Here is a 41806-nt window from a genome sequence, read left to right on the forward strand (position 1 = left end):
GGCGCAGCCGGCGGCGGACCGGGGCCGCCCGCCCGGGCCCGCCGGCCCACCGGCCGGCGCGGCGCCCTACCGCCTGCCGAAGGCGAATGCCGCCAGCGCCTCGGGCTCCAGCACCGCCATCCGGTTATAGCCCAGGCGGACCCAGCCCTTCGCCTCGAACTCCGCCAGGGTGCGGTTGACCAGGTCGCGCGACGCGTTCGACATCTGCGCCAGCTCCGTCTGGGTCAGGCAGATATCGCCGGTGCGGCGCAGCGCCCCGTCCTCCTTCGCGCCGCTGACCCGCAGCAGCACCGCGCCGACGCGGCGGTCGGCGCGACGGATCATCAGGTCGGTGACGTTGGTGAGCGACAGCTTCACATAAGTCTGGGCGATGCTGCTGAGCCGGCGCGCCGCGTCCGGATCCGTCCGGATCAGGTCGCGCATCGCCTCGATCGGCACATGCAGCGCATGCGACGTCTCCATCGCCCGGATGCTCGCCATGCGATCCGTGCCGCGGAGCGCCGGGCCTTCCCCGAACCACCAGCCGGGATGCAGCAGGTGCGACAGGTGCGGCCCCGTATGCTCGGTGCACAGATAGGTGCCGAAGGACCCGGCGGCGATGCCATAGAACCCGCCCGGCGGATCGCCGTAGCGGAACACGTAGTCGCCCTTGGCGAACCACTGCAGCTCCGCCGGCGCCAGCAGCGCCGCCTGGAATCCGGGATCCTCCGCCGCCAGCCACCCCCGCGACAGCACCACCGCCACCGCTTCCGCGCGGTCCATCCGGCCCCCCGACCGCGAAACATGCCCGGGCAGGATCTTTTGGAACCGCCGAAGTGTCAAATGATCTATGCGACATAATGCAATGACCTGCGCCCATCCGCCTCGCCGCCACGGCCCTTCCGCCGCCGGGACGGGCGGCGCAGATTGCCAGGCCATGGCCCAGGACGCGCGATGACCTCCACCGACCCCGCCTTGATGTCCGCCGAGACGCTGCTCGGCCTCTATGCCCGCCAGGCGCTGTCGCCGGTGGAGGCGCTGCAGGCGGTGCTGCAGCGGGTCGCGCTGTACAATCCCTGGGTCAATGCCTTCGCCGCCATGAACCCGCGCGCCCTGCAGCAGGCCGGGGAGAGCGAGGCGCGATGGATGGCCGGCCGGCCCATCGGCCTGCTGGATGGCGTGCCGGCCACGGTGAAGGACCTGCTGAACCTCGCCGGCTTCCCGACCCGCCGCGGCAGCAAGACGACGGATGCCACCCCGGCGACGGAGGATGCGCCGGCGGTGCTCGGCCTGAAACAGGCCGGCGCCGTCATCCTGGGCAAGACCACCACGACGGAATTCGGCTGGAAGACGCCGGGCGACTGCCCGCTGCACGGCATCACGCGCAATCCCTGGAACCGCGACCGCACGCCGGGCGGGTCCTCCAGCGGCGCCGGCGCGGCGGGCGCGGCCTGCTTCGGGCCGCTGCATGTCGGCACCGATGCCGGCGGATCCATCCGCATCCCGGCGGCCTATTGCGGCCTGGTCGGGGTGAAGCCGAGCTTCGGCCGGGTGCCGCAATGGCCGCTGGGCGCCTTCGCCAATGTCGCCTGCGCCGGCCCGATGGCGCGCACCGTGCGCGACGCCGCGCTCATGCTCTCGGCCATGGCGCGGCACGACCTGCGCGACCCCTTCTGCCTGCCGGACGAGCCCCGCGACTGGCGCCAGGGGATCGAGCAGGGTGTCGAGGGACTGCGCGTCGCCGTCGTCCGCCGGCTCGGCTTCGAGCCGCCGCTCGACGCGGACGGCGCGGCGGCGCTGGACGGCGCGGCCAGGCTGCTGGAGGCGCAGGGGGCGCTGGTGGAGGACGCCGATCCGGGCCTGCCCGACACCCGCGCCATCTTCGGCCGGGTCTGGGGCGTGGCGCTGGCCCGCCAGGTGGCGACGATGCCGGCGGAGAAGCGCCCGCTGCTCGACCGCGGCCTGGAGGAGGTGGCGGAGCGCGAGGGCGGCATGCCCGCGACCGATTTCCTCGGCGCCGAGGCGCTGCGGATCGAGGCGGCGCATGCCATGGCCCGCTTCCACCAGCGCTTCGACATCGTCCTGACCGCGGCGACGCCCACCGCCGCCTTCGCCGCCGACCAGCCGACCATCCGCCCGACCGAGGCATTGTGGCGCGACTGGGCGCCCTGGACCTTCGCCTTCAACCTGACGCGGCAGCCCGCCATCAGCGTCCCCATCGGCCTCGACGAGCACGGGATGCCGCGGGCGGTCCAGGTGGCGGCGGCGCTCTACCGGGACGACCTGGCCTTGCGCGCCGCCCGGGCGCTGGAGCGCGCGGCGGAACTGCCGATCGCCGTCCCGGGCGCGGCCCCGGGCGCCGCACCCCTGGCGAAACCGGGCTGATCCTGCTTCACGGCGCCAAACGGGAAAGGGAATTCGGATGCGCCTCGTGACCTTCAGGAAGCCGCACCGGCTGGGCACCCATATCGGCGCGTTGCGGGCCGATGGCGCGGTGCTCGACCTCGCCGCCGCCTCGCCGGCGCTGGAAGGCGGGCACATGCCGGCCTTCATCGCCGGCGGCGCGGCGGCGCTGCAGCATGCCCGCGACGCGATGGCGCGGGCGCCGGTCGCGGAGGGCGCGGCGCTCTGCGCCCCCATCCCCCGGCCGCCGAAGAACGTCTTCTGCGTCGGCAAGAACTACCACGAGCATGCGAAGGAATTCGCTGGCAGCGGCTTCGACGCCAGCGCGAAGGAAGTGGTGCCGGAGGCGCCGGTGGTGTTCAGCAAGCCGGCCACCGCCATCATCCCGACCGGCGAGACCATCCCGGCGCATCTCGACCCCACCAACTCCACCGACTACGAGGGCGAGCTGGCCGTCGTCATCGGCCATGGCGGGCGCGGCATCCGCGCCGCCGACGCGCTGCGGCACGTCTTCGGCTACACCATCGTCAACGACGTCACCGCCCGCACGCTGCAGCACCGCCACCGGCAATGGGTGCTGGGCAAGGGCATCGACGGCTTCTGCCCGATGGGCCCGGCCATCCTGACCGCCGATGAGGTGCCGGACCCGCGCGCGCTGCGGGTCATCACCCATGTGAACGGGGAGAAGCGCCAGGATGCCTCGGTCGCCGACCTGATCTTCGACATCCCGACCCTGATCGAGGCGATCTCCGCCGGCATCACGCTGGAACCCGGCGACATCATCGCCACCGGCACGCCGGTCGGCGTCGGCATCGGCTTCAGCCCGCCGAAATTCCTGCAGAAGGGCGATGTGGTGCGGGTGGAGGTGCCCGGCATCGGGGTGCTGGAGAACCCGGTGGGCTGAGCCCGCGGCGGGCAGCGACCGCGGGCGAGGCCGGGCCACCGCCCGCACCGGAACCCGCGCCGGCCCGGCGGCTGCGCTCCCGCGCCTGGCCAGCGGGCGGGACCAGGACGGGTCCGGGCGCGGCCCGTGGGCCGCGCCGGGCGTGGCCCCTTACCGCGACCCATCGCGCCGGTTGGTCCGGGGCCGCCCCTTCCCTCGGCCGCCCGCTGCCGCGAAGCTGCCGGCACGCGTTCCGGGAGGACATCATGCATCGCCGCCCCGTGCTGGCCGCGCTCGCCGCGGCAGCCCTGCCGCGCCGCGGCATCGCCCAGGCCACCGACTTCCCCAGCCGCGCCGTCACCATGGTCGTCGCCTTCCCGCCCGGCGGGCAGGGCGATGTCGTGGCACGGCCGGTCGCAGCGGGGCTGGAGCGGCTGTGGCGGCAGCCGGTGCCGGTGGTGAACCGTCCCGGCGCCGCGGGGGAAGTCGGCAATGCCGCGGTAGCCCGGGCGGCGCCGGATGGCCACACCCTGCTGATGGGCCTGTCCTCCCTGGCGGTGATCCCGGAAGCGGCCAGGCTGTTCGGCCGCCAGCCGGCCTATGAGCTGGACCAGTTCGCGCCCATCGCGCTGTTCACCGCCGACCCGACCTTCCTGGCGGTACCCGCCTCGGCGCCCTGGCAGACGCTGGAGGAGTTCCTGGCCGATGCGAAGCGGCGGCCGGGGCAGATCGCCTACTCGTCCTCGGGCAATTACGGCGCGCTGCACGTGCCCATGGCCATGCTGACCACCGCGGCCGGGCTGGACCTGCTGCATGTGCCCTTCCAGGGCGGCGGGCCGGCGCTGACCGCCCTGCTGTCGGGCCAGGTCATGGCACTGGCCAGCGGCCCGGGCCCGATCACCCCGCATCTCCGCAGCGGCGCGGTGCGCGTGCTGGCAAGCTGGGGCGCCCGGCGCATCCCAGGCTTCGAGTCGGTGCCCACCCTGCAGGAACGCGGCTTCGCCACGGCGGAATACTATATCTGGGCCGGCGCCTTCGCCCCCGCCGGCACCCCTGCCCCGCTGCGCGAATCGCTCCGGCAGGGCATGGCGGCGGTGGCGCGCGACCCGGATGTGCAGCGGGCCCTCGCCGCCGCCGGCAACGGCCTGGACTACCGCGACGGGGAGGCCTTCGACGCCTTCCTGCGCACCGACACCGCGCGGCTGGTGCAGGCGGTGCAGCGGATCGGCAAGGTGGAATAGCGCCCAGGCCGGCCGCCCCGGGGCCGGCCGCCGCCCCGGCCGGTGCGGATCGGCGCACCGCATGGACCGCCCGAGGCGGGGGCCGGCTGGGCGAAGCGGGGAACCTGGGACGGGGCGTCGCCCGCGAAGGCGATCCGCCGCGCCTCCGCTCCACTTGGCAATCCGGCGCCGCCTGGCCTCAGCGCGGCCCGCGGCGACGGTTCTGCACCAGTTCATCCTCGGTCAACTCGAAGGAGACCAGGATGCGGTAGTCGTTCGCCCGGCGGGTCTCGCTCACCGGCAGGTTCAGGGTCACCGCCCCGCCCTCGACCGAGACGCGGGTCTCGTTGCGGGCGAAATTCACCCGGTCGAGGAAGCTGCGGCGGCTCAGGATCCGCTCGTCCTGCGCATTCACCACCGCGACGAACCAGGGCAGTTCCACCACGCGGCCCTCGGTCCCCGCGCCGCGCTCCACCACGAAGGCGGGTGTCAGGGTCACGTCGATGCTGCGGCCGTTCCGCCCCGGGCTGCAGCCGCCGCTGAGCCCGGTGAGCCGCCCGTCCCATTCCAGCGTCGTCAGGTCCCGCACAGCGCCGGGGCGGTAGCGGGTCAGGTCGGCGCCGTCGGCGATCAGCCCCGGCCGGGGGCAGGCCACCGGCAGCCGTGAATTGCTCGTGTCGCCGCACCCGGCAAGCGCCAGAATCCCCAGCGCGGCCAGGACAAACCTCCACCCCATCCCCATCTTCCCCCTTGAGCCGCAGGGCCCGGCGACTAGTGTGCCCACAAGGCGCACAGCCGGCCGGCCCACGGCCTGGCATTTTCCGCGGCCCGCGAGCGAATCCGACCCATGGACCAGATCACAACCGCCCGCCCGATCGCAGACGGCAGCGGGAAGCCCCGCCTGAACGTCCTGCTGGCCGGGCCCCGTGGCTTCTGCGCCGGTGTGGACCGCGCGATCAAGATCGTCGAGGAGGCGATCCGCCGCTACGGCGCGCCTGTGTATGTCCGGCACGAGATCGTCCACAACCGCTTCGTGGTGGAAAGCCTGGAACGCCAGGGCGCCATCTTCGTCGAGGAGCTGGACGAGGTACCGGACGACGCCCCGGTGGTGTTCAGCGCCCATGGCGTCCCGAAGGCCGTCCCTGCCGAGGCATCCCGGCGAAAGCTGTTCTACCTGGACGCCACCTGCCCGCTGGTCAGCAAGGTCCATCGCGAGGCCGAGCATCATTTCGCCCGCGGCCGGCACATCCTCCTCATCGGCCATGCCGGCCACCCCGAAGTTGTCGGCACCATGGGCCAGCTGCCGGACGGCGCGGTGACCCTGGTGGAGGATGAGGAGCATGCCCGCAGCGTGCCCGTCCCGGACGGGATGCCGCTGGCCTTCATCACCCAGACCACCCTGTCGGTCGACGACACCGCCGGCATCGTGGCGGCGCTGCGCGAGCGCTTCCCGGGGGTCCATGCCCCGGCCAAGGAAGACATCTGCTACGCCACCACCAACCGCCAGGCGGCGGTCAAGGCGATCGCCCCGCGGGCGGCGCTGATGGTGGTGGTGGGTGCGCCGAACTCCTCCAACTCGCTCCGCCTGGTCGAGGTGGCGGAGCGGGCCGGCTGCCCCAAGGCGGTGATGGTCCAGCGCGGCCGCGACCTGGATCTGAGCCTCGCCACCGGCCTCGGCACCATCGGCATCACCGCCGGCGCCAGCGCGCCGGAAGTGCTGGTGGAGGAGGTGCTGGCCCGGCTGCGCGAGCGCTTCGACGTCGCCATCGAGGAGGTGGTGGTCGCCGAGGAGCGGATCACCTTCAAGCTGCCGGCCGGCCTGAACGCCTGAGACGCCAGGGGCGGCGGGCCTGCCGCCCCTCCCGGCCGGCGCGCGGGCGCGTTACAACTCCGCGATGGCCGTCTACACCGAAGTCACCGACGAGGCGCTGCGCAGCTTCCTCGCCGACTATCCGCTGGGCACGCTGCGCGCCTTCCGCGGCATCGCCGAGGGCGTGGAGAATTCCAACTACGCCCTGAAGACCGAGGCGGGCGACTTCATCCTGACGCTCTACGAGAAGCGGGTCGACCCGCGCGAGCTGCCCTGGTTCCTGGCGCTGATGGAGCACCTGGCGGCGCGCGGGATGGCCTGCCCGCTGCCGGTGAAGGCGCTCGATGGCCAGCCGCTGCGGACCCTGGCGGGGCGGCCGGCGGCGATCTGCACCTTCCTCGCCGGGGTCTGGCCGCGCCGGGTGCGGCCGGAGCACTGTGCCCCGCTGGGCGATGCGCTGGCCCGGCTGCACCTGGCCGGCGCCGATTTCCTGGAGACCCGGCCAAACGGGCTGGGGCCGCCGGCCTGGGCCCCGCTGCTCGACCGCTGCCGCCCCGGCGGCGATGCGGTGCAGGCCGGGCTGATCGCGGAACTGGATGCCGCGCTGGCCGGCATCCTGGCGGCCTGGCCGGCCGAGGGCGCGCTGCCGACCGGGCAGATCCATGCCGACCTCTTCCCCGACAACGTCTTCTTCCTGGACGGCGAGGGTGGGACGCCGCGCGTGTCCGGCCTGATCGACTTCTACTTCGCCTGCACCGACCTGCTGGCCTATGATATCGCGGTCTGCCTGAATGCCTGGTGCTTCGAGCCCGACGGATCCTACAACGTGACCAAGGCGCATGCGCTGCTGGCGGCCTACCAGCGGCTGCGGCCGCTCTCGGCCGCCGAGCGCGCGGCGCTGCCGGTGCTGTGCCGCGGCGCCGCCATCCGCTTCCTGCTGACGCGGCTGTATGACTGGACGGCGACGCCGGCCGGCGCGCTGGTGACGCGCAAGGATCCGCTGGAATACCTGCGCAAGCTGCGCTTCTTCGCCCGTGCCGAAGGACCTGCCTCCCTTGGCCTCTGAGGAACGGCAGTCGGTCGAGATCTGGACCGATGGCGGCTGCAAGCCCAATCCCGGCCCGGGCGGCTGGGCGGCCATCCTGCGCTACGGGGAGGTGGAGCGGGAGCTGTCCGGCGCCGACCCGGCCACCACCAACAACCGCATGGAGCTGACCGCGGCGATCAGCGCGCTTGAGGCGCTGAAGCGCCCCTGCACGGTGGTGCTGCACACGGACAGCGAATATGTCCGCAACGGCATCAGCCGCTGGATCAATGGCTGGGTCCGCAACAACTGGCGCAACGCCGCCAAGGACCCGGTGGCGAACATGGAGCTGTGGCAGCGCCTGCTGGCCGCGGCCAAGCCGCATCAGGTCGAGTGGAAATGGGTGCGCGGCCATGCCGGCGACCCGATGAACGAAAGGGCCGACCGGCTGGCGACGGAGGCCCGGCGGACCCTGGGGTGAGCGGCCCTTGCCGCTGCCCCGCCCGGATGCGAATGTCCGCCCGTCTCAGCACGAACCCGGATGCATCCGCGCGGCGCTGCCGCACCGGGGAACCATGAGGTCGAGTTATGGCGAAGATCAAGGTGAAGACCCCCGTCGTCGAAATGGACGGCGACGAGATGACCCGCATCATCTGGGGGTTCATCAAGGAGAAGCTGATCCTTCCCTACCTCGACATCGACCTGAAGTACTATGATCTGGGCATCGAATACCGGGACCAGACCGATGACCAGGTGACGGTGGACGCGGCCAACGCGACGAAGCAGTACGGCGTGGGCGTCAAGTGCGCGACCATCACCCCGGACGAGGCGCGGGTGAAGGAGTTCGGCCTGAAGAAGATGTGGCGGAGCCCGAACGGCACCATCCGCAACATCCTGGACGGCACCATCTTCCGCGAGCCGATCATCTGCAGCAACGTGCCGCGCCTGGTGCCGCACTGGTCGAAGCCGATCGTGGTCGGCCGCCATGCCTATGGCGACATCTACCGCGCCGCCGAGACCAAGATCCCCGGCGCCGGCAAAGCGACGCTGACCTGGACGCCGGCCGGCGGCGGCGATCCCATCACCCTCGAGGTCACCAACTTCCCCGATGGCGGCGGCGTGCTGATGGGCATGCACAACACCCGCAAGAGCATCGAGGGCTTCGCCCGCGCGTCCTTCAACTACGGCCTGGCGCGCGGCTATTCGGTGTACTTCTCGCACAAGAACACGATCCTCAAGGCCTATGACGGCGAGTTCAAGGACATCTTCCGCCGCATCTACGACGAGGAGTTCGCCAGCAAGTTCAAGGCGGCCGGCCTGACCTACGAGGACCGGCTGATCGACGACATGGTCGCCACGGCCCTGAAGTGGGAAGGCGGCTATGTCTGGGCCTGCAAGAACTACGACGGCGACGTGCAGTCCGACATCGTGGCGCAGGGCTTCGGATCGCTCGGCCTGATGACCTCCGTCCTGCTCTCCCCCGATGGAAACACGGTGGAGTCCGAGGCGGCGCATGGCACGGTCACGCGCCACTACCGCGAGCACCAGAAGGGCCGGGAGACGAGCACCAACCCGATCGCCTCGATCTTCGCCTGGACCCGCGGCCTGCAGTACCGCGGCAAGTTCGACGGCACGCCGGACGTCACCGCCTTCGCCGAGATGCTGGAGAAGGTCTGCGTCCAGACGGTCGAGAGCGGCCAGATGACCAAGGACCTGGCGATCCTGATCGGCAAGGACCAGCCCTACCTCAACACCCAGGCCTTCCTGGCGAAGATCGACGAGAACATGCAGAAGGCGATGGCCAAGGCCTGAGCCCCGCGCGGCGCCGGAACGGGGGGGCGGGTCCGCGAGGGCCCGCCCCCTTTCGCGTTCGATGCCGTCCGGCAGGCAGGCCGGCCGATGCGGCCCTGGCATCGGGCGCGCCGCCGCCGCACACCCTTGGGCGTGACGGCGCCAGCGGCACCGCCATGCCGACATCAGTACCCGGCCGACAGCGTCCGCCGCACCGCCCGCTGCCAGCCGGCATAGGCCGAAGCCCGCTCGGCCTCGGCCATCGCGGGCGCGAAGCGCCGTTCCAGCCGCCAGGCCGCGGCGAATTCCTCCGGCGGCGGACAGAGCCCGGCCCGCAGCCCGGCCAGGTAGGCGGCGCCCAACGCCGTCGTCTCCCGCACCACCGGCCGATCCACCGGCGCGCCCAGGATGTCGGCCAGGAACTGCATCGCCCAGTCGGAGGCGACCATGCCGCCATCCACGCGCAGGACGCTGTCGCCGCCGGCCGCCCCGGCAACCCCGTCGATGTCGGCCTGCATGGCCTCCAGCAGGTCGCGGGTCTGGTAGCCCACGCTCTCCAGCGCCGCCCGGGCGAAGTCGGCCGGGCCGGTGCCACGGGTCAGGCCATGGATGGCCCCGCGCGCCTCCGCGTCCCAATGCGGCACGCCCAGGCCGACGAAGGCCGGCACCAGGTAGCACCGCATGGCCGGGTCGGCCTGCGCCGCCAGCCGCCCGCTCTCGGCGGCATCCTTGATGACGCCGAGGCCGTCCCGCAGCCACTGCACCGCGGCGCCGGCGACGAAGATCGCGCCTTCCAGCGCATAGGTACGCCTGCCCGCAAGCTGGTAGGCGATGGTGGTCAGCAGCCGGTGGCGGGAGGCGACCGGCGCGTCGCCGGTGTTCAGCAGGGCGAAGCAGCCGGTGCCATAGGTGGATTTCAGCATGCCGGGCCGGAAGCAGGCTTGGCCGACCGTGGCCGCCTGCTGGTCCCCGGCGATGCCCAGCACCGGGATGGCGGCGCCCAGCAGCGCCGGGTCCGTCGTGCCGAAATCGGCGGCGCAGTCGCGCACCTCCGGCAGCATGCTCATGGGCACGCGGTGCAGGGCACACATGCCCGCGTCCCAGCGCCCGGCCCGGATGTCGAACAGCATGGTGCGGGCGGCGTTGGTCGCATCCGTCGCATGCACCCGCCCGCCGGTCAGGCGCCAGAGCAGGAAGCTGTCCACCGTGCCGAAGGCGAGGTCGCCGCGCTCCGCCGCCGCCCGCGCGCCTGCGACGTTGTCGAGCAGCCAGGTCACCTTGGTGGCGGAGAAATACGGGTCGATCAGCAGGCCGGTGGCGGCGGCGACCGCCTCGGCATGCCCGGCCTCCCGCAGCGCGGCGCAGGCCGACGCCGTGCGACGGTCCTGCCAGACGATGGCGCGGTGGATCGGCTTGCCCGTGCGGCGGTCCCAGACCAGCGTCGTCTCCCGCTGGTTGGCGATGCCGATGCCGGCGATGTCCTCCGGCCGCAGGCCGGCCTTGCCGATCGCCTCCCGCATCACGGCCAGCGACGTGTCCCAGAGGTCCTCCGGCGCATGCTCCACCCAGCCACTGGCCGGGTAGTGCTGCTGGAATTCCTGCTGCGCCACGGCGACCGGGGCGAGGTCCGGCGCGCGGAACAGGATGGCGCGGGTGGAGGTGGTGCCCTGGTCGAGGGCGAGGATATGGCCGGCCGGCATGCAGCGCGTCTCCCAGTCCACATGGGGGGGCACGGCCCGGGAGCGGCGCGGCCGGTCGGCCGTCGCCGCCGGCCATCCCCGGCCGTGGCGGACCGGCCCGATCCGTCCCTCCCCGACAGGCCGCCTGGCCCCGTTCAGGCCGCTATCCAGCGCCAGCGCGGGGCGCTTGCCAAGGCCGGGGCTGCGCGCGCCGGTCGTTCGGGACAGAATGCCGGCGCCGGCCAGGACCGGCGACAAGACCCAAGGGAGAGAACGCCATGATCCCCAGCCGACGCCAGGCGCTGCTCGGCGCCGCCACCGCCGCGCTGCTGCTGCCCGGCCTCGCCGCCGCGCAGGGCGGCAGCCAGGGCAACGACCAGGCGCAGGTCGCCCAGGCGGTGGAGGCGCTGACGAAGGCGATGCTGGCGGTGGACGCTGCGCAGCTTCGGGCGCTGACGCATCCGCGGCTCAGCTACGGGCATTCCGCCGGCCGCATCGAGACCCAGGCGCAATTCATCGCCTATCTGGAAGGCCGGCAATCGGCCTTCCGCACGATCCAGCTTTCCGAGCAGACGGTCGAGATCGTCTCCGACGAGGCCATCGTCCGGCACCTGTTCACCGGGGAGACGGTGGACCCGGCGGGCAAGGCGACGCCGGTGCGGATCGGCGTGCTGCAGATCTGGACCAAGGATGGCGGGCCGTGGCGGCTGCTCGCCCGCCAGGCCTACCGGCTCTAGCGGCAGGGCGGCCAGGGAGGCCGGCCAAGGGCAGGCCGGCGGCCTGCCGCACGGGCCATGCCGGCCAGCATGCGGGCTGGCCGGCATGGCCGTGGCGTCCGCCGCGCGGCCGCCACGCCAGCCCCGCCGGCGATGACGCGTGCAGACGCCAGGACGCCTGCCCGCCGGTATCAGCCCTTCGCGGCCTTCCGCTTCGCTTTCTTCATGCCGGCGAGCGCGGCTTCCTTCAGCGACGGGCTGGCCTTGAAGCGGACCGTGGCGCCGGCCTTCACCGCGACCTTCTCCCCGGTGCGGGGGTTCATGGCGGTCCGCTTCGGCGTCTCCCGCACGCTGAAGGACCCGAATTCGGGCAGGGTGAAGCGACCGGTGCTGATGATCTCCGCCTTGATGGCGGCGATGATCTCGCCGGCCAGCCGGCCAGCGGTGATCGCCGGCATATCGGCCGATTTCACGATGACGTCGGTGAGGAACTTCTTCGACATGCAGTGGACTCCTTCCGGGCGGCAACGTCATAGCCGAGAGATGTGTGCCCGTCAGGAGTCTCGTTGCATCGGATGCGCCGGAAGGGCCCGGGAACCGGGCCGGCAGGCGTCGACTCGCGCAAATTGCTGCACCCGGGCCACATCCCGGCCCGCGCCAGGGTGACCGCGGACCGGGCGGACGGCCCGCGATGCCCCCGGCGCCGCCGCGACTCGGGCCATGGCCGGCTGGCGACGGCCGGCGTTGAGGCCCCGCCGCCAGCCCCCGCGGCCAGCAAGGATTCCCGCATGAAGCATGATGCCGCGCCCCTCGATGCCATGCCCATGGATGCCATGCCGCTGGGGGCCGCGCCTCCGGGGGCCGCGCCGGAGCCGCCGCGCGAGGCCGGGGCGCGGCGCGCGCGCATCGCCTTCGCCATCGTGCTGGCCCTGCTCGGCCTCTGGACCCTGCACGGCTTCCTGCCGGCACTGGTCTGGGGCGCGATCCTCGCCATCGCGCTCTGGCCCTTCTATCGGCGGGTCCGGCGGCGCTGGCCGCCGCGCGGCCATGACATCCTCTGGCCGTCCGTCTTCACCGCCGGCGTCGCGCTGCTCTTCCTGCTGCCGCTCGGCCTGCTCCTGCTCCAGGCGGGGAAGGAGGCCGGGTCGCTGCTGCGCTGGGCGCAGGAGGCGCAGCGGAACGGCATGCCCGCGCCGCCCTGGCTGGCCACCCTGCCCTTCGGCGCCGCCCAGGTCAGCGCCTGGTGGCAGGACAACCTCGCCGATCCGGGCGCGACGGCGGAGCTTCTCGGCCGCCTGAACCAGGCGGAACTGCTCGGCCTCGGCCGGCAGCTGGGCGCCAACCTGCTGCACCGCGCGGTGCTGTTCGGCTTCGCCATCCTGACGCTGTTCTTCCTGTTCCGCGACGGGGAGGCGCTGGCGGCGCAGGTGCTGCGCGGCAGCGCCCGGGCGCTCGGCCCTTCGGGGGAGCGGGTGCTGCGGCAGATGGTCGCCTCGGTCCATGGCACGGTGGACGGGCTGGTGCTGGTCGGGCTGGGCGTCGGCGTGCTGCTGGGGATCGCCTATGCGGTGGCGGGCGTGCCGCACCCGACGCTGCTGGGCGCGCTGACCGCGCTGGCCGCCATGATCCCCTTCGGCGCGCCGGTCGTCTTCGGCGCGGCCGGGCTGGTGCTGCTGGCGCAGGGCGCCACGCTGGCGGCGGCCGGCGTGGTCGGCTTCGGCATGCTGGTGGTCTTCGTCGCCGACCATGCGGTGCGGCCGGCGCTGATCGGCGGCGCCACCCGCCTGCCCTTCCTGCTGGTACTGCTGGGGATCCTCGGCGGTGTCGAGGTCTGGGGGCTGCTCGGCCTCTTCCTCGGCCCGGCGATCATGGCCGCGCTGACGCTGCTCTGGCAGGAATGGACCGCGGCCTGACGCGGCAGGCGCGCCGTTCCTTCGGGTGGACGCCGCAGCCTAGCGCGGCTTCCGTTTGCCAGGGCTCACGGCAACCGGACTCGCCTTGTGATTCCGCGAGCCTCTTCACCCGATCAGGTAAGTCCACCTGATCGGGATCTGGTCTAGCGCGAACGGGTTTGCGCCCAGGCCTCCGCCATGCGCGCCAGGGGGTCGGCCGGCGCCGGCCGCGCCGCGGCCACGGCCACACCCTCCGGCAGGTCGCCCCAGGCGCGCACCGGACCGCTGTCCAGATGGACGAAATTGCGCCGGCCATAGATGCCGACGCCGCCGCGGCCGAGCTTGAGCGCCTGCTCGCCGAAGCCGGCCAGCCGCTCGGCCGGCAGCAGCACGTCCAGCGCGCCGGCACGCAGATGCTGGCTGTCGCCCGCGCCATGCACCAGGCGGTTGGTCTGCGGCGTGCGGTAGCCGGAGAGGATGGCCAGTTCCCCACCCAGGCCACTGCGCCGGGCAACCTCCCACAGCACCTCGATCGCCAGCGGGTCGAAGGGCATCACCTCGCCGCTGCGGGTATCGGCCAGCACGTCGGACAGTTCAGCCATCGCCCCGGGGTCGGGGCTGCGCCCGTCATGCCAGGATCCTGCGAAGCGCGCGCCGGTGGCGGCGTGGTGCAGCGCGATGCGTCGGGGCGCCGGCGACGCGGTTCGCCGCGGCGCGCCGGCCGCGAGGCCGGGCAGGAGGAGAAGCGCGGCAGGCGCCGCGTGCAGCAGGGACCGGCGATGCATCTCCGGTCTGGTACGCAGCGCAGGCCTGTCGGAAAACCCGTTGACGGCCGGATCGCACGGACCCGTGTCCACCCGGGCGCAGCCTGATGCCTTCGTGAAACGCTGCCTCAACGCATGGTCGAGCAGCCCTCATCGCCGCGCACGCGCAACGGCATGGCTGCGGCGCCGGTCGGCGTGATGCTGCGCGCCGCGCGTCGCGGCATCACGCCGGATCACGATGTCGGCTGCGCCCGGGCCAGCCCGTCGCGCCGGCGCATGGCGTCGCCGCCCGAGCGGTCCATCGATGCGGCGGCAGATGCGCGCCGGTCGCCGGCCATCATCGGCCGCGCCGGCAGCCTAGCCATCATGCGGCGCGCCGCCGGCCACGCGCGGGGCACGGCGATGCCATCGCATGCCGCAAGCCGGCAGGCCATGCCGTCGACGCCTTCGCCGCATGCACGCCATCCCGCGCGGCCTGGGCATGCCTCAGCCTCCGCGGCCACCCTGGCGACGCTGCACCCGCTGCCCGCGCATGCCACCGCCCGATCCGCGCCGCCTCGACCGGCCTGCCGACCGAAGCACGAAGTGTCGCGCGGCCGATCCCGGGCGGACCGTGCATGGTCGGGCGCATCCGCCGCATTCGGCAGCCGTTGGCGCCGCCGGCGGACAGCGACGTCCCCGTCGCCCTTCTCCCCATGGCCAGGCATCGCGCCTGACCCGTCCCGCGCCGCGGGTGCATGGACGCTCGCCGTCCTGCCCATGGACGATCCGCCGCCGGGTCCGCCAGGGCATGGCCGTCGTCGGAACCGTGCCGAAGCGGCCGGGTTGATGCGGGGCTTCCAGTCCGCAGGCCCCGACGCATCATGTCGACCGACACCATCCAGGACGCCCGCGCGGCCGCGAAAGCCGCAGCCCTCCGCCATGTCTCGGACGAGGCGCCCGGCATCGGCCGCCGCAGGATGGGCCGGCATTTCTCCTACCGCCTGCCGAAGGGCGGGCCGGTGAAGGACCCCACCACGCTCCGGCGCATCAAGGCGCTGGCCATTCCGCCCGCCTGGACCCAGGTGTGGATCTGCCCGCAGGACAACGGCCACATCCAGGCCACGGGCCGTGACGAGAAGGGCCGCAAGCAGTACCGCTACCACCCGCGCTGGCGGGAAACGCGGGATGCCGCGAAATTCGGCCATATGGTCGAATTCGCCCGCGCGCTGCCGCGCATCCGCGCCCAGGTGGAAGCGCATATGCGGCTGCCGGGCCTGCCGCGGCAAAAGGTGCTTGCCACCGTCGTCCGGCTGCTGGAGACGACGCTGATCCGCGTGGGCAACGACGACTACGCGAAGCAGAACGGCAGCTACGGCCTGACGACGCTGCGCAACCGCCATGTCAGCGTCGAGGGATCGAAGCTTCGCTTCCGCTTCAAGGGCAAGAGCGGGAAGGACTGGCAGCTGCAGGTCACCGACCGGCGTGTCGCGCGCATCCTGCGGGAATGCCAGGACCTGCCGGGGCAGGAGCTGTTCCAGTATGTCGATGAGGACGGGGAGCTGCGGTCGATCGATTCCAGCGACGTCAACGACTATCTCCGCGACATCGCGGGGGAGGATGTGACGGCGAAGGATTTCCGCACCTGGGCCGGCACGGTGCTGGCGGCGCTGGCGCTGCACGAGTTCGAGCGGTTCGACACCCAGGCCGCGGCCAAGCGCAACGTGAAGCGGGCGATCGAGCAGGTCTCGGCACGGCTGGGCAACACGCCGACCATCTGCCGCAAATGCTATGTCCATCCCGGCGTGCTCGACCTCTACATGGATGGCGGCCTGGCACTGCAGGTGAAGGCGGAAGCCGAGGCCGAGCTGACGGACGCCGCCGCCGGGCTGAAGCCGGAGGAAGCCGCGGTGCTCGGCCTGCTGATCGGGCGGCTGGCGCGGGACGGGTTGCCGGCGAAGAAGGCGGTGGTGCGCGCGGCGCCGAAGGCCCTGCAGGGCGCGGGTGCGCCGGCCTGATGCGGTCCGCCGGCCGCGCACGCACCGCCCCCGCCCCGATACAGCAGCCAGGCCGCGCCGCGGCATGCCCCCCGGCACGGCGTCGCTCCCATGCCGCCTGCCGCGTGCGCGCCCTGGCATCGGCGGCGGGCACCGAACGGCGCGGGGCCCGGCTGGCCGCCCGGCATCGCGGTGCCGGCACGGCGTCCGGCGATGGCCGCCTCGACGCCGTCGAAGACTCGCGCGAGGCCCCGGCCCTGGTGTCCTGCCCGCGAAATTCGCAGCCACCGGCTGCGAAGGCAGCGGATCAGCAGGCCACTGCAAACAAGGGCGAGTGGTCCGAACCGAAGGGCGCCGCCAGTGGCGGCGGACTTCGGATTCGGGACACTAGGACGCCGCCAGCATCCGCCGCGCCAGGGCCTCGCCGATCATCACGCAGGTGAAGTGCAGGTTGGCACGGCAGTCGCTCGGCATGATGGAGGCATCGGCCACCCGCAGCCCCTCCACCCCGCGCACCACGAGGTCCGGATCCACCACGCCGCGCGGGTCCTCATGGGCGGTCATGCGGCAGGTGCCGGCGGCGTGCTGGATGTCGCTGGCTTCCTGCAGCATCAGCGCGTCCAGCTCGGCATCCGGCAGGGCCGCCGCCTGCGGCATGGGCAGGCCGCTGTCGCCGAAGGCGATAGTCTCGGCGATGCCGGCGATCTCCGGCCGCGCGCAGAGCGCGGCCAGCCGCCGCACGCCGTCCCGCATCCGCAGGCGGTCGCGCGGATCGTCCAGCATGTTCTCCTCGACCACCGGATTCGCCTGCGGGTCGGCGGAGACCAGCCGCAGCTCGCCGCGCGAGAAGGCGTCGTAGAGCGCGACGCCGATGGCGCCGGACGGCGCCGGACGGGCGCCACCGAGGCCGCGATGGTTGTAGGCGATCAGGATCATGTCCCGCTCGCCGCCGCCGCCCAGGCCGCTGGAATACGTCACGCAGCAATTGGTGTGGCGGGCATCCGGGTCGGTGGCGGCATGGGCCGGCGTCAGCGCCATCGTGGCGCGCAGGATGGGATGGTCCATGAAGTGCCGCCCCACCGCTGGATTGTCGTGCAGCACGGGAATGCCCAGCGCCCGCAGCGCCGCCGCCGCCCCGATGCCGGACCGCATCAGGATCGCCGGGCTGTGGATGGCGCCGGCGCAGAGCACGACCTGCCGCGCCGGGATCACCTGCCAGTCCTCCGCACCCTCGAACCGCACCCGCACGCCGGTCGCGCGGCGGCCGTCGAACACCACGCGGTCCACCAGCGCGCCGCCGCGGATCTCGAGGTTGGGCCGGCCGCGCACCGGCTCCAGGTAGCCGTCATTCGTCGTCACGCGCTTGCCGTCGCGGCTGTTGATCGGGTTGCAGGACACGCCCTCGCCCTCCGGCGCGTTCAGGTCCGCCTTCCAGGGGTGGCCTGCGGCCAGCGCGGCATCGCGCAGCGCCAGGTCCACCGCCCCCCAGGCGGCGACGGGCGCGCGGTACACCGGCAGCGGCCCGCCACGGCGCATGCCGGGCTCGATGCCCGTATCGGCATCGTCCTCGATCGCGTCGAAGATCGGCAGCACGTCGCGGGCCGACCAGCCCTCGCAGCCTGCCTCGGCCCAGGCATCGAAGGCGGCGGGCACGCCGCGGATGGCGATCTGCGCATTCACCGCCGAGGAGCCGCCGAGCGCCCGGCCTCGCCAGTAGAATTTCGGCGCCTGCGCCCGGGTGCGGCGCGTCATCAGCCCGGGCCATTGCCAGGCGGCTTGGTGCGCCGGGTCATGCATGAAGGGGATGATGTTGGCACTGCGCAGCGCCGGCGGCGCCTCGGCGCTGCGCCAGTCGCGGCCGGCTTCCAGCAGCAGCACGCGCCGCCGCGGATCCTCGGACAGGCGGGCGGCCAGCGGCGCGCCGGCCGAACCGGCGCCGACCACGATCACGTCATGCATGCGGGCAGTCCCTCTCACCTAGCGGGGAGCTTACCCGCCGGGCGGGCCGGGCAAAGCCCCGGCCCGCCCGCGCCGCGCGCTCAGCCGGCCGGCGTCAGCACATGGATGACGCGGCTCTCGATCATCTCCCGCGTCTTCGCGGCATAGGCGGCCATGTGCGGCGCCGCGCCATGCGCCTTCAGGTGGTCCATGCTCTCCCACTTCTCGATCACCACGAAGGTGTCGGGACCGAAGGGCGTCTGGATCTTGCCCGCCCCCTCGGCATCCACCGCCGGGCCGTATTCGATGCAGCCCGCCTCGGCGTGCACGGCGGGCATGTTGGCGCGGAAATGGCCCAGGATCTCCTCCCGCTTGCCGGGCTTGGCGGTGATGATGGCGAGCACATGGATCATGGCCTGGCGTTCCTCCTGCTTGGCGGCCGCAGGCTAGGCCGCACCGCCGGCCCTGCCAATCATCCCGCCTCGCCGAAGCGGCCGGCGATGCGCGCCTCCAGCGCGCGATAGCCCTCGGTCAGCGGGCGGCGATTCTCGAAGGCATCCAGCGGCGCCTCCAGCAGGTGGCCGCTCATCGGGTCCTTGACCTCGCCGTCCTTCAGGAAGGCGCGGCGGAACAGCCGCGGCGCGGCGCCGACATAGGGGCGAAAGCAGACGCGGTGCGGCCCGGGCCTGCCCTGCCGGCGTGCCACGCTGGGCGGCACCCAGCCCGCCTCCGGCAGGGTGATGCTGTCGGCATGCAGCGCCAGCGCCTTGCTCTTCAGGTAGGGCTCGATGAACTGCACCTCGTCGACCCCCGCCGCCACGATGTGCCGCGCGCAATTGTGGCAGGGGAAGGTCGTCACGAAGAGCCGTCCGCCGATGGTCGAGACGCCGCGCCGCGCCGCCGAGATCAGCGCATCCATCTCGGCATGGACGGACCGACTGAACTCGACCAGATGGCCGAGGCGGGAGCGGCGGAGGCGGCGGGACAGGTCGGCGCGGCGGGCGGGATCGCCGACATCCACGCCCTGCTCCTCCAGCAGGTCCAGCACATGGTCCACCAGCCGGTTGCGCTCGTCGGTGTTGCGGCAGAAGCCGCCCAGCGCATGGCAGCGGCCGCGCTCCACCTCCGCCGGGTCGTCCGTGCCCTCCCCGTACAGGCCGCCGCCGGCCCGCGGCACCTCGTTGCAGCCGGTGGAGAGAAGCTGCCCGTCCTGGCCGACCAGCACGGCGCCGACCTGGCGCGACAGGCACGCGCTGCCCAGCCGCGCGGCATAGGCGTGGTACATCGCCTGCTCCGCCCCGGTCGGGCGCAGCATCGGCCGGTCGGCGCGCACCAGCGAGAGGAAGCGGGCGAGGTCGGCGGTGACCGGCCAGGCATCCAGCACCTCGTCCTCCACCGCCGTGTCCGGCAGCGCGGCGGAGCTGTCCAGGTAGAAATCGGCGTAGCGGAAGGTGTCGGCGACGCGCTGCCCGTGCTCCCGCCCGCCATCCTCGTCACGGCCCATGAAGTCCTGCACCGCGCGCGCCGCCGCCGGATCCGCCGGCGCGAAGCCGTATTTGCGCATCAGCCGGGCATGCCGCGTGCCCTCGTCGCAGACCACGCCCAGCAGCCAGAAGGCCTCGCCATAGACCGAGCGGAGCAGCTGCACCTCGGCCGGATGGCGCAGCGCGTCGCACACCGCGACCACCGGGCCGCCGGCGGCCCGCGCCGCATGGATCGCGCCGATCATGCCGGCGGCGACGAAGGCGTTGTCGTTTTCCTGGCGCAGCCGGCTGCCGATTTCCTGCAGCGCGCGGAAGCGGCGGATCGGCGGTTCCGATTCCGCCGCCGCCCAGGCCAGCGGCGCGGCGCGCTGCAGAACGTCCCGCGCGCGGATGGCGACCGATTCGCAACCCGACCGCGACAGCAGCCGTCGCAGCACTCTCCCGACGGAGGATGCGCCGGCCCCGACCGCGCCGACCAGCCCGATCACCATGTCGGGACTCTGCGCCGCACGGGCCATGGCTAGCGCGTCCACCCGTGCGATCGTGCCCCCCGGCCCTGCCATGTCCGACCCCTGCGACCCTGCGGGATGCTGATATTTTCCTGGATCCGCCGCCATCTCGGCCGGGCCATTGCGAAGCATCATGCCCTCACATGGAACATCCGTTCGTTCTTCCCACCAACCGGTTAGCGTTCTAAATGATGCGCGAAGGCGGGGCATCTTTGGCGCCTCTCGACCGCGTGATATGGCCCGCCAGGACCCCGATCCCCGGGGTTCGTTGAGTCTGCTTCTCGAACGGTAAGCCCCGCACGAATGTCAGCCAGCATCATTGGAAAGAACGGCCCGGCAATCCCGCCCAGCAATCCGCGCAGCTACGAGGTGAAGGTCCAGCGCCAGCCCCTGCCGCCGCGCCGGTGGCATTGGCTGATCGTCGAGGAGGCGACGCAGGTCGTGGTGCAGCAGAGCCGCGAGACCTTCCCCAGCGCCCAGGAAGCCTGGGCCGGGGGCCGCAAGCGCCTCGGCAAGCCGGCCTGACCGCAGGGCCTGGTCCCCGGCGCCGCCGGGGAATGCCGGCCGTACCGGGCCGGCCGCCACCGGGCGGTGCCCGCCCGGCCGGGCCTCGTCCCGCCGGGCGCCGCCCCCTGCCCCACGCTGCCGTTTCCGGGGCCGCTGCCGGCGGGGCCCGGGTTCCGGGTGGGCGCCGCGCCGCCCGCATCCCCGCCCCAGGAAAAGCCCTTCTCCCCTCGGCGGCCGGGATCGCCGTCGCCGCAAGGCCCCCGGCGCCGCGCGCCGAGGCCAGCACCCGGACCGCCCCCAAAGGACCCCTGCGCAGGCCCGTGGCGCCCCCCGCCCCGCTGCGCCCGTCGTCCCGGCCCCGGACGTCACCATCCCCTGTCCACCCCATGGCTCGCCCGGCGTTGACCCCCACCGCCACGCGGGGGAGGGTCTGCCCAGCATGGCGGGAGGGCAGGATATGGAGCTTCGGGGCATCGCGGCGCTGGTCACCGGCGGCGGCTCCGGCCTCGGCGCCGCGACGGCCGAGGCCCTGGCGGCAGCCGGCGCGAAGGTCGTCGTCCTCGACCTGAAGGCCGAGGCGGCGGAGGCCGTCGCCGCCCGCATCGGCGGCGCCGCGGCGGCCGGCGACGTCGCCGACCCGGCAGCGGTCGAGGCGGCGCTCGACCGCGCCGCTGCCCTCGGGCCGTTGCGGCTGGCGGTGTCCTGCGCCGGCATCGCCCCGCCAGCCCGGGTGGTGGGGCGCGACGGGCCGCACGACCTGGCGCTGTTCGAACGGGTGATCCGGGTGAACCTGATCGGCACCTTCAACGTCCTGCGCCTGGCGGCGGCGCGGATGCAGGCGACCGAGCCGGACGGGCCGGATGGCGAGCGCGGGCTGATCGTGAACACCGCCTCCATCGCCGCCTATGAGGGGCAGTTCGGTCAATGCGCCTATGCCGCCAGCAAGGCCGGCGTGGTGGGCCTGGCCCTGCCGGCCGCCCGCGAACTGGCCCGGAGCGGCATCCGGGTGATGACCATCGCGCCCGGCCTGATGGAGACGCCGATGCTGGCCGGCCTGCCCGACCCGGCACGGGAGGCGCTGGTGAAGCTGCCGCTCTTCCCCCGCCGGCTGGGTGCCGGGGAGGATTTCGCCCGGCTGGTGCTGGCGATCGCCGGCAACCCGATGCTGAACGGCGAGACCATCCGGCTCGACGCCGCGCTGCGCCTCCCGCCGCAATAGTGGCGGGCGCCGCCATGGGCCCGGCCGGCACCGGGCCATCCCGGGCGGCGCCGCAAGGCGTTGCCGGGCATGGCCGGCCGCCCGGACCGCCATGCCGGGCGCCGGTGCGGAGCACGACGCCCGGCTGGACCCGCCCCTGATGCTTGCCGGCCTCGGCGCCGCGTTGGCGGCCACCACCGCCGCCCAGGCCCTGGCGACGCTGACGGTCTTCGTCCTGCCGGTCCTCGCCCCGCTCGCCGCCCGCGACCTCGGCGCCGCGCCGCACTGGGTCGGCTGGCAGGTCGCCATCGTCTATTGCGCCGCCAGCGCCACCTCCTTCCTCTCGGCCGGGGCGCTGCGGCGCTGGGGCTCGGCCCGCTGCACCCAGGCGGCGCTGGCCGCCGCCGGCCTCGCCTGCCTGCTGCTCCTGCTCTTCGGCCTCGTCGGCGCGGCGCTCGGCGCCGTACTCATCGGCCTCGGCTACGGGCTGACCAACCCGGCCGCCACCGAGGTCCTGGCCCGCCTCGCCCCGCCCCGCCGCCGCGCAATGATCTTCGCCATCAAGCAGACCGGCGTGCCGATCGGCGGGACGCTGGCGGGCCTGTTGCTGCCCTCCCTGGCCGGGGCGCTAGGCTGGCGCGGCGCCATCCTCGCCCTCGCCCTGGTGCTGCTGCTGGCGGCGGCGGGCTTCGGCGTGTTCGACCGCCCCTGGGCGGCGGAGCGCGATCCGGGGGCGCGCCTGATCGCCGGGGCCGGCGGCGGCTGGCGGGCGCTGCGGGACCGGCCGGGGCTGCCCGGCCTCGCCGCGATCTCGGGCCTCTATTCCGGCTTCCAGCTGGCGCTGGGCACCTACACCGTGGCGATGCTGGTCGAGGAGTTCGGCTGGACGCCGGTGGCGGCCGGCCTCGCGGCCGCGACGACCCAGGCGGTGGGGGCGGCGGCGCGGCTGGGCTGGGGCGCCCTGGCCGACCGCTGGGGCGACGGGCCGCGGATCCTGGCGCTGATCGGCGGCATCACCGTGCTCGGCGGCCTGCTGGTGCCGCTCGCTCCCGCCTGGCCGGCCGGCGCCGTCATCCTGCTGTTCTGCCTGCTGGGCGGCAGCGCCGCCGGCTGGAACGGGGTGCTGATGGCGGAAGCCGCCCGGCTGGCCGCCCCCGGCAGGGCGGGCGAGGCAGCCGGGGCCGTGCTGGCGATCGCCTTCGCCGGGGTGGTTGTCGGCCCCTCGCTGCTCGGCGCCCTGGTAGCCGCCGCCGGGTCCTATGCCCTGGCCTTCGCCCTGCTCGCGGCCCTGCCGGCGCTGGGCGCCATGATCGCCTGGCGCGCATCGCGGCACCGAATGTAGCGTAAATTTGCGTACCGTTCATTTTCGAGCAAGCCCGGATGTGCGCTAGCGCACATCGCGCGCGGTCCCGTGATGGCATGGAGATCGGGCGAACAACCTGTGCGGCAGTATCGGGCCGCCCTGCGAACGGAGAGCGCGCATGGCTAAGGATACCCCGGCAGACCGGACCCCGTTGCGCCGGGCCCGCCGCGGCCCGCCGCCGCGCCTCTACGTCATTGCCAGGCAATCGCCAGTGCCGTGGCTGCGCATCCGGCGGCTGACCGAGGCCGACCGTCCTGCCCTGGCGGCGCATCTGGCCGGCCTCGAACCCCGGATCCGCGGGCGCGGGCCGGACCAGGGGACCATCGCCGAATGCTGCGCCGCGCTCGACTTCCGCGCGACCGTCCTGTTTGCCGCCATGGCCGGCAATGCGGCGATCGCCGTCGCATGCGGCGCAACGACACCGGGCGGCGAGACGGTGGTCACCGCGACCGAGGATGCCAGCTACCGCCAGCGCGGCCTGGCCGCGATGCTGGACCAGCAGGTGCGCGGCGCCGGCCCGGCCGGCGGCGGGGAAGCGGCGGCCAGCCTGCAGATGCTCATGCGCGCGCTTGGCGGCGCCGACGGCGGCTGGCAGGACAGCGCGGTCGCCGTCGCCTGACGGCGACCGCCGGCGGCCTCGCCCGCGACCGGCGCGGCAGGCCCGGGCCAGGCGGGCATGGCCGAGCGTCACGCGTCACCGTGCCGGGGTCCAGCGCCCTGGCCGCGCCTAGGCGGAGCCGAAGCGCCCCTCCCCTCTGCCCCGCCGGGGCATGCCGACCATCGGCCCCGCCCGGGCTGCAGGACCGGCCGGCAACTGGAGACCCCGAAACGGCCCCGGCCGGCCGTGGGCGCCCGGCGCGGCTGTCGCCCCGGGGCCGCCCCTCGGCGGTCGGGCGAGGCCGCCGGTCAGGCCAGGGGCGGCGAGGCTGCCACCACCACCCCGGCTGCCGACAGGGCGGTGATCTCCGCTGCGCCATAGCCGGCCTCCGCCAGCACCTCGGCATTGTGCTCGCCCATGCGGGGCGGCTGGCGGCGCAGCCGGACGCGGGCACGGTCGGCGCCGAATTCCAGCGGCAGGGCGGGCAGGCCGAAGCGGGCGCCGCCGCCCAGCGCCGAGATGGCGGTCTCGAGCAGCCCCTCCCCCGCCGCCAGATGCGGATCCTCGAACAAATCGGCCGGCTGGCCCACCGGCGCCCATGAGATGCCGGCCCCGTCGCACAAGCGCTCCACCTCCGCCTGCGGCCGGCCTCCGAGCGCCGCCTGCAGGGCGGGCAGCAGCCAGGACCGCTCCTGCGCCCGCTGCGCATTGGTGGCCAAGCGCGGGTCCGCGGCCAGCGAAGCCAGGCCGAAGGCCTGGGTGAAGCGCGCCCATTGCTGGTCGCTGGTCACGCCGATGAAGAGCGGCCCGTCGGCGGTCTGGAAAACGTCGTAGATGCCCCAGGCGCCGCGCCGGGCCGGCATGGGCGGCGGCGGCTCCCCGGTCGCGGCGAGGCCGGCCATGTGGCTGCCCATCAGGAAGACCGCGCTTTCGAAGAGCGAGGAGCAGACGCGCTGGCCCTGCCCGGTCGCGTCGCGTTCCCGCAGCGCCGCCAGCACCGCCGTCACGCCGAAGACCGCGCCGAGGATGTCGATGATCGAGGCGCCGGCGCGCAGCGGGCGGCCGGGCGGGCCGGTCATGTAGGCGAGGCCGGACTGGAACTGCACCACCTCGTCCAGCGCCGGGCGATGCTCGTAGGGCCCGGCGAGGAAGCCCTTCAGCGCCAGGTAGACCAGGCGCGGGTTCACCGCCCGCAGCTGCTCCCAGCCGCAGCCCAGGCGTTCCATGGTGCCCGGGCCGTAATTCTCCAGCACGATGTCGGCCTGCGCCGCCAGGCGATGCGCCGTCGCCCGCCCCTCCGGCCGCTTCAGGTCCAGGGCCAGGCTGCGCTTGTTGCGGTTGAAGGTGGCGAAGAAGCCGGAGGCGAAGCCGGGCAGCCGCCGCGTGTGGTCGCCATGCGGCGCCGGCTCGATCTTCACCACCTCGGCGCCCAGGTCGGCCAGGACGAGCCCGGCGCAGGGGCCCATGATGGTGTGGCTGAACTCCAGCACCCGCAGCCCTCGCAGCGGCTGCGGGCCGTCCCCCGGGCGGCCTGTGCCGCTCATGCGGCGCGCCGGCGGAAGGCGTCCAGGCTGCCGGCGCGCAGCAGCTCGGAAGGCAGCTGGTGGCCGACGATGCGCTCGGCCAGCCGCCCGACCTCGATCAGCGCGTCGAGATCGACGCCGGTGGCGATGCCCATCTCCTCGCAGAGCAGGACCAGCTCCTCGGTGCAGATATTGCCCGCGGCGCCCTTCTGGCCGGCGAAGGGGCAGCCGCCCAGCCCGCCCACGGTGGTATCGAATTTCGTCACGCCCAGGCGCAGCCCGGCATGGGCATTGGCCACCGCCAGGCCGCGCGTGTCGTGCAGGTGCAGGCCGATGCGCAGATGCGGCCAGCGCTCCCGCACCGCGCCGATGCCGCGCTCGATCCGGATCGGCGTCGCCCAGCCCATGGTGTCGGCGAGCGAGAGGTCGGTGATGGTGACGCCGGCCTCCTCGGCGATCGCCAGTCCGTCCGCGACCGTGCTGACCACCTGGGCGGGAGGGATATCGCCCTGGTAGTTGCAGCCGAAGGCGGCCATGACGCCGAGCCGCGTGACCGGCACCCCCGCCGCCAGATGCACCGCGGTCTGCTTCCGCATCGCCTCCAGGTTCTCGGCATGGCCGCGATTGAGGTTCTTGCGGGAGAAGGCGTCGGAGGCGGCGAGGGAGATGGAGCCGGTGATGCCCAGCCTGTCCTTGAAGGCCAGCGCGCGGTTCAGGCCGCTCTCGTTGAACCAGAGCGCGGCGTAGCGCACGCCGTCCTTCGGCGCGAAGCCGCCGCAGACCGCTTCGGCATCCGCCCAGCCCGGCACCAGGCGCGGATTGACGAAGGAGCAGACCTGGATGTGTTGCAGCCCGGTGCCCGACAGCGCATCCACCAGCGCGACCTTGTCCGCGGTTGGGATCGGCCCCGGCTCGATCTGGAAGCCCTCCCGCGGGCCTTCCTCATGAATCTCGACGGTCCTGGGCAGGTCGGACATGGGCGGCCCCTCCACGGCATTCGTGCCGGGCAGAGTGGCGCGGCGGCGGCGGCGGCGGAAGAGGCCGGCGCCACGCTTCCCGCCGATGCGCAGCCGGGACTATCCTGCCCGGGGGAGCATGCCGGCAGGGCCCGCAGGGGGAAGGCGATGCAGAAGCGACTCGCGGCGCGGCCCGCGCGGACCATCGGCGCGGCGGAGGCGGCCGGCCTCGTGCGGTCCGGCATGTGGCTCGAATATGGGGGCATCTTCAGCCAGCCGGACCTGTTCGATGCCGCCCTCGCCGCGCGCATCGGAGAGTTGCGGGATGTCGGCATCCGGTCCGCCCTGACGATGCGGCCACGCGCCTCGATCGAGGCGGACCCGGCCGGCGCGCATGTCCATCTCACCAGCCTGCATTTCGGCGGCTATGACCGGAAGCTCGGCGATGCCGGGCGCTGCCACTACATGCCGGTGAACCTGGGCGAGATCCCGGACTACTACCGCCGCTTCATCGACCCGGTCGACATCGTCGTCATCAAGGCCCGCCCGGCGGATGCGGACGGGATGATGAATTTCGGCCCGGCCAACCTCTACTACCGCGCCTTCATCGAGCGCGCGCGCTGCGTCGTGGTCGAGACCTCGGCGACCATCCCGCATGCGCATGGCGTCGACAACGGCGTGCATGTCAGCGAGGTGGACTACCTCATCGCCGGCGACGACGCGCCGGTGCCCACCCTGCCCAACCCGCCGCCGACCGAGGCGGACCAGGCGGTGGCGCGCCTGATCGCGGCCGAGATCGAGGACGGCGCCTGCCTGCAGATCGGCATCGGCGGCATGCCGAACGCGGTCTGCGCGCTGCTGGCGGATGCCAACGTCAAGGACCTCGGCATCCATACGGAGATGCTGCCGGACGGGCTGGCGGCGCTGTACCGGCGCGGGCTGATCAGCGGCGCGCGCAAGCGGCTGGATCCGGGCAAGGTGGTCTACACCTTCGCGGTCGGGTCGCAGGCGCTGTACGACACCATCGACGGCAACCCCGACCTGCTCTGCAACGCGCTCGACTACACCAACATGCCGCATGTCATCATGCAGAACCCGAAGGCGGTCGCCATCAACAGCACCACGCAGGTGGACCTGACCGGGCAGGCGGCGTCGGAGGCGGATGGGCCGCGGCACATCTCCGGCACCGGCGGGCAGGCGCAATTCGTCCGCGGCGCCTATGCCTCGGACGGTGGAAAGAGCTTCATCTGCCTGCCCTCCACCTACGACAAGCGGGGCCAGCGCCGCAGCCGCATCGTGCCGCAGCTCACCCCCGGGACCACGGTCACCACCACGCGGGCCGACATGATGTATGTCGTCACCGAATACGGGCTGGTGAACCTCAAGGGGAAGTCGGCGCCGGAGCGGGCGCGGCTGCTGATCGGGATCGCGCATCCCGAGTTCCGGGAGGAGCTGGAGCGGGCCGCGCATGGGATGGGGCTGCTGCCGCGCGGCATCGCGCCGGGCGGCCCGCCAAGCTGACAGGCCTCCGGAACGGGGCCAGGACGGCCGCGCCTGGCGCGGGGGGAGGAGCGGCGATGCGGTTCGGGGTCATGGCGGCGCTTTTGGCCGCGGGGGTGTGCGGCGCCGGCGCGGCCGGCGCGACCACCATCACCTACAGCATCGCGGGGCGGCTGACCGCGACCCTGGCGGCGCCGGCCGGCGGGACGGCGGCGCTGACCGACCTGCCCTTCGTCTGGCGGCTGCGCGGCGACACCGGGCAGGTCGCCACCGTGCAGGGGCCGCCGCCGGGGCCGGGCATCCCGGCGCTGGGCCAGTCCTTGCGCATCGGCGGGCTGGGCTATGCGGTGGATGCCACGCCGCCGCTGTTCTTCGCCTGGGTGACGGTGGACCCGCCCGGCCCGGCGCCGGCCTTCCATATCGGCGGCTTCTCCGACATGACGACCAGCCTGGGCCTCGCCTGGATCGCCGGCGGCGCCTCCCCGCTCATCGGCTATGGCGGCATCGGCGCGATCGGCCCGGTCCCGGTGCGGTTCGACAATGCCGGGCCGCTGGGCACCGACCGCGGCAGCCTGGCGATCACGGGCGCGAGCGGCCTGCTGTTCCGGGCGGTGCTGCCGGCCCCCGGCGGTCTGGCGGTGCTGCTGCCGGCGCTGCTCGGCCTCGGCATCCTCCGCCGGCGGGGCTGACCCGCCCGCCCCTTGCCGCCTCGCCCGGCCGCCGCCACAAGGCGGGCCGGTGAGGAGGAGACCGCCATGAGCGCCGCCGTGAAGACCCGGGACGAGGGCACGCTGCCCAGCCTCGCCATCGCCGGCAGCCGCGCCACCCTGCACCTGAACCGGCCGGCGGTGATGAACCGCGTGCAGCCCGAGGACATCGCCCGCATCCTCGCCCTGCTGGCCGAGGTGGAGGCGAACCCGGATGTGCGCGTGCTGGTCATCGCCAGCACCGGCAAGGCCTTCTCGGCCGGCGCGCATCTCGGCGACATGGCGCGGCAGGCGGAAGCGGGCGGGGTGAAGGACACCGGCGGCGCCGGGTTCGAGGACATGATCAACCGGATCGAGATGCTGCGCATCCCGACCATCGCCCGGCTGCATGGCGGCGTGTATGGCGGCAGCACGGACCTGGCGCTGGCCTGCGACTTCCGCGTCGGCGTGACGCCGGCGACCGTGATGTTCATGCCGGCCGCCCGCATCGGCGTGCACTATTACGAAAGCGGCCTCAGGCGCTATGTCTCCCGCCTCGGCTTCAACAACGCCAAGCGGCTGTTCATGCTGGCGGAGGAGCAGAGCAGCGAGGAGCTGCTGCGCATCGGCTACCTGACCGACCTGGTGGCGCCGGAGGCGCTGGACGCGCGCATAGACGCCATCGCGGCCCGCCTCGGCGAGCTGGCGCCGCTGGCGGTGCAGGGCGCCAAGCGGGCGATCAACGAGATCGGCCACCAGTCGCTGGACGTGGCGGCGCTGGAGGAGCGGATGCAGGCGGCCAAGGCCAGCGACGACCTGCGGGAAGGCCTGGCGGCCTTCAAGGAAAAGCGCAAGCCCGTGTTCCGCGGACGCTGAAGCGCGAGGTTTCCAAAGGCCCTTCGGCCTTTGGTTGGGGGAGGGTTCGGGAGGGGGCGAAGCCCTTTCCCGAGGAGGCCGGAATGGACGACGTGGACTGCGTAGTGGTCGGTGCGGGCGTGGTCGGCATCGCGGTCGCCCGCGCGCTCGCCCTGGCGGGGCGCGAGGTGATCGTGCTGGATGCCGCCGAGGGCATCGGGACCGAGACCTCCTCCCGCAACTCGGAGGTGATCCATGCCGGCATCTACTACCCCGCCGGCAGCCTGATGGCGCGCGCCTGCGTCGCCGGCAAGCACATGCTCTACGCCTATTGCCGGGAGCGCGGGATCCCGCACGCCAATTGCGGCAAGCTGATCGTGGCGACCGATGAGGCCGAGGCGGAGAAGCTGGACGGCATCAAGGCCCGCGCCGCGGCCAACGGCGTGCCGGACCTGCGCAAGCTGACGCGCGCCGAGGCCCTGGCGCTGGAGCCGGAGCTGCATTGCACGGCGGCGCTGCACTCGCCTTCCACCGGCATCCTGGACAGCCATGCCTTCATGCTGTCGCTGCAGGGCGATGCCGAGAATGCCGGCGCCACCTTCGTCTTCTTCGCCCCCGTCACCGGCGGCCGGGCAACCGAGGAGGGCGTGGTGATCGAGGTGGGCGGCGCCGAGCCGATGGCGCTGCGCTGCCGCACTTTGGTCAATGCCGCCGGGCTGCACGCGCCGAGGCTGGCGCGGGGGATCGAGGGCATGCCGAGCCAGCTCGTCCCCACCGCCTACTACGCCAAGGGCAATTACTTCACGCTGACCGGGCGCAACCCCTTCTCCCGCCTCATCTACCCCGTCCCGGTGCCAGGGGGCCTCGGGACGCACCTGACCATCGACCTCGGCGGCCAGGCACGGTTCGGGCCCGATGTGGAATGGGTGGAGACGCTGGACTACGAGGTGGACCCGCGCCGCGGGGATAGCTTCTACGCCGCGATCCGGCGCTACTGGCCGGGGCTGAAGGATGGGTCGCTGGCGCCGGGCTATTCCGGCATCCGGCCGAAGATCGTGCCGCCAGGCGCGCCGGGGCAGGACTTCACCATCCAGGGACCGCCGGTGCATGGCGTGCCGGGCCTGTTCCACCTGTTCGGGATCGAGAGCCCGGGCCTGACCGCCTCCCTCGCCCTGGCGGAGCTGGTCGCGCAGGACATCACGCTCGGCTGAGGGTTGGCTCGGCGGGTTGATGCAAAGCCTTCGTCAACCGCTGCAAATGCCTGAAAATCGGCCGTTCCTCCCTGACATTCGCCTCGCAGTTGTCATCGGACCGTGCGAGAACCGAAGGCGTGGCCGCGGCATTGAGCGGCGCCACCCGAGAAGGACTCGCCGCGTGCCCGACAGCCTCGACCTGCTGACCTACCTGGCCGGAGAACCCGGGCCGGGGGTGGCGAGCCCGCGGGTGGGAGACGCCGTGGAGCTGCGAGTGCTGAAGGGAGGGTTGGCGATCGAGGCCTTTTCCGCCGCCGGGGAGCGGCTGGGCCGGCTGCCGCCCGCAGAGCGGGACGCGCTGGCCGGCCTGATCGCCGGCGCCGGCACCAGCCTGCCGGGGCGGGTCACCGCCGTGCTGCCGCGGCCGCGCGGGCTCGGTGGCGGGCGCGTGCATATCAGCGTCGCGGCCGGCTAGAGCGGCTTCCGTTCGCCGTGCCTCACGGCAACCGCTCCAGTCTTTTGATTCTACGAGCATCTTCACCCGATCAGGCGATTTCACCTGGCCGGGATCCGCTCTAGGGACGGGTAGCGCCGGCGGCGGAGCGCGGCGTCGCCCGCGGCGACCGGATGTCGGGCACGCATTGCCTCCCCCCCCACACCGACGATCGACGCCGTCCCAGGCCCCGCCCATCGATGCCCAGCGCCGACAGGGTCCGGGCCTCGCTTCCGCCGGCCACCCGCGTCAGCCGCCGGGACGGGCACGGCGTCGGCCCGGCGATCGGCCGGCCCCACGGCAGGGTCTCGGCCCCCTGCCGCGGGCAACCCCCATGCCGGCCCGAGCGGCGAACCGGCCCGCTCGACCGGTTCCCGGGTCGCCCCAGGCAACGCGGGACCAGCGCCGGGGCGCTAGATCAAGAAGTGGGGCGTTCAGGCCCCCGGACGACCGGCATTGGGGAAGAACAGCTGCTCCCCTTCGATGCGGTAGGCGGCGATGGCCGCCTGGCCGGCAGGGCCCGCCAGCCAGGCGACGAAGCGCTCCGCCTCGGCCGCCTTCACATGCGGGTGCCGCGCCGGGCTGACGACCATGACGCCATACTGGTTGAACAGGCGCTGGTCGCCCTCGACCAGGATCCGCAGCGATTGCCGGTTGCGGAAGGCGAGCCAGGTGCCCCGGTCCGCCAGCAGATAGGCGTCCTGCGCCGCCGCCGTGTTCAGGGCGGGCCCCATGCCCTGCCCGACCTCCCGGTACCAGGCGCCGCGGCCGGCCGCCGGGTCCAGGCCCGCCTGCCGCCACAGCCGCAACTCGGCCGCATGGGTGCCGCTGCGGTCGCCGCGGGAGACGAAGGGCGCCTTCGCCGCGGCGATCCGGCGCAACGCCTCGGCCGTGTCCGTCAGGCCGGCGATGCCCGCCGGGTCGCCGGCCGGGCCGATGACGACGAAGTCGTTGTACATGATCGGCCGGCGCGGCCCGCCCCAGCCCTCCGCCACCCAGGCTTCCTCGGCGGCGCGGTCATGCACCAGCACCACATCGGCATCGCCGCGGCGGCCGACATCCAGCGCCTGCCCGGTCCCCAGCGCCACCACCCGCACGCCGATGCCGGTCGCCCGGGTGAAGGCCGGCAGCAGATGCGCGAACAGCCCGGACTGCTCCGTGCTGGTGGTGGAGGCGAGGGTGATGAAGCGGTCCTGCGCCGCCGCCGGCAGGGCGGGCAGCAGCAGCAGGGCGGCGATCAGGGCCCGGCGGAAGCGTCGCATGCGGCGCCAGATGCCGGCGCCGCCGCGCCGGGGCAATGCGGCCAAGGCTTGACGATGCCGCGGTTCCTGCCGGAGTTTGCCACCCGATGCCGGATGTCCTCACCCTGCGGGAGGCCGCGTCCTGGCTGCGGCTCTCGGAACGCTCGCTTTACGACCTGGCGCGGCAGCGCCGCGTCCCGGCGGCGCAGGTCGGCGGCAAGTGGCTCTTCCCGCGCGCGATGCTGGCCGGCTGGCTGGCGACGCAGGCGGCAACGCCCGGCCAGGGCCCGCGCGCGGCGCCGCCTGCCATCCTGGCCGGCAGCCACGACCCGCTGCTGGACTGGGCGGTCCGGCAATCGGGCTGCGGGCTGGCGCTGCTGGGTGGCGGCAGCCTGGAGGGGCTGGAGGCGCTGGCCCGGGGCGAGGCGATGGTCGCCGCCATGCACCTGATCGACCCCGACACCGGCGCCTTCAACGAACCCGCGGCGCGCGCCGGGCTGGCGGGCGGCGGCGCGGTGGGCATCGCCTGGGCGGTCAGGGACCAGGGGCTGATCCTGCCGCCCGGGAATCCGCTGGGCCTCGGCGCGATTGCCGACCTGGCGCGGCCCGGCCTCGCCGTCATCGGGCGGCAGCCGCGGGCCGGCAGCCACGCGCTGCTGCTGCATCTGCTGTCGGAGGCGGGGTTGCGGCTGGACCAGGTCGGCTTCCTGGCGGCACCGGCGATGGCCGAGGACGAGGTGGCGGCGGCGGTGGCGGAGGGCCGGGCGAGCGCCGGCTTCGGCATCCGGGCGGAGGCGGCCGCGCGCGGCCTGGCCTTCGTGCCGCTGCTGCGGGAGCGCTTCGACCTGGTGATGGACCGGCGCGACTACTTCGAGCCGCCGGTGCAGGCGCTGCTGGCCTTCGCCCGCGGCCCGGCCTTCGCCGCCCGGGCCGCGCGCATGGGCGGCTACGACATCACGGCGACCGGCGGCATCGCCTTCACCCTGTAGCCGGCGCGGACCGCGGCAGCGGCTGATCGGCCGGGGGCAGCCCGCCGTCCGGCGGGCAGGGATCGGCACCGGCTTGCGTGGTCGGGCGCAGGCGCGGGGCGGCGCCGGCCGGGGCTGGCCGCCGGGCCTACCACAGGGTCCGGACGGCGATGGCGATGCCGATCCAGAGCGCGGAGGACAGCAGGACGGCCAGCAGGATGCCGCGCGCCGGCCCCAACGTCGTTCCCGCCGCCTCCGTCTCCTCCGCGTCCCGGGATGTCCCAGGCATGCTGGCCCTCCGACTCGATGCCGCCGGCCCGGCTTCCGCTTCCTCCTTACGCCCGGCCCGCGCCGACATTCCAGGGCCGAGAAGAAAATAGTCCGGCGCAGATGGCGATGGCTGCCGTCGCGGTCGTCACCCCTGCGGTTTGTGCGGTGCCACAATCCGGCCGCAACCGCGTCTCATTCCGGCGCGGCCGATGCGGCAAAAGGACGCTGTCCGGAAGCGTCAGCGCCGCCCAGCGGCCCGCCCGGGCACAGGTTCATCCCGGGCGCGCCCTGCCGGCCGCCGGGTTCGAGGAAGGGTCGGGCCGCCATGCTTGGCGTCGAGGTCTACCGTTCGATGGCATCCGAGGTCGCCGTCCCCGCCATGGGCGGGACGGTCCCGGCCCCGCCGCTGCGTGCCCGGGTCGGCCAGGCCGGGCTGCAGCGCGCCCTGAAGCGGGGGCTCGACCTCGCCGGCGCCGCGACCCTGCTGCTGTTCTGCGCGCCGCTCTTCGGCATCCTCGCCCTGCTGGTCCGGGCCGATGGCGGGCCGGTCTTCTATGGGCATGAACGGGTCGGCCTGGGCGGCCGGCGCTTCGGCTGCCTGAAGTTCCGCTCGATGGTCACCGATTCGCAGGCCCGCCTGGCAGCGCTGCTGGCGGCCGACCCGGACGCGCGGGCGGAATGGGAGGCGACCCGGAAGCTGAAGGACGACCCGCGGGTCACCCGCATCGGCCGCTTCCTCCGCGCCACCAGCCTGGATGAGCTGCCGCAGCTGCTGAACGTCCTGCGCGGGGAGATGAGCCTGGTCGGGCCGCGCCCGGTGGTCGCCGCCGAGCTGGCGGAGCATTACGGCATGGCCGCCGAGCACTATCTCTCGGTCCGGCCCGGCATCACCGGGCTCTGGCAGGTGAGCGGCCGCAGCGACACCACCTATGCCACCCGGGTGGCGCTGGATGTCGATTATGCGACGCGGCTGTCGGTCTGGACCGACCTGCGCATCCTGTTGAAGACGCCGCTGGTCGTCCTCGCCCGCCGCGGCGCCTACTGAGCCGCGCCGCGGCGGCACCGGCCGCCGCGGCGCCCCTGCCTCGCCTCCCGGCTCATCCGCGGGCCACCACTCCGCGCGTGCGTCGCCGCCCGGAAGCCCCTAAAGCGGCGGGGCGCCGTGCCGGCCTCCCGGCACCGCGCCTCGTCCCATCGTGGCCCCGACCTGCGGGGCCTGCCGGCGCCCCGCCGGACCGAAGGCCCGCATGGATCAGCCCGAGAACCGCACCCGCGCCCGCACCATGGTCGCCGGGTTCGCCTGGAATGCGCTGGGGCGCGGCCTGCCCCTGCTGCTGGCCCTGGCGCTGACGCCCCTGCTGATCCAGCAACTGGGCGTGGAGCGCTGGGGGCTGTTCACCCTGGCGCTGGCGCTCGTGGGCGTCTTCGGCGTCTTCGACTTCGGCGTGGGCCAGGCGCTGACCCGCGCCGTCTCGGAACGCATCGGCACCGGCCGGGCCGGGGAAGCGGCGGGGCTGGTCGGCGCGGCGCTGGTGGCGCTGGCCGGCTTCAGCCTGGTGCTGGCCGGGCTGCTCTGGCTGGTCGTCCCAATGCTGGTGGAGCGCGTGCTGAACGTGCCCCCGGCGCTGCAGCCGCAGGCGGTGGCGGGCATGCGCGTGCTGGCCGCGGCGGCGCCGCTGGTGGTGCTGAACGCCGCGCTCTGGGGGGTGCTGGCCGCCTATCAGCGCTTCCGCGATGCCAACCTCGTCACCATTCCGGTGAACATCTTCTACTACCTGGGCCCGGTGCTGGTGCTGCTGGTCTGGGACGACCTGATGGCGGTGATGCTGACCCTGGTCGCGGTCCGCCTCGCCAACACCGTCTCCTACCTGCTGCTGCTCCGCCGCCTGGTGCGGGAGGTGTTGGGGACGCGGCTGCGGCTGGCTCTGGTGCTGCCGCTGCTGCGACTCGGCGGCTGGATGACCTTCTCGGGCGTGCTGACCCAGGCCCTGCTCTATGCCGACCGCTTCCTGATCGGGGCGCTGCTGACCCTGGCGGCGGTGGCCTACTACGCCACGCCGCTCGACCTCGTCCTGCGGGTCTGGATGCTGCCGGTCGCGGTGGCGCAGACCCTGCTGCCGGCCTTCGCCTCCGCCTATGCCGCGCAGCCGGGGGAGACGGCGGCGCTGCTGCGGCGCGGCGGGCTGATGGTGCTGGGGCTGGTGCTGCCGGTCGGCCTTCTGCTGGCGGCCGGCGGGCAGGAGATCCTCGCGCTCTGGCTCGGGCCGGATTTCGCCGCTGGCGGCGGCATGGTGTTGCGCATCCTCGGCGTCGGGATCGTCTTCTCCTGCGTCGCCTTCGTGCCGAATGCGCTGCTGGACGCGATCGGCCGGCCGGACGCGACGGCGCGCTTCTCCCTGGCGCAGGCGGTGCTCTACCTGCCGCTCGCCACGCTCATGCTGCTGGCCTTCGGGATCGAAGGGGCGGCGGTGGCCTGGACCTTGCGCTGCCTGGTCGACTGCATCGGCAAGCTGTGGCTGGCCGCCCGGCTCTATCCGGCGGCGGGCGAGGCGGTGCGGCGGCTGCGACCGGTGCTGGCCGCGGCGGCGGGCGGGCTGGCGCTGATGCCGCTGGTCGCCGGCCATGCGGCGATGGCGGCGCTGGGCCTCGCCGTCATGGCGGTCTTCGTCGTGCTGGCCTTCCGCGCCCTGGACCGGGAGGAGCGGGCCGGGCTGCGCGGCGCGCTGCGGCATCCGCGGCTGCTGCTGCGGGCGGGGTCGTGATGCCCATCGCCGTCAATGGCCGCTTCCTGGCGCAGCGGGTCACCGGGGTGCAGCGCTTCGCCGGCGAGGTCGCACGGCAATTCGACGCCATGGCGGCGGAAGGCCTGCTGCCCGGCGCGCGGCTGCTCCGGCCGCCGGGCGGGCCGCCATCCCCCTTCCCGCATCTGCGGGAGGAGGTCTTCGGCCGCCTGCCGGGCCAGGGCTGGGAGCAGGCGGAATTGCCGCGCCGGCTCGGCGGCGATGTCCTGGTCAGCCTGGGCAATACCGCGCCGCTGCTGGCCGGGCGGCGGCAGGCGGTGGTGATCCACGACGCCGGCGCCTTCGACACGCCGGAGAGCTATTCCCTCGCCTTCCGGTCCTGGTACCGGGCGCTGCACCTGGCGCTGCCGCGGGCCGGGGCGCGGCTCGTCACCGTCTCGGAATTCTCCCGCGGCCGCATCGCCCATCACCTGCGCCTCCCGGAGGAGCGGATCGGCGTCATGCCGGAGGGGGCGGAGCACATCCTGCGCGCCCCGGCCGATGCGGCGGTGCTGGCCCGGCACGGCCTGGCGCCGGGCGGCTATGCCCTGGTGGTGGGCAACCCGGCGGCGCACAAGAACCTGGCGGCGCTGGCCGATTGCGCCGGCCTGCTGCAGGCGCGCGGGCTGGTCATGGCGGTGGTCGGCGCCGCCGATCCCAACGTCTTCCGCGCCGGGGGCGCGGCGTCCGGTCCCGGGGTCGCGGCGCTCGGCCGGGTCAGCGATGCCGAGCTGCGGGCGCTGTACGAAGCCGCCCGCTGCCTGCTCTTCCCTTCCCGCTACGAGGGCTTCGGCCTGCCGCCGCTGGAGGCGATGGCCTGCGGCTGCCCGGTCATCGCCGCCCGCGCCGGCGCGGTGCCGGAAGTCTGCCATGACGCCGCCATCTGGTTCGGTCAGGAGAATGGCCAGGACCTGCCGGCCATGCTGGTCCGGCTGCTCGAGGAGGAAGGACTGAGCGACACCCTGCGCGCCCGCGGCCTGGCCCGCGCCGCCCGCTTCACCTGGCGCGGCGCCGCCGAGCGCCTGCTCGCCCTGCTGCCGGAGGCGGCGCGGTGAAGGTCGCCATCGTCCATGAGTGGCTCGACAGCTATGCCGGGTCCGAACGGGTGGTGGAGCAGCTGCTGCACCTGTGGCCCGATGCCGACCTGTTCACGGTCGTCGACTTCCTGCCGGAGCGGGAGCGCGGCTTCCTCGGCGGCCGGGTGCCGCGCACCAGCTTCATCCAGCGCCTGCCCTTCGCCCGGAAGCATTTCCGCAAATTCCTCGGGCTGATGCCGCTGGCGGTCGAGCAGTTCGACCTCGCGGGCTACGACCTGGTGCTGTCCTCCAACCATGCGGTGGCCAAGGGCGTCATCACCGGGCCGGGGCAGCTGCATGTCAGCTACGTGCATTCGCCCATGCGCTATGCCTGGGACCTGCAGCACCAGTACCTGAAGCAGGCGGGGCTCGAGCGCGGCCTGCTGGGCGCCTATACCCGCTGGCAGCTGCACCGGCTGCGGCACTGGGACCGCAGCTCGGCGGTCGGGGTGGACTCGATCGTCGCCAACAGCGGCTACATCGCCGAGCGCATCCGCAAGGCCTGGGGGCGGGACGCCGCCGTCATCCACCCGCCGGTGGACCTCGACCGCTTCACCTTCGGCGAGGCGCGGGAGGATTTCTACCTGATCGCCGCCCGCATGGTCCCCTACAAGCGGGTCGACCTGGTTGCCGAGGCCTTCCGCGCCATGCCGGAGAAGCGGCTGGTGGTGTGCGGCGACGGGCCGAGCCTGCCGCAGGTGCGCGCCGCGGCGCAGGGGGCGCCGAACATCGCCTTCCTCGGCCATGTCAGCCAGGCGGAGCTGGTCCGGCTGGTCCGCACCGCCCGCGCCTTCGTCTATGCCGCCGAGGAGGATTTCGGCATCGGCATGGTGGAGGCGCAGGCCTGCGGCACGCCGCTGATCGCCTATGGCCGCGGCGGCGCCCGCGACATCCTCCGGCCCGAGACCGGCGTGCTGTTCCCCGAACAGACCGCCCAGTCCTTGCAGGAGGCGGTGCGGCGCTTCCAGGCGCTGTCGCTGGCCATCCGGCCGGAAGCCTGCCGGGAGAATGCGCTGCGCTTCTCGGTCCCCGCCTTCCGGACGCGGTTCCGCGACCATGTGGAGGCGTTGCTGCGGGAGCGCGTGCCGGCATGAGGGTCAGCCTGGTCGTCGCCACCCGCGGCCGCGACCGCGAACTTGGAGACCTGTTCGAGAGCCTCGCGGCGCAGGGCGACCCGGCGCCGGAGGTGATCGTGGTGGACCAGAACGGCGACGACCGGCTGGCGCCCGTCATCGAAGCCTGGCGCGACCGGCTGCCGGTCGCCTGGCAACGGACCGGCCGCGCCCACGCCAACCATGCGCGCAACCTCGGGCTCGCCCTGGCCCAGGGCGACCTGGTCGGCTTCCCGGACGATGACTGCACCTTCCCGCCCGGGTTGCTGGCCCGCGTGACCGCCGCCTTCGCCGCCGACCCGGCGCTGGCCATCCTGACCGGGCCGGCGGCCTCGCCCGAGGGCGGCCTCGGCTCCGGCCGCTGGCGCGCGGAAGCCGGGCCGATCGACTCGCAAAACGTCTGGACCAGCGTGATCGAGTTCAACCTCTTCCTGCGGCGCGGCGTGGCGCTGGCGATGGGCGGCTTCGACGAGCGGCTCGGCCCCGGCACCCCGCTCGGCTCGACCGAGGGCAACGACCTGGTGCTGCGCGCCCTGCGCGCCGGGCATGTCGCGCGCTACGACCCGGACCAGCGGGTGGTGCATCCGGACAAGCGGCTGACGCCGGTCGCGGTGGAACGCGCCGCCCTCTACGCCCGCGGGATGGGCTTCGTGCTGCGGCGCCATGGCGTGCCGGCGCGGGTCTGGCTGCCCTTCATGGTGCGGCCGCTGGGCGGCATCGGGCTCAGCCTGGTGCGCGGCAACCTGCTCGGCGCGCGCTACTACGCGGAAACCGTGCGGGGGCGCCTTGCCGGCTTCCTGATGCCGGATGCCGCGGCGGGCCTGCCGCTGCCGGCGCTGGCCGGGGCGGCCGCCTGACCATGCGGCTCGCGATCGGCATCGCCACCCGCGGCCGCGCCGCCATCCTGGCGGAGACGCTGGCGGAACTGGACCGGCAGACGCGCCGGCCGGACCGGATCATCGTCTGCCATGTCACTGCGGAGGATGTGGGCGCGCGCCGGCCGGGCGTCGAATACCTGACCGCCCCGGCGGGCCTGCCGCGGCAGCGCAATGCCATCCTCGATGCCGCGGGCGATTGCGACCTGCTGCTGTTCCTCGACGATGATTTCCTGCCCGCGCCCGCCTATTGCGCGGCGACCGAGGCGGTCTTCGCGGCACGGCCCGACTGCGTGGTGACCACGGGGACGGTCCTGGCCGACGGCGCCAACGCCCCCGGCTACTCGCCGGCGGAGGGACGCGCCATCCTGGCGCGGGATGCCTGGGCGGGCGATGCGCTGGCCTGCCAGCCGCATTTCAACGGCTATGGCTGCAACATGGCGGTGCGCATGGCGACCGTCCGGGCGCAGGGCGTGCGGGTGGATGAGGCCCTGCCGCTCTATGCCTGGTACGAGGATATCGACTTCACCCGCGCGCTGGGGCGGCATGGCGCCATCCTGCGGCTGGAGGGGGCGCGGGGCGTGCATCTCGGCACCAAGCTGGGGCGGACGCCGGGGCGGCGGCTCGGCTACAGCCAGGTGGCGAACAGCGTCTACCTGGCGCGCAAGGGCACCTATCCCTGGTCACATGCCCTGCCGAGCCTGCTGCGGCACACGCTGAAGAACGCCGTGCTGTCGCCCTGGCCGGAGCCCTGGGCGGACCGGTCAGGCCGGTTCCGCGGCAACCTGCTGGCGCTGGCGGACTGGGCGCGCGGCCGGGTGGCGCCGGGACGGGTGCTGGAGCTGTAAGGCACCGCGCCGAGCGGCGGGCGCGGGATGCGCGCCCGACCGCGTCGAGCGGCCGCAAGCCCAACCCATGCGCCCGGCCGCCGGCGACACTCGCCTTCGACGGTGTCGGGGGCGCCCCGGGCGCCTTCGTGCAGGAACGGACGACAAGCGTGCAGGACATCCTCTTCGTTGCCTCCAAGCTGCTCTGGTGGGTGCTGCGGCCCGGCACGCTCGCCATCCTGCTCGGCCTCATCGGCCTCCTCGCGCTCTGGCTGGGGCGGCGCTGGGGGCGCTGGCCGGCGCTGGCCGGTCTCGGCTTCCTCGCCGCCGTCGCCGTGCTGCCGCTGAACGAATGGGTGCAGCTGCCGCTGGAGGACCGCTTCCCCCGCCCGGCCACGGAGCCCGCCCATGTGGACGGAATCGTCGTCCTCGGCGGCGCGGTGGAGCAGCGGCTGACCGAGGCGCGCGGCCTGCCGGCCCTGAACGGCGCCGCCGAGCGGATGACCGAGGCCGTGGCGCTCGCCCGCCGGCATCCGGAGGCGCGGCTGGTCTTCACCGGCGGCTCGGCCAGCCTCGCCCCGGGCGCCCTCGCGGAAGCCGATGTGGCGCGGCAGCTCTGGCTCGACCTCGGCATCCCCGCCGGGCGGATGACCTTCGAGCGGGAGTCCCGCAACACCCACGAGAACGCGGTGAACACCCTGCGCCTGGTCCGGCAGGCGCCCGGCGAGACCTGGCTGCTCGTCACCTCGGCCAGCCACATGCCGCGCAGCATGGGGGTCTTCCGCAAGGCGGGCTGGCGCATCCTCGCCTGGCCGGTGAATTACCGCACCGGGGACCGGCAGTCGCCCTGGCTGGAGACCTCCTTCCCCGTGCGCCTGCAGGAGTTCGAATGGGGAAGCCGGGAATGGGTGGGGCTGGCCGCCTATTGGCTGATGGGCCGGACCGACGCGCTGTTTCCCGCGCCGTGAGGCGGCGGGCGGCGTGGGGCGGGCGGGTTCCGCACGTATCACGCGAGAACCGCCAATGCCCGTCACGCTCGCCATTGCCCGTATCGTCCCGCGACGCCAGCTGCCGGCCATGGCCGCGCCGCGTCCTGCCGGCCTGATGCCGCGCGAGGATGCCAGCGATGCCGACCTGATGCGCCTCGCCGCCGCCGGCGACCGCGCCGCCTTCGGCGTGCTGGTGGACCGGCATGGCGAGCGCGCCCTGCGCCTGGCCCTGCGCGTCCTGGGCGATGCCGCCGAGGCGGAGGAAGTGGCGCAGGACGCCCTGCTGCGCGCCTGGCGCGCCGCCCCCCGCTTCGACCCCGACCGCGCCCGCTTCACCACCTGGCTGCACCGGATCGTGCTGAACCTGGCGATCGACCGGGCCCGCCAGCGGGACCGCGCCCCGCTGGCCGGGGAGGCGGCGCTGGCCGCCCTGGCCGATCCCGCCGCCGGGCCGGAAGCCGCCGCGCTGGCCGCCGAGGAACGCGCAGCCCTCGCCGCGGCCCTGGCGCAATTGCCGGCCCGGCAACGCGCCGCCATCGCCCTGGCCTATGAGGACGGGCTGAGCGGCGCCGAGGCCGCGGCCGCCCTCGATGTCTCGGAGCGCGCGCTGGAAGGACTGCTGCGCCGCGCCCGCCTGATGCTGCGGAGGATCCTGTCGCCATGACACCCGCCCGCCTGGACCGCCTGCTGGATACCCATGGCCCCGACCCGGCACGCTGGCCGCCGGC

At 73.9% G+C, this 41806-nt stretch carries 40 protein-coding genes; 28 read left to right on the plus strand and 12 right to left on the minus strand.

Annotated features, from left to right (window positions below; all coding sequences use genetic code 11):
* Positions 1-66: 66 nt before the first annotated feature.
* Positions 67-762: a Crp/Fnr family transcriptional regulator gene (locus tag E2C05_RS09120; protein ID WP_158292029.1), complete on the minus strand. Its 696-nt coding sequence runs from the start codon at positions 760-762 to the stop codon at positions 67-69.
* A gap of 171 nt (positions 763-933) precedes the next feature.
* Between E2C05_RS09120 and E2C05_RS09125 the strand changes: the two genes are divergently transcribed.
* The 3 genes from E2C05_RS09125 to E2C05_RS09135 all read left to right on the plus strand — a co-directional run bounded on the left by E2C05_RS09125 (position 934) and on the right by E2C05_RS09135 (position 4506).
* On the plus strand, positions 934-2364 hold the full coding sequence (locus tag E2C05_RS09125) for an amidase (RefSeq protein ID WP_133219303.1): 1431 nt from the start codon (positions 934-936) through the stop codon (positions 2362-2364).
* A 37-nt stretch (positions 2365-2401) separates the two neighbouring features.
* Entirely contained in the window at positions 2402-3286 is an 885-nt protein-coding gene (locus E2C05_RS09130) for a fumarylacetoacetate hydrolase family protein (RefSeq protein WP_133219304.1), read from the plus strand.
* 245 nt (positions 3287-3531) lie between these two features.
* A complete protein-coding gene (locus tag E2C05_RS09135) occupies positions 3532-4506 on the plus strand; it encodes a tripartite tricarboxylate transporter substrate binding protein (protein WP_133219305.1) in 975 nt (324 codons plus the stop codon).
* A gap of 178 nt (positions 4507-4684) precedes the next feature.
* On the opposite strand, the gene E2C05_RS09140 is transcribed toward E2C05_RS09135, so the two are convergent.
* On the minus strand, positions 4685-5140 hold the full coding sequence (locus E2C05_RS09140) for a hypothetical protein (RefSeq protein ID WP_205082766.1): 456 nt from the start codon (positions 5138-5140) through the stop codon (positions 4685-4687).
* 192 nt (positions 5141-5332) lie between these two features.
* Here E2C05_RS09140 and ispH point away from each other — a divergent pair, with 192 nt between their 5' ends.
* The 4 genes from ispH (at position 5333) to E2C05_RS09160 (ending at position 9131) form a co-directional block, all read left to right on the plus strand.
* Positions 5333-6316, plus strand: coding sequence for a 4-hydroxy-3-methylbut-2-enyl diphosphate reductase (ispH, locus tag E2C05_RS09145; protein WP_133219307.1), 984 nt, complete (start codon positions 5333-5335; stop codon positions 6314-6316).
* Positions 6317-6380: 64 nt separating this feature from the next.
* Entirely contained in the window at positions 6381-7361 is a 981-nt protein-coding gene (locus E2C05_RS09150) for a homoserine kinase (protein WP_133219308.1), read from the plus strand.
* A complete protein-coding gene (rnhA, locus tag E2C05_RS09155) occupies positions 7351-7800 on the plus strand; it encodes a ribonuclease HI (RefSeq protein WP_133219309.1) in 450 nt (149 codons plus the stop codon). Before E2C05_RS09150 ends, rnhA begins: the two co-directional genes overlap by 11 nt.
* A 107-nt stretch (positions 7801-7907) precedes the next feature.
* The gene (locus tag E2C05_RS09160; protein WP_133219310.1) at positions 7908-9131 is read left to right on the plus strand and encodes an NADP-dependent isocitrate dehydrogenase; all 1224 of its coding nucleotides are present in this window, start codon (positions 7908-7910) and stop codon (positions 9129-9131) included.
* Positions 9132-9295: 164 nt separating this feature from the next.
* Here E2C05_RS09160 and glpK read toward each other — a convergent pair whose 3' ends face one another.
* Entirely contained in the window at positions 9296-10810 is a 1515-nt protein-coding gene (gene glpK / locus E2C05_RS09165) for a glycerol kinase GlpK (RefSeq protein WP_133219311.1), read from the minus strand.
* A 257-nt stretch (positions 10811-11067) separates the two neighbouring features.
* Here glpK and E2C05_RS09170 point away from each other — a divergent pair, with 257 nt between their 5' ends.
* Entirely contained in the window at positions 11068-11526 is a 459-nt protein-coding gene (locus E2C05_RS09170; protein ID WP_133219312.1) for a nuclear transport factor 2 family protein, read from the plus strand.
* A 170-nt stretch (positions 11527-11696) separates the two neighbouring features.
* Here E2C05_RS09170 and E2C05_RS09175 read toward each other — a convergent pair whose 3' ends face one another.
* The gene (locus E2C05_RS09175; protein WP_133219313.1) at positions 11697-12008 is read right to left on the minus strand and encodes an HU family DNA-binding protein; all 312 of its coding nucleotides are present in this window, start codon (positions 12006-12008) and stop codon (positions 11697-11699) included.
* 285 nt (positions 12009-12293) lie between these two features.
* Here E2C05_RS09175 and E2C05_RS09180 point away from each other — a divergent pair, with 285 nt between their 5' ends.
* Positions 12294-13418 (plus strand): AI-2E family transporter, encoded by a 1125-nt coding sequence (locus E2C05_RS09180; protein ID WP_200305658.1) that lies wholly within the window; start codon positions 12294-12296, stop codon positions 13416-13418.
* Between the two features lie 143 nt (positions 13419-13561).
* Here the strand turns inward: E2C05_RS09180 and E2C05_RS09185 are convergent, their stop codons facing one another.
* Positions 13562-14182: a DUF882 domain-containing protein gene (locus E2C05_RS09185; protein WP_133219314.1), complete on the minus strand. Its 621-nt coding sequence runs from the start codon at positions 14180-14182 to the stop codon at positions 13562-13564.
* A gap of 842 nt (positions 14183-15024) precedes the next feature.
* Between E2C05_RS09185 and E2C05_RS09190 the strand changes: the two genes are divergently transcribed.
* Complete coding sequence (locus E2C05_RS09190) at positions 15025-16158, plus strand: DNA topoisomerase IB (protein ID WP_133219315.1); 1134 nt, start codon at positions 15025-15027, stop codon at positions 16156-16158.
* Positions 16159-16524: 366 nt separating this feature from the next.
* On the opposite strand, the gene E2C05_RS09195 is transcribed toward E2C05_RS09190, so the two are convergent.
* The 3 genes from E2C05_RS09195 to E2C05_RS09205 all read right to left on the minus strand — a co-directional run bounded on the left by E2C05_RS09195 (position 16525) and on the right by E2C05_RS09205 (position 20050).
* Entirely contained in the window at positions 16525-18096 is a 1572-nt protein-coding gene (locus tag E2C05_RS09195; RefSeq protein ID WP_133219316.1) for a GMC family oxidoreductase, read from the minus strand.
* A gap of 80 nt (positions 18097-18176) precedes the next feature.
* Positions 18177-18488, minus strand: a complete 312-nt coding sequence (locus E2C05_RS09200) for a putative quinol monooxygenase (RefSeq protein ID WP_133219317.1) — start codon at positions 18486-18488, stop codon at positions 18177-18179.
* A 59-nt stretch (positions 18489-18547) separates the two neighbouring features.
* Entirely contained in the window at positions 18548-20050 is a 1503-nt protein-coding gene (locus tag E2C05_RS09205; protein WP_205082768.1) for a deaminase, read from the minus strand.
* A gap of 321 nt (positions 20051-20371) precedes the next feature.
* Here E2C05_RS09205 and E2C05_RS09210 point away from each other — a divergent pair, with 321 nt between their 5' ends.
* From E2C05_RS09210 to E2C05_RS09225, 4 genes are all read left to right on the plus strand, one after another.
* Positions 20372-20593, plus strand: a complete 222-nt coding sequence (locus E2C05_RS09210; RefSeq protein ID WP_133219319.1) for a hypothetical protein — start codon at positions 20372-20374, stop codon at positions 20591-20593.
* A 439-nt stretch (positions 20594-21032) separates the two neighbouring features.
* Positions 21033-21794, plus strand: a complete 762-nt coding sequence (locus tag E2C05_RS09215) for an SDR family NAD(P)-dependent oxidoreductase (RefSeq protein ID WP_133219320.1) — start codon at positions 21033-21035, stop codon at positions 21792-21794.
* A 91-nt stretch (positions 21795-21885) separates the two neighbouring features.
* The gene (locus E2C05_RS09220) at positions 21886-23115 is read left to right on the plus strand and encodes an MFS transporter (protein WP_133219321.1); all 1230 of its coding nucleotides are present in this window, start codon (positions 21886-21888) and stop codon (positions 23113-23115) included.
* A gap of 232 nt (positions 23116-23347) precedes the next feature.
* On the plus strand, positions 23348-23755 hold the full coding sequence (locus tag E2C05_RS09225; protein WP_158292031.1) for a hypothetical protein: 408 nt from the start codon (positions 23348-23350) through the stop codon (positions 23753-23755).
* Between the two features lie 287 nt (positions 23756-24042).
* Here E2C05_RS09225 and E2C05_RS09230 read toward each other — a convergent pair whose 3' ends face one another.
* Entirely contained in the window at positions 24043-25278 is a 1236-nt protein-coding gene (locus E2C05_RS09230) for a CaiB/BaiF CoA transferase family protein (RefSeq protein WP_133219323.1), read from the minus strand.
* Complete coding sequence (locus tag E2C05_RS09235; protein ID WP_133219324.1) at positions 25275-26234, minus strand: hydroxymethylglutaryl-CoA lyase; 960 nt, start codon at positions 26232-26234, stop codon at positions 25275-25277. The genes E2C05_RS09230 and E2C05_RS09235 overlap by 4 nt, the downstream gene beginning before the upstream one ends.
* A gap of 147 nt (positions 26235-26381) precedes the next feature.
* Here E2C05_RS09235 and E2C05_RS09240 point away from each other — a divergent pair, with 147 nt between their 5' ends.
* From E2C05_RS09240 to E2C05_RS09260, 5 genes are all read left to right on the plus strand, one after another.
* Positions 26382-27734: an acetyl-CoA hydrolase/transferase family protein gene (locus tag E2C05_RS09240; protein WP_133219325.1), complete on the plus strand. Its 1353-nt coding sequence runs from the start codon at positions 26382-26384 to the stop codon at positions 27732-27734.
* A 56-nt stretch (positions 27735-27790) separates the two neighbouring features.
* Entirely contained in the window at positions 27791-28402 is a 612-nt protein-coding gene (locus tag E2C05_RS09245; RefSeq protein WP_133219326.1) for a hypothetical protein, read from the plus strand.
* Between the two features lie 66 nt (positions 28403-28468).
* The gene (locus E2C05_RS09250; protein ID WP_133219327.1) at positions 28469-29275 is read left to right on the plus strand and encodes an enoyl-CoA hydratase/isomerase family protein; all 807 of its coding nucleotides are present in this window, start codon (positions 28469-28471) and stop codon (positions 29273-29275) included.
* 83 nt (positions 29276-29358) lie between these two features.
* Entirely contained in the window at positions 29359-30465 is a 1107-nt protein-coding gene (locus E2C05_RS09255; protein WP_133219328.1) for an NAD(P)/FAD-dependent oxidoreductase, read from the plus strand.
* Between the two features lie 163 nt (positions 30466-30628).
* The gene (locus E2C05_RS09260; RefSeq protein ID WP_133219329.1) at positions 30629-30922 is read left to right on the plus strand and encodes a hypothetical protein; all 294 of its coding nucleotides are present in this window, start codon (positions 30629-30631) and stop codon (positions 30920-30922) included.
* A gap of 452 nt (positions 30923-31374) precedes the next feature.
* On the opposite strand, the gene E2C05_RS09265 is transcribed toward E2C05_RS09260, so the two are convergent.
* Positions 31375-32202 (minus strand): substrate-binding domain-containing protein, encoded by an 828-nt coding sequence (locus tag E2C05_RS09265; RefSeq protein WP_133219330.1) that lies wholly within the window; start codon positions 32200-32202, stop codon positions 31375-31377.
* 86 nt (positions 32203-32288) lie between these two features.
* Here E2C05_RS09265 and E2C05_RS09270 point away from each other — a divergent pair, with 86 nt between their 5' ends.
* Positions 32289-33170, plus strand: a complete 882-nt coding sequence (locus E2C05_RS09270; RefSeq protein WP_158292032.1) for a helix-turn-helix transcriptional regulator — start codon at positions 32289-32291, stop codon at positions 33168-33170.
* Between the two features lie 127 nt (positions 33171-33297).
* Here E2C05_RS09270 and E2C05_RS32900 read toward each other — a convergent pair whose 3' ends face one another.
* Positions 33298-33438 (minus strand): hypothetical protein, encoded by a 141-nt coding sequence (locus E2C05_RS32900; RefSeq protein WP_158292033.1) that lies wholly within the window; start codon positions 33436-33438, stop codon positions 33298-33300.
* A 306-nt stretch (positions 33439-33744) separates the two neighbouring features.
* On the opposite strand from E2C05_RS32900, the gene E2C05_RS09275 reads away from it, so the two are divergent.
* From E2C05_RS09275 to E2C05_RS09310, 8 genes are all read left to right on the plus strand, one after another.
* The gene (locus tag E2C05_RS09275; RefSeq protein WP_133219332.1) at positions 33745-34464 is read left to right on the plus strand and encodes a sugar transferase; all 720 of its coding nucleotides are present in this window, start codon (positions 33745-33747) and stop codon (positions 34462-34464) included.
* Positions 34465-34666: 202 nt separating this feature from the next.
* Positions 34667-36181 carry a flippase gene (locus tag E2C05_RS09280; protein ID WP_133219333.1) on the plus strand — a complete coding sequence of 505 codons (1515 nt, stop codon included), beginning with the start codon at positions 34667-34669 and terminating at the stop codon, positions 36179-36181.
* Positions 36181-37254, plus strand: coding sequence for a glycosyltransferase family 4 protein (locus tag E2C05_RS09285; RefSeq protein WP_133219334.1), 1074 nt, complete (start codon positions 36181-36183; stop codon positions 37252-37254). Before E2C05_RS09280 ends, E2C05_RS09285 begins: the two co-directional genes overlap by 1 nt.
* A complete protein-coding gene (locus E2C05_RS09290) occupies positions 37251-38369 on the plus strand; it encodes a glycosyltransferase (protein ID WP_133219335.1) in 1119 nt (372 codons plus the stop codon). The genes E2C05_RS09285 and E2C05_RS09290 overlap by 4 nt, the downstream gene beginning before the upstream one ends.
* Positions 38366-39244: a glycosyltransferase family 2 protein gene (locus tag E2C05_RS09295; protein WP_133219336.1), complete on the plus strand. Its 879-nt coding sequence runs from the start codon at positions 38366-38368 to the stop codon at positions 39242-39244. Before E2C05_RS09290 ends, E2C05_RS09295 begins: the two co-directional genes overlap by 4 nt.
* A gap of 2 nt (positions 39245-39246) precedes the next feature.
* Positions 39247-40110 (plus strand): glycosyltransferase family 2 protein, encoded by an 864-nt coding sequence (locus tag E2C05_RS09300; RefSeq protein WP_133219337.1) that lies wholly within the window; start codon positions 39247-39249, stop codon positions 40108-40110.
* A 149-nt stretch (positions 40111-40259) separates the two neighbouring features.
* Positions 40260-41057 carry a YdcF family protein gene (locus E2C05_RS09305; protein WP_133219338.1) on the plus strand — a complete coding sequence of 266 codons (798 nt, stop codon included), beginning with the start codon at positions 40260-40262 and terminating at the stop codon, positions 41055-41057.
* A 109-nt stretch (positions 41058-41166) separates the two neighbouring features.
* Positions 41167-41742 carry a sigma-70 family RNA polymerase sigma factor gene (locus E2C05_RS09310; RefSeq protein ID WP_200306542.1) on the plus strand — a complete coding sequence of 192 codons (576 nt, stop codon included), beginning with the start codon at positions 41167-41169 and terminating at the stop codon, positions 41740-41742.
* Positions 41743-41806 lie beyond the last annotated feature (64 nt).

Source organism: Paracraurococcus ruber (assembly GCF_004353985.1).
Classification (GTDB): Bacteria; Pseudomonadota; Alphaproteobacteria; order Acetobacterales; family Acetobacteraceae; genus Paracraurococcus; species Paracraurococcus ruber.

Coding starts and splice junctions, on each gene's coding strand:
- E2C05_RS09120 (WP_158292029.1), bottom strand. CDS start 762: ATGGACCGCGCGGAAGCGGTGGCGGTGGTGCTGTCGCGGGGGTGGCTG.
- E2C05_RS09125 (WP_133219303.1), top strand. CDS start 934: ATGACCTCCACCGACCCCGCCTTGATGTCCGCCGAGACGCTGCTCGGC.
- E2C05_RS09130 (WP_133219304.1), top strand. CDS start 2,402: ATGCGCCTCGTGACCTTCAGGAAGCCGCACCGGCTGGGCACCCATATC.
- E2C05_RS09135 (WP_133219305.1), top strand. CDS start 3,532: ATGCATCGCCGCCCCGTGCTGGCCGCGCTCGCCGCGGCAGCCCTGCCG.
- ispH (WP_133219307.1), top strand. CDS start 5,333: ATGGACCAGATCACAACCGCCCGCCCGATCGCAGACGGCAGCGGGAAG.
- E2C05_RS09150 (WP_133219308.1), top strand. CDS start 6,381: ATGGCCGTCTACACCGAAGTCACCGACGAGGCGCTGCGCAGCTTCCTC.
- E2C05_RS09160 (WP_133219310.1), top strand. CDS start 7,908: ATGGCGAAGATCAAGGTGAAGACCCCCGTCGTCGAAATGGACGGCGAC.
- glpK (WP_133219311.1), bottom strand. CDS start 10,810: ATGCCGGCCGGCCATATCCTCGCCCTCGACCAGGGCACCACCTCCACC.
- E2C05_RS09170 (WP_133219312.1), top strand. CDS start 11,068: ATGATCCCCAGCCGACGCCAGGCGCTGCTCGGCGCCGCCACCGCCGCG.
- E2C05_RS09175 (WP_133219313.1), bottom strand. CDS start 12,008: ATGTCGAAGAAGTTCCTCACCGACGTCATCGTGAAATCGGCCGATATG.
- E2C05_RS09180 (WP_200305658.1), top strand. CDS start 12,294: ATGAAGCATGATGCCGCGCCCCTCGATGCCATGCCCATGGATGCCATG.
- E2C05_RS09185 (WP_133219314.1), bottom strand. CDS start 14,182: ATGCATCGCCGGTCCCTGCTGCACGCGGCGCCTGCCGCGCTTCTCCTC.
- E2C05_RS09190 (WP_133219315.1), top strand. CDS start 15,025: ATGTCGACCGACACCATCCAGGACGCCCGCGCGGCCGCGAAAGCCGCA.
- E2C05_RS09195 (WP_133219316.1), bottom strand. CDS start 18,096: ATGCATGACGTGATCGTGGTCGGCGCCGGTTCGGCCGGCGCGCCGCTG.
- E2C05_RS09200 (WP_133219317.1), bottom strand. CDS start 18,488: ATGATCCATGTGCTCGCCATCATCACCGCCAAGCCCGGCAAGCGGGAG.
- E2C05_RS09205 (WP_205082768.1), bottom strand. CDS start 20,050: ATGGTGATCGGGCTGGTCGGCGCGGTCGGGGCCGGCGCATCCTCCGTC.
- E2C05_RS09210 (WP_133219319.1), top strand. CDS start 20,372: ATGTCAGCCAGCATCATTGGAAAGAACGGCCCGGCAATCCCGCCCAGC.
- E2C05_RS09215 (WP_133219320.1), top strand. CDS start 21,033: ATGGAGCTTCGGGGCATCGCGGCGCTGGTCACCGGCGGCGGCTCCGGC.
- E2C05_RS09220 (WP_133219321.1), top strand. CDS start 21,886: ATGCCGGGCGCCGGTGCGGAGCACGACGCCCGGCTGGACCCGCCCCTG.
- E2C05_RS09230 (WP_133219323.1), bottom strand. CDS start 25,278: ATGAGCGGCACAGGCCGCCCGGGGGACGGCCCGCAGCCGCTGCGAGGG.
- E2C05_RS09235 (WP_133219324.1), bottom strand. CDS start 26,234: ATGTCCGACCTGCCCAGGACCGTCGAGATTCATGAGGAAGGCCCGCGG.
- E2C05_RS09240 (WP_133219325.1), top strand. CDS start 26,382: ATGCAGAAGCGACTCGCGGCGCGGCCCGCGCGGACCATCGGCGCGGCG.
- E2C05_RS09245 (WP_133219326.1), top strand. CDS start 27,791: ATGCGGTTCGGGGTCATGGCGGCGCTTTTGGCCGCGGGGGTGTGCGGC.
- E2C05_RS09250 (WP_133219327.1), top strand. CDS start 28,469: ATGAGCGCCGCCGTGAAGACCCGGGACGAGGGCACGCTGCCCAGCCTC.
- E2C05_RS09255 (WP_133219328.1), top strand. CDS start 29,359: ATGGACGACGTGGACTGCGTAGTGGTCGGTGCGGGCGTGGTCGGCATC.
- E2C05_RS09265 (WP_133219330.1), bottom strand. CDS start 32,202: ATGCGACGCTTCCGCCGGGCCCTGATCGCCGCCCTGCTGCTGCTGCCC.
- E2C05_RS09270 (WP_158292032.1), top strand. CDS start 32,289: ATGCCGGATGTCCTCACCCTGCGGGAGGCCGCGTCCTGGCTGCGGCTC.
- E2C05_RS32900 (WP_158292033.1), bottom strand. CDS start 33,438: ATGCCTGGGACATCCCGGGACGCGGAGGAGACGGAGGCGGCGGGAACG.
- E2C05_RS09275 (WP_133219332.1), top strand. CDS start 33,745: ATGCTTGGCGTCGAGGTCTACCGTTCGATGGCATCCGAGGTCGCCGTC.
- E2C05_RS09280 (WP_133219333.1), top strand. CDS start 34,667: ATGGATCAGCCCGAGAACCGCACCCGCGCCCGCACCATGGTCGCCGGG.
- E2C05_RS09285 (WP_133219334.1), top strand. CDS start 36,181: ATGCCCATCGCCGTCAATGGCCGCTTCCTGGCGCAGCGGGTCACCGGG.
- E2C05_RS09295 (WP_133219336.1), top strand. CDS start 38,366: ATGAGGGTCAGCCTGGTCGTCGCCACCCGCGGCCGCGACCGCGAACTT.
- E2C05_RS09300 (WP_133219337.1), top strand. CDS start 39,247: ATGCGGCTCGCGATCGGCATCGCCACCCGCGGCCGCGCCGCCATCCTG.
- E2C05_RS09310 (WP_200306542.1), top strand. CDS start 41,167: ATGGCCGCGCCGCGTCCTGCCGGCCTGATGCCGCGCGAGGATGCCAGC.